Source organism: Amycolatopsis sp. NPDC058340 (assembly GCF_042723975.1).
Classification (GTDB): domain Bacteria; phylum Actinomycetota; class Actinomycetes; order Mycobacteriales; family Pseudonocardiaceae; genus Amycolatopsis.
In genome coordinates this window covers 7,648-64,026 of sequence record NZ_JBHXIB010000036.1, presented here as the reverse complement: position 1 = coordinate 64,026, position 56,379 = coordinate 7,648, and the positions used below count along the sequence as shown (strand labels likewise).

Below are 56,379 nucleotides of genomic sequence, written 5' to 3'. Positions count from 1 at the left end.
CGGACGACACGATCGCGGCCGGGTTCCCGCCACGAGTCGTCCACCCGATCACGCGTGTCGTCCCTCCCATCACGCGTGTCGTCCGCCCGATCACGCGAAAGCGCCATCCGTGCACCCTGCAAGACGCGGTTGGCCCTGACCGTCACGACCCGGCTCAAGCGCCTCGTGAGTCGCCGCGCACGAGTGGGTCAGTCGCCGTTCCACTTGGCGTCTTCGGCGTCGGCCTGCCTCGTGCGTTCCTTGGCGATTTCCAGGGCGCGCCTGGCCGTCGCCTCGTCCGGGTACGGGCCGAGGAGGTCGATGCTCCGGCCTCGTTCCAGGTGCTCGACCTGGTTCGTCTTGGTGTTGAAGTACCAGCCCTGATCCGGGTTCGGGTCGCTCGACATACGTCAAGCCTGACATCACCGGGACGTCCTGTCATCACTTGCGATAGCGGTAGGGGATCTCCGTCGGATCGCCGGTCGGGCCGAACTCGCCGCCCTCGGGCTGGTCCACCTTCGAGCTTTCGGGCACGTTCTCGGCGAGCTCGTCGAACCAGCCCCGGTGCATCGGCACACCCCGCGGCGGGGTCGCGGGTTCCGGCGCGACGGGGACGCCCTGAGGAGGCGACGCCGGTTGCGGCATCGCGGCCGGCGGCGGAGCCGTGACAGGCGGCTCCGGCTCGGCCTGGCTCGCCGCGGCGGGCCGCACCTCCGGAGTGGCCGGAGGGGCGCTGACCGGCGGCGGCTGCATTCGGGAGGGCTGGGGCAGCGGAGGCGGCGCCTGCGACACCTGTGGCTGAGAAGCAGACGCCGGAGGCGTAGGGGTCTGAGGCGCGGCCTGCTGCGAAGCTGGTGTCTGCGGCGTGGGCACCGGTGCCGCAGGAGCCTGAGCAGCGGGCTGCGGCGCCGGAGCCGACGCGCCAGGGGCCTGAGAAGCAGGCTGAGGCCCCGGAGCCGACGCGCCAGGGGCCTGAGAAGCAGGCTGAGGCCCCGGAGCCGACGCGCCAGGGGCCTGAGGAGCGGGCGCCCCCTGATTCCCCGGCAACGGCGGAGCCGACGGCCCGGAAGGCGGCGTGACCGTGCGCCACACCGGCGCGGGTCCGATGTTCATCGGCGCCGGAGCGCGCGGCGGCTGCCCCGTCGCGGGCGGCGCGGCCTGCGAAGGCGGCGGAGGTGCCTGACGCTGCGAAGGCTTCGGGATCGGGTCCAGGCATGAGACGAGCACGGTGGTGTTCGCCGGATCCTCGACCTTCCGGCCGCTTCGCTCGCGGTAGATCATCTCGCCTTCGGTGTCCATCTCGACCAGGTAGCCGGCCTCGGCCAGCTGCTCTTCGTCGAGATCGACGAGTTTTTCGTAGCGCGACGGGACCACCCGGTAGATCGGCCAGGCGAGCCGGCCGTTCTCCTGGTGGAACTGGGCCAGCAACGCGGCCATCTGCTGCTGCCAGGGCAGCGACATCCCCTCGGCCAGCGAACGCGGCAACACGACGTAACCGGGATCGACACCCGGCCAGCCCTGGTTCAGCTGGTCGGCCAGCGGCGTGCTCGACGCCGGCCGCGCCGCCTGCCGTGCGGGCTGGGCGGTGCCGAAGAGATCGCGGGGATCGACCTCCGGGCCGCCTCCCGCCGCGGGCTTGCCTCGCCTTCCGAATTTCCGTGCCACGTTCTTCATCCTCTGCCAGTGTGCGGCCGCTCGCCGGTGGACAGGCCGCCACTTCGGGTGAATCCGATGGTCCCGCGATCGCGATACCACGCTTTCACCATGCTAAACGCCAGGACGGACCGCCTGCGCCACCACTTCGGCCTCGTCGAAGGAGAAGTCGCGGATGTGCACCGGCACCCCGGTCTGCTGCGCTTCGACGATCTTGCCGTCACCCAGGTACATCATCACGTGGTGGATGGTCGCCGGGTTCGACGGCACGGTGGCGAGGAACAGCAGGTCACCAGGCTGCGCCTGCCGCACCGGCAGCATCGCGCCCGCCTTGTACTGGTCGCGGGAAACGCGCGGCAGGATGATCCCGGCCGATTCGTAGGCCCGCAGCATCAGCCCGGAACAGTCGTAGCTGTTCGGGCCGGTGGCGCCCCAGACGTACGGCTTCCCCTGCTCGGCGAGGGCGAACTTGATGGCCTGCGCGGCCGCCTGGCTCGGCGGCACGACACTGCCGACGCTCGTACCGCAGCCGACGACGTCGACGATCTGGCCCTCGTTCTGCACGAGGAGCGCCGCCATCGGCTCCCAGTTGTGGTACCGGTCTGGGAAGCCGGAGCGCTCGACGCGCTGGGCGGCGTCGCCGGGCCGCATGTTCTCCCAGTCCGGCACCGCGAGCAGCACGTCGTAGAACTTGTTGACCTGGTACGGCGGGTCGGTGACCTGCGCGACGGTGCCCCAGCCCATCGACGGCCGCATCTGGAAGATGCCGAGCGAGTCGCGGTCGCCGTAGGTCAGGTTCCGCAGTTTGGACTCGGTCATCCCGGCCTGGATCGCCACCTGCCACGCGCGCGGGGACAACGTGCGCTGTTTGCCGATCGAGATGATCAGCGCGACGATCCCCTTCTGTTCCTCGTCCAGTTTGTTGATGTCCGAAGAACCGCGATCGGTCTGGCCCGGCAGGGTCGGCCCGATCGACGCGTCGCAGGAGGTCTTGACGACCCCGCCCGATTGCGCCTCCACATGGTCGGTCACCACCTTGGTGACCGTGCTCGTGGTGACCACCGCGGCGAAGACCGCGGCGATCAGCACGCCGACGATGATCCCGATCTTCATCGGGTCAGCCCGCTTGCGTGTACTTGGTGACCCGCCATCCCGGGTTCGTCTTGACGACGGTGACCCGGACCTTGGGCCCGTCCGTCGGGACGTCGACCTCCATCGACCCGGCCAGCGAGGACGCGACCTGCGGCTCGCCGGTCACCCTGGTCGCGGTGATGTTCGCGGGATCCACCGAGGTCATTTCCCCGGCCAGGTACTCCTCGGTGGTGTACGGCTTCAGGCCGTTCAGCCACTGCTCGGTCGTCGTGCCGTCGGGATGATTCGCCCATGCCGTCACCCACTCCTTGGCGACCCGGATCCCGTCCTGGTCGGGTGGCGCGGAAGACGGCGGCGGCTGGGTGGTGAGCCTCGGTGGCAAGGTCGACGTCACGGTCACCGGCGCCGCGACGCCGGTTCGCGAGGTGGACGTCGCCGAGGCACCCGGGCCGTTGGCCGTCTGTCCCGGTTTTCCGATGGCCTTGGGCAGCAGGATGCCCAAGGCGGTGAGCACGACCGCGAGGATCACCAGCGTGCCGACGAGATGGCGGGGCGAGCGAAGCGGCCAGCCCCACAGTCTGCGGTAGACCGCGGTACGCCCGCGGTTGGTCCGGATCGGCATGGGTCACCGGCCCACTGCGTGGTCTGTGTCCCGGACTTCCTCACGGACCTCCAGCCCGCGCGACGGCCGGTACAGCACGAAGACCGGCTTGCCCGCGACGACTTCGGGGTCGACGCGGCGCGGACGCGGGGTCGACGGACCCGCCTGCGCCGGCACGGCACCCGAATAGTCCGGCGTGGTGTAGCCGCCACCCGCGGAGTTCATCCGCGACGGCACCACGACGGGTTCCGGTTCGTCGCTCCAGCGCCGGTCGGCGACCGGCGACGTGTCGACCCGGCGGCTCGGGACCTGGATCGGGCTCCGCCCGCCCGAGGTGAACATGGAGTCGCCGGGATTGCCCGCGGACGGGTTGTACTGGCCGAACACGGGAACACCTCCACCGCCACCGGCGGGCAGCGCGGGCAGCCCGCCGCCACCGCCGACGGCACCCGGCCACGGCGCTCCCGACCAGGCCGCCGCGGGACGGATGGCGCCGGAACCGTTGTCGAGCCGCTGGGAGCTGGCGAAGATCGTCGCCTCGGGCCGGAACCGCCCGCCGCCGACCGTCGCGCCGACGGGACCGCGAAGGTCTCCGTCGACGACGTCGTCGGTGTCGCGGACGTTCTGCCAGAACGCGTCCTGCGGGGTCGGTTCGTTGTTCTTCTTGCGGAAGCGGGAGAACAGCCCGCCGCGCGGCGAGGGCATCGCGCCGCCGACCATGCCGACGGACATCTCGACCATCTGCCACAGCCGCCGCACGGGACGGCCGACCATGAACAGCAGCACGGTGATGATGGCGGCCAGCACCATCTTCGTCAGCAGGGACAACGAGTTCCCGGCCGTGAAGATCGCTTCCAGTAGCAGCGTGTGCACGCCTGCCAGCACCGAGAGCACCATCAGGTTGAAGGCGACCGCGCCGACCACCTTCAGGATGCGCTGCATGATCTGCGGCTGCAGCAGCGCGATCAGGCCGATCAGCGGAGCCGTCAGGACGAAGATCCTGATCAGCACCTGCGCGAGCAGCACCGTCGCCTTGGCCAGCAGCTGGAACAGCGAATAGAAGATCCCCTGGCCCAGCGAGAGGAAACCGGCGCCGACGCGGCTGCCGTCCTCACCGGTGAAGTACCCGGTCGCGGGGCCGAGTTTGGTGGAGATGTCCTTGAACGCCGCCTTCTTGGAGTCCACCAACGCGGCATCGGCGTCGCCGCCCTGCTGGATCTGGCTCCAGGTGAAGGCACGCGCGTCCAGAAGAGGCGGGCCGTACTGGATCGCCTGCGGCGAATCCGGGCTGCCGAACTCCCCGCGGAGCCAGTTGTCGTAGACGACCCGGCAATGCAGTTCGGTCGGGACCCGGTCCCACGGCTGGCGCGCCGCGACGGCCTCCGGGGTCGCCTGGCACGGCTGCGCCGCGGGCGGCTGCGGCTGGGACGGCGGCGGGGTCTTGGCCTCGTCGATGAACCCGGCCTGGATATTGGTCGTGGTCTGCACGATCGCGTTGTCGATCGGATCGAGGAATCTCAGCAGCGCCAAGGAGGACGCGGCCAGCCAGACCGCGGCGAGCCCGTACAGCGCCCGTTTGCTGACGGCGGCGAGATCGCCGCGCCAGATGTTGCGGAACAACATGATCGACATGATCAGCGCGGCCAGCCCGAACAGCTGCGCGTAGATGTTGTTGTAGACCTTCTCGGCCCCGGCCTTGACGGCGTTGTACAGCGGGCTGAGCAGGCTGCCCTGCAGCACGGTGTAGTGCAGCGAGTTCGTGGCACCGACGATGTTCTTGCCGATGTTGAACAGCTGGTTGCCCGCCCAGGTGTCGATCGTCGAGTTGGGCGAGGTGATCCCGGCGAGCGGGCCGCAGTCGGTTTCGAAGGTGTCCCAGACGTGTCCGGCGTATCCGTAGACGTTGTACGGGCTGCCGCCTTCGCCTCGGGCGGTGGCGGGCGGGTCGAGCGCGCCGACCATGCCCGCGCCCGGTCGTTCCGGGTTCGGCGCCTCACCACAGGCCGCGGCCGACGCCGCCGGAGCGGTCGCCACGGCCTGCAGGCCCAGGATCAGCACGACGACGAACATCGTCGCGCGACGGCTCGGTCTGGTCTTGCCCGGCCGCGGCCCCTCTTTGAGCCGTCGGCGCAGCGCGTGCCAGCCGGCGGCGAACGCGAGCACGAACGCCAGGGTGAGCACCGTGTTCATGCGGCATCCCTGCCGGTGCCACCCTTGCCGGCGCGCGCGTGCTCGCCTTGACCCCCGTTACCGTTATGTCCATTTTGGACGGCGCCCTGGACTTCGCCCGTCTCCGCGGCGAGCGGATCCGGGGCGCCCAGCATCTGCTCGTCGGTGAGGCCGACCTCGAGTTCGGCCGCGAGTTCGAGGTCCTCTTCGAGCTCGAAGTCGTCCTCCTCCGGTGGCGAAGCCACGAACGGCTTCTCCTCCGGGACGGCGAGCTCGTTGCCCGGCCTGGACGGTTTGGCGTCGGGCGAACCCGGCGTGGTGTCCATGACCCGGCGCAGGTGCTCCAGGTGCGGGCCGGAGAAGTCGACGCGGATCCGCTCCACGCCGCCGGCGCCGTCACCGAAGATGAATTGCCGCGGCTCGACGTCGCGCTGGAGATCGCGTTGCGAACCGGGACGGCGGCCCAATGCCGCGACGACCTGTTCGTAGCCGACGCCGACCGGGACCTTCAGCAGGCGCAGCGCGTCGGCCTGTGCGTCGTCGTCGTCGAGACGGCCGACGAACACCGAGTCCAGCAGCGCCACGAAACCCTGGATCTTCAGGAAGTCCGCGGGGATCTGCGAGGACAGCAGGACACGGACGTTCCACTTCCGCGAGTCTCGCGCGAAGCGGTTCATCAGCACGCGGCCGGTCGGGACCTCGGAGAGGAAGAACGCCTCGTCGATCCAGACGCCCTTGCGCAGTTCCTTCGGCTTCTCGTACACCGACCGCTGGGTCAGCCACGCGGCGAGGTTCAGCATCTCGACGCCGAGGGATTCCGCGTCCGTCCAGTATTCGCGCGGGACGCCGTCCTTGGGCAGGGTCAGCCCCGCCATGGTCAGCACGGTCATCCGGTCGTCGCGGGTCTCGGAGTACGGGTCCGCGTCACTCTCCGGGATGAGCAGGGCCATCCGCTCGCGCATCTCGTCGAGGAAGTCCGCGACGACGACGGCGTGCTCGTGGTGCTCGCTGGAGTCGCGCCGCAGCGCGTCGATGACCTGGCCCGGGTCCGCGTCGAACCGGCCGCCGACCGCGCGGACGGCGCGCAGCAGCACGATCCGGGTCTGCGCCATCCGCGAGACCTCGTACGGCAGGACACCGGTGAGGACGTCGAGCACGAGACGGCGACGGGTCGCGCCCGCGAGGGCCTTCTCCCGCCGCCAGGAGCGCTCGGGGTCGTCCTCGTCCATGAAATGCTCGAGCTGCGGCTCGGCGACCACCCGGTACGGGTTGAGGATGCCGGGCTGCGCGTTGAGCAGGTTGATCGGCCGGGCGTACGGACGCAGCTCGGGCAGGTCGCACAGCCGCGACAGCGGACCCGAGGGGTCGAGGATCGTCCAGTGCGCGCCCGCGCGGAGCGTCTTGTAGACGATGCCGCCGCCGAGGAACGACTTACCGCCACCGAGGCCCGCGACCATCGCCGTCAGGCCGGAACCGTCGCGGATCTCCTGCGCCATCCACGGATCCCACGCCACCGGGCGCCGGGTCGCCGTCACGGTCTCGCCGAGCAGGATGCCGCGGCGGTCGCCCACCTCGGCCGTCGCCGTCGGCACGGACGACGCCGCCCACACGACCGAACCGCGCCGCATGTACGCCGCCGAGGCCAGTGGCTCGCCGGGGATGAACTCCCTGGCCAGCGCGTACTGGGCCTCGGGATGTTCGACGGCGATCTTCGGCTTGTAGAGGTCGAGAAGCTGCTGGGCCAGGCGCAGCGCGTCCCGCTCCGTCGGCCCGGACACCGCGAGGCGCCACCACGACCGCACACGGGTGGCCAGCGCGGTGAAGCCCGACGTCATCTCGTCGTCGATCTCCAGCACCCGGCCCGCCTGGCGCGCCAGCGACTGCGGCGGCTCCAGTTCGTGCTCGTCGGTGTAGTGCTTGACCTGCGAGCGGACCTTGTTCATCTGGCGCTGCAGCTCACCGGCGACCTCTTCCGGGCGCCGGACGTAGATCCGCGCGGACACCTCGACCGCGGCGGGCAGCCGGTCCGCGTGCTGGATCCAGGGGTCGTCGACCTCGGGGATCTGCAGGCCGTGCATCTGGCCGACGGTGAGGACCGCGAGATGCCGCGAGACCCCGGCGTTCGATCCGGTGCGGCCGCGGACGGTGACCGTCGGCGCGTACGGCTCGGCGTGGAAATCCGCCGCGTCGGTGAAACTGGCGAGATCCTCGGGCTCCCAGGCGGCGCCGGGGACCGCGGGCATGTTGCGCGGCGCGGGCAGGCCCAGCGAGCACGAGCGGTGCATCAGCCAGGACATCTCCTCGGCGTGCACCGGACGGCCTTCGAGCCCGGCGGAGCCGATCACCTGGTCGAGATGTTCGACCTCGGAGTCGAGCGCGGCCAGCTCGGCGTCGACGGCCTCCGGCAGGATCTTGCGCAGCACCGGGGCGGCGCTCTCGACCGCGCGGTCGATCATCCGCCTGGTCTGGACCTGGACGCCGAGGTAGACCTCTTTTTCGGCCATCGAGCGGCCCATCAGCTGCTGCTGCTCGCCGATGAGGTAGTCGTCGAAGGACAGCGCGCCCTGGACGTCCTGTGGACGGCCGACGGCGTTGTGCACGTGGGCCTCGGCCCACATGCGGATCGGGTACGGCCGGTTGGTCACGCGCAGGTGCAGCCAGCGGCCCTGGAGCTCCGCGTACTGCCCGGCGATGGCCGCGATCAGGTCGCGGCGCTGCGAGTCCGACCGGAACGACCAGCGCTGCGGCGCGAGCCGGTACCAGGCGTAGACCTCGTAACCGGTGCGCAACAAGTGCCCGTCGATGCTTCGCGCCGCTATCGACGGGGTATAGGAGGGTATGGCCGCCTCGCCGGGCAACCGCCTCCCCTTGCCGGCCTTCTTGGGCTGCGCGGAGCGGACCTGCTGGGGCGGGTGCCAGGCCCCTTGCTGCAGGTCTCGATCACGTTTTCCTCGGCTTCCGCCGCGACCGAACAACGACTACCTCCCGGCCCGAGCCGCGGGGCGGCTCCGACGCGCTCGTGGTGTTCCCTGAGCTCCGGCGCCGCCGCCGTAGCCGTGGTGCTGGTACTGCCGTCTCCTGCGGTGCTTCGGTAGCGGGCGGTTCGCCCGTACCCGGACGCGGGATGCGCTGGCGGCGCCACCCGTGCCCGTGGTCCGTTCTCTTGGTGTGTTGAGCTCTTTCGCCGCCATCGCGGCCACGGCGCCCAGCGGGCGCTCGTGGCTGATCTTGGCCGTGATCAATCTGGTGATCACAATTGTGGCGACGAAGGCCCAGGCGGTCGAGAAGAACCCGAAGCTCCAGCCCGCCCACCGTTCGACGGTGAGCACGAGCAGGAAGACCGGGATACCGACGAGCCACGCGACGTAGCGGGCTCTCCAGGGAAAAGTCGCTTTCGGCGGGCCGAGCCATACGGCATCGACCCGGTAAACCTCGTCATCGGTGCGGATACGCAACGCGAGCCCTCAGCCTGTGAAGAGGCCGGCGATCCACTGGCCCACGTTGACTCCGGCGCCACTCACCGCGAGGCCGATGATCGCCAGCGCGATCACGACACCGGCGAGTCGGCGCATGACACCCGCGTTGTCCCCTTTGCCACCGCCAAGCCACAACAGGAGGAGCGCGACGGCCAGCAGCACCAGGGGGATGATGTTGTCGATCAGCCAGGTACGGACGTTGCCGGTGCCGAGCTCGCCGGCGGCCAGCGTGTCGAGGGTGGTCAAGGTCATCATCGCATTACTCCCGGTGCGCGGAGAGGGGGTTCGCGCGGTTCTGGCTCGGTGGTGCTTCGAACATCATGGCGTCACGAGGCGTAGTGGTCAAAGCGCGCTCTGTAGATATCGTTTTGTCTACTGATCACAGAGCGAGGCACAGCACCACGACCATCCTCGGTCTCCATCATCGTTGCAAGGGTCGTCAGGATTAACCCCGGCCACCCGTATTTCGCAGTGTGCGAACGGCCTCACTCGCTTGCGAGGCATCTTGCTCACTGTGAGTACGGGTCGGCCGAGGAGAATCCGGCCTCGACCAGTGTGACATGACTCGTTCGGTGGCTTCTCGCGAGTCCGCTGGGTGAGCACGCATTCGACAAAAAACGTGAACGCCGATCAAGCGAAAGTCACACTCCCGTTACCCAAAGCGAAAACAGGGGCGCCATTTTCACTACATAGCGTGATTATCGACCCGTCGAGAACACATTCGCGGGAAAAGCGCCCGCTTCGACGGCCTGGCGGCTCAACGGCCCGCACAGTTCGTGAAGCCGCTTCGTCTTCTCCTCGCCGAGGTGCTCCCAAGGTCCCGCCGACGCCGCGTTCGTGGCGACTTCGAGCCGCTCGCGAAGATCGTCCCCCGCTTCGGTCAGGCCGCCCTGGTCATCGAGGATGCCCTGCTCGCGCAGCTTGGCGGCCGCGCCGTCCCACTGCTCGTCGCCCCAGCCGCGGGAGGCCTTGGCCGCGGCGGGCAGGAACCCCTTGCCGGTGGCGGTGTGGGTGACGAGGGCGGCGAGGCCGTCGACCCCGCTGGCGACGAGCGCGGCGATGTGGCCGTCGCCGCGGTGCTCGCGCAACAGGGTGATGGCGTGCCAAAGGACCAGGTGCGGCTCGCTCGGCCAGTCGAGGCCGGCGTGCCCCGCGTAAAGGGGACGGCCGTCGACCTGGCACCCGCCGGTCGCCTCGCGGGCGAGTTCGGCCGCCTCGGCGACCTGTTCGGAGCCGAGGGTCTCCTTGCCGAGCAGCCGGGTCAGCGTCGCGTCGACGGCTTCGAACCGGGCTTCGATGATCTTTTCTGGCGTGGCCAGCGTCCACGCCCGCGGGATGTGGCGGGCGACCAGTTCGGGATTGAAGTTGTAGAACGTCGCCGCGACCACGCCGGGACCGACCGCGCCCATCGGCGCCGCGCGGCCCGCGAAGTAGGTCATTCGCCCCGGGCGGAGACCCGCGCCGGTGAGCGCGGCTTCCGTCTCGGGGGCGAAGTAGGTAAGGGAATGCAGTACATCGAACGTCCCGCGGAACCGTCCCGTGACCCGACTCGCTTCACCCATGGGGGCACCCTACCGGCTGGTAAGTACCGGGCGCAGGTTTCGTCGTCGAATGGAGCAAGGGACCTTTGCTACCACCTGGCGCGATCGTGGCGGCTTCGGGACAGCCGGCCCCGCCTGCGCTCGCGGCCCCCTCAGCGCCGGAGGAAGCAAGGGACCTTTGCTACCACCTGGGCCGCTGACCTGCGAAAAGAGAGCAAGGGACCTTTGCTACCACTTTGGGGAGGGGTGTGTGGAAATAGGGACGTTGAGTGTCCCTGTTTCCACACACCCCCTACTCCGCGTGGTGACCGTGCGGATTTTGTTGCGTTGGGTGACCCGAGATCCACGTGGTCTTCGCGCCGGGGAGCAAGGGACCTTTGCTACCAGACTGGACCGTGTGGATTTTGGGACATCTGACGTCCCGAAATCCACACAGTCGCCACGCCTGAGCCACCCTCGTCGACGCCACCCTCGCGCGACCACCACGGCGCCGGAGGGAGCAAGGGACCTTTGCTACCACCCGCCGGACCGGACACGGAACCGAACCAGCTCGCCTACGTCATACTCCAGAAGCCGGATCACCACAGCGCACGGGGAGCGACGATGTCCGCCCAGATGGAACAACTGATCGCCCAATTCGAGAACTTCCAGGCCAAGGTGCGCCAGGCAGAGGCTCGGTTCGCCGAGGTCGGCGACATGCAGGAGCGGATCGCACAGGTCGAGAACTCCGTGACCTCCCCCTCCGGAGAGGTCACGGTGGTCGCCGGGGCGGGCGGAACCGTCACCGACCTCCGGCTCAGCGCGGGCGCCATGCGCCTCGAAGCGGGTCACCTGTCCTCGATCATCATGAGCACCCTGCGCAAGGCCGTCGCCGGCGCCGCCCAGCAGCAGGCCGGGATCGTGGACGACACGTTCGGCGAGGCGTTCGGCGTCAACACCTCGGAGCAGGTCCGCGAGGCGCAGGCCGAGGCGTTCGGAACCGTCGAGGAAGAGCCCGCGTCACAGCAGCAGCAACCGCAGCAGCCATCCCGGCCGGCGCGCCGCCCCGCCCCGCGGGACGACGACGACTATTTCGACGACGGCTCCTTCCTGCGCCGCAGCTGACCGAACCGACCGAGGGACTCCCACGATGTCAAAGGGAATCGAGACGAATATCGCGGCGATCGCCGCGTACGCCCAGCAGCTCCCCTATTACGAGCAGGAAGCGGAGAAGTTCGGCGCCAAGATCGACGCCGCCGACGTGACCGACGAGGCGTGGGGCGTCGTCGGGATCTGGGCCAAACAGGGCTACACCGATCGCCTCGGCGAACTCCGTTCGCTGATGAACGACATGAAGGACGGCGTCGACGGGTTCATCTCCAAGCTGAACAAGGCCTCGGAAATGTACCGGGGCATCGAGGAGGCCGGAAAGGTCGAGTTCGGCAAGCACGCGGCGACCATCGACGAAACGCTCGGAAAGTAGGGGTCATGACCGAGGAGAAGTCGAGTATCGCCGACGGGCTCGATGTCCAGGCGTACGACGAGAGCATGAGCGCGAACCTCGATCGCGCGATGGGGCACGTGCCGGTGGCAGGCACGATCTACAAATCGGGCAAGTCGATCGCCTCGCACGCCCAGCAGGCGGCCCAGGCCGACAACCCGGCCGAACTGGCGTCCGCGGGTGCCGCGCTGGTCGGAGACGGTGCCGCGTTCGTCGGCGCCGCGGCGGCCGACATGGTCACCTTCGCCATGGACCCGATCGGCTGGCTGGTCAGCCACGGGCTGAACATGCTGCTGGAGCTGGTCCAGCCGCTGCAGGACGCGTTGCACCAGGTCACCGGCGACGGCCCGGCCATCGGGCACGCGTCGGAGAATTTCGTGACCCTCGCGAACGGCTTCGTCGCCCTCGCCGACGACTTCGAGAAGACCGGTGACGCGGCGCTCGCCGAGTGGGTGGACGACGCGGGCAAGGCGGCGAAAGAAGCGCTGGGCGACTTCTCCGCGGGGATCCGCGGCGTCGGCTCGGCCGCCGGATCGGTGGCCGAAGTGCTGCAGATGTGGTCGATGGTCATGGTGGTCATCGAAGAGCTGATCAAGGGGATCATCACCGAGCTGATCTCCTGGCTGATCACCATCTGGCTGCCCGCGCTGGCGGCTTCGGTGATCAGCTTCGGCAGTTCGGTCGCCGCCGCGATGACCGCGTCCATCGCCAAGGCCGCCAGCGTGCTGCAGAAGGTGACCAAGTATCTCGGCAAGTTCGGCAAGCTGCTCGACACCTTCATCGAGTACCTCGCGAAGTACGCGACCAAGGTCGTGGACATGACGAGGAAGTTCCGGATCGGTACCTACGCCGGTGAGTCGAAGTTCTCGCTGAACGTCCTGGAGAACACCGCCGGGGTCGCGCTCACGCCGAGCAACCGGGTGCTCACCACGATGTTCGGCACCTCGGTCGGCGCACGTCCGCTGGTCTCCGGCGCGGCCGTCAAGGGCGGCATCGGAGCCGGGAAGGGCGCGTACACCGAGGGCAAGGAAGCCGTGACGCCGGAGGGGGAGAACGAGCCGTGGTTCAACAAGAGCGAGATCGGCGGGGACAAGAGCCCGGAGGAGACGCGGGGGAACCTCGACATCTGAGCGACTCCCGGCAGCGGGCGGCGGACAAGATCTTCGCCCACCAGGAGCGTATGGAGGACAAGGCGGAGAAGGCCCTGGTCCGTCCCGGCTTCCGTGAACGGGTCGAGGAACTGATGGCGGGCCAGTGGCACGAGCCGGTCCTCGTGCTGCGGCTTGGCGACACCGACCTGGGTTTCGACGTGCCCGGCAGGCGCCTGGACGGCACGGTCAAGGGAAAACGGCTCGTCCGGCGGTTCTTCTGGAACGTGTTCCGCGGTATCGGCGGCGCGTTCGTCTACGTCTTCGCGTTGCTGAACGGTGCGGGCAGCGGCGGCGGCAAGGGTGGTCACCCGTTCCAGCGGGAGATCCGCGTGAAGGGCCCGGCGAACGCGATGGCGCTCGCGCTGACCGATCGGCTCCGCAAGGCGAGCGGGCCATGGCTGGTGTGCTCGCCGTCCGCGATCGCGCTGGTGGACACCGGTTCGACGTACCGGGACCTTGCCGACGCGCCGCCGCCGGAGATCCTCTGGCAGGCCCGGAAACCGCAAGCGCCCGGGATCGACTTCCGCAAACGGGTCATCACTTGGCCGGACGGTTCGAGTTTCGCGTTCACGCTGCACGGCCGCACCGAGGAGCGGCATCTGCGGGACCGTTTCGAGTTCCCGGACACCATTCACTGGACCGGGCGGCCAGACGCGCCGAAGTAGCGAGAGCCGAAAGGCGCTTTCCCCGCATGCGATGCGAGGAAAGCGCCCTTCGCCGCAGAAGTAGTACGGACGAGCCGGCGTGTAAGCCGGATCCTGTCCTCGCCCCGCCTTGCGGCTGGGCGAGTGGCGGCCATCCATCTAGGCCCGCCGTCGCCGACGGGCTCGAGCGGCCTACCCGCAGGCTCGGGCGGGCAGCCCTCGATCGCCTGCGCAGGAGCCTTGCGGCTCCCTCTTGGCCTTGCTCCGGGTGGGGTTTACCTAGCCGTCCTGGTCACCCAGGACGCTGGTGGTCTCTTACACCACCGTTTCACCCTTACCTCCGCCCGCGAAGCGAGCGAAGGCGGTCTGTTTTCTGTGGCACTGTCCCGCGGGTCGCCCCGGGTTGCCGTTAACAACCACCCTGCCCTGTGGAGTCCGGACTTTCCTCGAACCGGTTTCCCGGCTCGCGGCCGCCCCGCCGACTCGTCCGTCGGCGAATCCTACTGCACGGGTGCGGGCAGGCAGTTCAGGTTGCGCCGCCCGTCGGGTTGGACCACGAACCACACGTGGTCGGTGCCCTGCCCGGTCCATTCGCCGGGCCGCGCGTTGGCGAATTTGTAGAGCGGCCAGCCCGCCAAAGTCACCTGTTTGGCGCCTTCGGGACGTTTGATGGTGTCGACCAACGCGGGATCGATGCCGGTCACCGACGGCGTGCCGGTGGTCGTGACCGGAGTCCACACCGCGGCGCAGTCCCCGAGGCACGCGGAACGGGCCTTGTGCGGGTTGTCGCGTTCGTAGCGGAAGAGCACGGCGCCGGTTTCGTCGAGGACGGCTTGCCCCATCCGGGTCATGTAGACGGCGGTGAGCCGCGTGCCGGGCGGAGCGTCCGCCGGAGTAGTGGCGCGCGAAGTGACGGGTTGCGACACCCGCGGGCTGGGGAGCGATTCCGTCACCGGTGCCTGGGCCGTCAGCGAAACGGGGTCAGCCGCCTGCCACCACATCGCGGCGCCCACGACGAGCGCCGCGATGACGGCGAGCATGGTCAATCGCGATCGGCGCATCGGGCGTCTCCGTTTCTCCCGGGTGGCTGACGGGGTTCTGTTCCGCGATCTCGTTGGTCCAGTGGAGGACGGCGGACGGGCTGTCGAGGCCGACGACACCGACGAGCCGTCCCTTGCGGACGAAGCCGGTGACGGGCCGTTCGCCACCGACGGGTGAAGCGAGCGCGACGGTGTCGGTGCCGAGCTTCGGGATGCCGCCCGCCTGGATGCGCATGCCGTGCTGTTCGGACCAGAACCGCGGCACCGGCGCGAACGGCCGCGCGGCCTGCGGGCCGGCGAGGAGGCTCTCCGCGGCCGCCCGGCCCATCTCGACGGCGTTGAGCCAGTGCTCGACCCGCCGCGGCGTCTCGTCGAAACGCAGGTTCGGCCACTGCGCGACGTCCCCGGCGGCGACGATGTTGGCCATCCCGAGCACGTGACAGGTCGGCGCGCAGACGACGCCGTCGTCGAGCGGCAGTTTCGCCCCACGCAGCCAGGAGATCGACGGCACCGTGCCGACGGCCACCACCACGCACGAGACGTCCAGGATCCAGCCGTCGGAGGACCGCAGCCGCAACCCGTTCGGCGTGGTCTGCCAGTTGTCGATGGACGCGCCCAGCGCGAGCCGCACCCCGCGCGAGCGGTGCAGTGCCGAGAGTTTCTGCCCGATGTGCTTGCCGACGACCTCGCCGAGCAGATTCGCCGACCGGCCGATGATGGTGACCTCCCGGCCGATCTCGCGCAGGCTGGCGGCGACCTCGCAGCCGATGAACCCGCTGCCGAGCACCGCGACCGGCCCGTGGTCGGCGGCCAGGTTGTCGCGCAGTTCCGCGGCGTCGGCCAGGGTCCGGACCACGACCACCCGCGGATGTCCGTGCGGCACACCGGAAAGCCTTCGCGGTTCGACGCCGCTGGCGATGACGAGCCCGTCGTAGGGCAGCTCTTCCGCCCCGGGCAGATGGACGACCTGGCGGCCCGGCTGCAGATGGGTCGCGGGGGTGTTGAACCGCCATTCGGCGTCGATCTCGTCAAGCCGGGCGAGCATCATCTCGGCCGGGCCGGTGGCGCCGGTCAGCAGTTGCTTGGACAGCGCCGGCCGGTGATACGGCAGCTCCGGCTCGTTGCCGACGATCACCAGTTCGCCGTCGAACCGCAGCTCCCGCAACCGTTCCGCGCAGCGCAGCCCGGCCAGCCCGCCGCCGACCACGACGATCCGTTCGCTCATCGTCCCGCCCCCTGTAACCGGATCGCCCGCATCGGGCAGGCCCTGGCCGCGGCCTGGGCCAGCGGTATCTGTTTGGCGCCGGGTTTTCGGAGGTACCGCAGCTGACCGTCGCCCTGCAACTGGAAGACCTGCGGCGCTTCGGCCTGGCAGATGGCGTAGCGGTGGCATTTCTTGTCGTCGACGGAGATCCGGACCGGCTCGGCCCGGCCGGTGTCACCTTCGAGCAGCCCCAGCCGGACCAGCGCCCGCGGCGGGAGCACCCGCAGCACGGTGAGCACGACCGCGGGGGTGAGCACGGTGATCCCGCCGAGCCAGACCGTCGCGAGGTTCCCATTCGCGGACGCGCCCAGCCAGGAGTGGATCGCCAGCAGGCCGACCGCGAAGTAGCCGGCCTGGTGGAACCGCTGCCCGCGGACATCGGCCGCGCCCCGGCGCACCGCCGCGGTGACCGCGAGGGCGATGAACAGTTCCAGCCCGACGACGCCCGCCGCGTGCCTGGCGACTCCCCCGCCGGCGAACGGGATCAGCAGCGCGAGGACGCCGAACGTGTCGTCGTCGATGAAGAGATAGGACAGTCCGTGGACGACGCCGGTGGCGAGACTGAACACCGCGAGCACGACGTGACCTCCGCGTAACGCCTCGTGACCGGTGACGCGCCTGATCCAGCCGGTGGCGCTCAGCACGCCCCACACCAGCGTCAGGCACATGGTCACGTAGGCGAACCGGGCCGACAGGGCGGCGATGTCCCGCACCCCGCTGTCGTGCGGCGACGGGGCCGGGATGACCGCCAGGAGCGTGGCGTTCATCCGCGCCTGCCCGACACCCCGAGCACGCGGACGAGCCCGAACGTGGCGCCGCCGGCGATCCCCGCCATGAGCACGCCGAGCGCGATGTCGCCGCCGTCGAGTTCGTCACCGCCGCCGGGAGGGACCATCAGCGAGGTGGTCTCGGCGATGCCGGTGCTTTCGAGCAGGGTCATATGCCGCATGACGGTGTCGACGGCGGTCTGGGCGAAGGACCGCATCGCGTCGTCACGGGTGGCGGCCCGCACGTGGGAGGCGAGACCGAAGACGCTCCCGTGCGCGGCGCGGGCGCGATTGACGTAGAGGCGGTCGAAGTCGGCACCGGCGGCCCCGGTGATCTCGTCGCTCCAGGAACGCTGTTCCTCGGTGGGCTCGCCGGGGAGTTCGACGCGGACCTTCGAAGCGAGCGCGCGGACCTGCGCGTCGAGCCGGTCGTGGTCGTCGGCGAGCTTCCGGCCGACCTCCCGTACCCGCTGCCCGCTCCCCCGCTGTTCCGCCTGACGGCTGATCGGCCCTTCCCACAAACTCGCTTGGCGGACCTGGACGAGCAGTTCCCGATCATGGGAGTCGATTTCCGCGAAGGCATGGGTGGGCGTTCCAACCCATATCACCAGGCAGGCGATCACCAGTCCGAACAGTCGATAGATCATTTCACCCGTCCCCGTTCTCAAAGTGCCTCACTGGGAGTACGGCGAACCGGAGCGGCCGGTTCGATCTAGGTCGAACGGGCGAGTGTGATGTGCATCACACGACACATTTAGAACCGTTTATCGCCGCCATACGTACCGGACGACTAAATGTAAACGGAGCACTACTGCACATGGCTCACGGCGATAGTCTGCGCTACGGTGTACGAACCCGTGAAATCCTCCACAGCCGGGGAGGTGGCGAACTTTATGGAAGCAGTGGGCAGAGGGTGCCGGTTCGATGGCGACCATCACCGGAACGAGGTTTCCGACGAGCTTGTTTCGTTGCTGTACAAGGATTTCCGGGACACCCTGTTCGGACAGGTGATGTACCTGACCGGCCATGATCAACAATGGACGGAAGACGTCGTCCAGGAAACACTGATCCGCGCCTGGCAGCATTCGGACACGCTGAACCGCGAGCCGGGAATGTTGCGAGGCTGGTTGCTCACGGTCGCGAAGCGGATCGTGATCGACGGCTGGCGAAACCGGCGCGCCCGCCCGCAGGAGGTCGAGCTGGACAGTTCTGAAAACGCCGAAATAGCGGACCAGACCGAACAGTCACTGTCCGCACTCGTCATTTCCGAAGCGCTACGTTATCTGGACAGCAAATATCAGGCTGTCATCTACGAGACGTATCTGACCGGGCATACGGTCCGGGAGGCGGCGGTGATATTGGGAATCCCGGAGGGAACGGTCAAATCACGGCTGTACGCGGCTATGAAGACATTGCGACGGTCGTTAGGAGAGCTGGGTTCGCGATGAGGAAGCGAAAGGTGAAACACACCGATGTGGCGGCGTACGTACTCGGTGTGCTGGACCGGGCCGAGGCTCACGCCTTCGAGAAGCATTTGCGGGGCTGCGCGCGGTGCGGACGGCAGGTCGCGGAATTCGCGTCGGTGGAAGACGCGCTGGCGAGGGCCGATCTGCGCTACCTGTCCCCAGCCGCCACGCGATGTCGCGGCCGGCTGTCGATGATCACGGCCAACCTCGTCGTGGTCTTCCTGGCGTGCGTCGTCGCGGCCTTGATGTCGTCGCAACGTTCGTCCCGGCGGATCTCGTCGGATGCGGACATCTCGGCTCCTGCTCCCCTCGACGACCAGCGATCACTCCCACTACCGCTTACGTTCGAGTAGTCTGCCGCAAGCCGACACGAAGGTCTCTACGGTGCATACCGAAGTAAATCCCGAGAGTCCCTTCGGCGGGCCTTCGGTACCGAAGCGCCGCGCCGCCGGGTTACTGGGCCGAGACAGCGAACTCGACACGATCACCGGCCTGTTCCGCGCCGCCCTGCACGGCCGCGCCGTCAGCGCGGTGGTGGTCGGCGAGTTCGGCATGGGCAAGTCGGCGGTGCTCACCGCGGCCGGCGAGCTGGCCGAAGCGGCCGGGTTCACCGTCGCGATCGCCACCGCGTCCCGGCTGGAAACCCACCTGAGCGGCGGTGTCGGCCGTCAGCTGATCGAGGGGCTCACCCACGCGCCCGCCGACCCCGGATCGCCGCGGCCGCGCGCGCCGCACGCCGCCGAAATCCTGCCGGACCGCCGTCCCCGGACCGAACAGGAACAGTCGGAGGCGCTCGACGCCTTCTGCCACGCCGTCCGCCAGGCCGCCGAACAGGGGCCGGTCTTCCTCGGCATCGACAACATCCACCTCGCCGACCCGTGGTCGATGCGCTGTCTCGCCTACATCCGGCATCGGGTGGGGCAGTTGCCGGTGGTGGTCGTGCTGACCTCGCTGATCGGGCATCTGCAGACCGGCGAGGTCGCCCTGCTGGAGATGTCCGGCTGCACCCCGGCGACGATCCGGCTGCGCGGGCTCGGCACGCGGCACGTCGCCGAATTCCTCCGCATCTCTCCCGGACGGTTCGCCGAAGAATGCCGCGAGGTCACCGGCGGCAACCCGTTCCTGCTCGGCGCGCTGCGCCGCCGTCTTGTCCCGGGGATGGATCTGGACACCGCGGGGTCGGCGATGATCGGTGAGGTGCTGCGGGTCCGCATGCACGAGTACACCGCCGCGCCCAAGATGCTCGAAGCGGTCGCGATCCTCGGTGAGGACGCGAGTTTCGACCTGCTGGCACAGCTCGCCGGGGTCGACGAGGGCACCGCGATGGAGGCCATCGACACGATGGTGCGCGTGCACCTGCTGTCCAACAGCCACCGGCCGTCGCTGACCTACCGGTTCGTCCGCAACTCGGTGCTCGCCGACATGCCGCTCACCACCAGGGCGGTCACCCAGTCGCGGGCGGCACGGCTGCTGCACGACGCGGGTGCCGCGCCGGAGCGGGTCGGTGTCCATCTCCTGGAGGCGACCGCGATCAGGATCCCGTGGGCGGTCGACGTCCTGCGGCTGGCCGCGCGGCATTCGGTGGTCGAAGGCGACCCGGAGCTGTCCGTCCGGTTCCTTTCGCGCGCGCTCGAAGAACGGCTCAGCGAACGCAAGCGGATGGCGATCCTGCTCCAGCTCGCGCACGCGGAATTCCACTGCGACCCGGATTCGGCGCCGGCCAGGGTGCGAGAGGCCATCGATCACATCGACGACCGGGAAACCGCGGCCTTCGTCGCGACGGCCATGATCCTTTCGCTGTGCTGCGGCCCGGACGCGCGGCTGGCGATCAACTCCGCGGGCCAGTTCGCCGCGCGGCTCGACGCGGGCGGGCCCGACGCCGTCTGGCCGCTGCTGTGCATGACCTATCTCGCCGAGGCGGGCAGCAGACTCGGGCCACCGCCGGATTTCCGCGATTTCGAACGGCAATGGGCGCCGCTGAACGATCCCGCCGCGCAACAGAGCCGGTCGGGCCTGCTCGCGCTCGACACGGTGCGCGGCGGGAAGTCCTCGGCGAACGCCGTCCGGCATTTCGGGGAGGCGTTGTCCGGCGAGCAACCCGAACTGTTCGAGCAGCCGTATTTCTTCACGCTCGCGACGGCCGCGCTCGCCGACGAACCCGCGCTCACCGACAAGCTCTGCCAAGTGCTCGACACCAAACGCCTGCCGTGGGACTTCCACGTGCCGAAAGGCGCCCTCGCCACCCTCGCCCGCGGGATCGCCGTGCAGGCGGGCGGAGATCTGGTGCGCGCGAGTGTCCACTACGAATCGCTGGTGCGGCAGTTCGACGAACGCGGGGTCACCAGCCGTTGCCCGATCGCGGTGCTGTGCGCGGCGAGGCTGATCGAGGTCTCCGTCGACCTCGGCCGCCACGACGTCGCGAAAGCTCTGCTGGACCGAATCGATTTCGGTGCCACACAAGCACTTTTCCCGCACAACTACCTGCTCTACGCCCGGGGCAGGCTCCGCGCGGCCACCGGCGAACCTGAGCTCGGGTACGAAGATCTGCGCGGCTGCGGCCGCCGTCTCGAACACCACGGCATGCGCTTCCCCGGCTTCGCCCCCTGGCGGGCACACGCCGCCCGCACCGCGCTGGCGCTCGGCCGCACCGACGCGGCGGCCCGGCTCGCCGAGGAGGATCTCGAAGCCGCGGAACGCTGGGGAGCACCGAGGATCCTCGGCGGCGCGCTGACCACGGCAGGCCTCGTCCGCGAAGACGAAGAGGGCGAACGCCTGCTCACCAAGGCGGTCGACGTCCTCGGCGGATCGACCGCGAAACTCGCGCTGGCCGAAGCGCTGACCGAACTCGGTGTGCTGCAGTCCCGGCACGGGCAGGCCGAGAAGGCGATCGGCACGCTGCGGATGGCCGTGCGGTCGAGCAAGCACTGCGGGGCGCGGCCGCTGGAGAGGCGGGCCGCGGAGGCGCTGCGGGACGCGCGGACGGGTCTCACGACGGCGAAGGACAACGAACACGGTCTCACCAAACAGGAGTACCGCGTCGCGCTGATGGCGTCACAGGGTCTCACCAACCGGGAGATCGCCGAAGCACTGCATCTGACCCGCCGCACCGTCGAACTGCATTTGTCCGGGGCCTACCGAAAACTGGGCATCACCGGGCGCACCGAATTGAGTTCCGCACTCGGGCGGTCTCAGCGCGTGGACGCCGATTGACGGTTTCCGGGGGCGGCGGGTTCACTCCGCGGCATGCCGGGAATCGAATCCGAACCACTCAAATTCGCCTATTGGGTCCCCAATGTGAGCGGCGGCCTGGTCACCAGTGACATCGAGCAGCGCACCGACTGGGGCTACGAGTACAACCGGGATCTCGCCGTCCTCGCGGAGAACAGCGGGTTCGAGTACGCGCTGAGCCAGGTCCGCTACACGGCCAGCTACGGTGCCGCCTACCAGCACGAATCGACCGGGTTCAGCCTCGCGCTGCTGCTCGCGACGCAGCGGCTGAAGGTGATCGCGGCGGTCCACCCAGGACTGTGGCATCCCGGGGTGCTCGCGAAGTTCATCGCGAGCGCGGACGTGATCTCCGGCGGGCGCGCGGCGGTCAACGTGGTCAGCGGCTGGTTCAAGGACGAATTCACGAACCTCGGCGAACCGTGGCTGGAACACGACGAACGGTACCGTCGTTCGGAAGAATTCATTCGCGTGCTGAAGGAACTCTGGACGAGCGACCACGCCGAATTCACCGGCGATTTCTATCGGGTGCACGATTTCGACATCAAGCCCAAACCGGTCGCACGGCCGCATCCGGAGATCTTCCAGGGCGGCAACTCCACCGCCGCCCGGAAGCTCGCGGGCCGCGTCTCCGACTGGTACTTCAGCAACGGCAAGGACTTCGACGGGTTCAGCGAGCAGGTCGAGGACGTCCGCGGCTACGCGGCCGCGAACGACCACACCGTCCGATTCGGACTCAACGGCTTCGTGATCGCGCGGGAGACCGAGAGTGAGGCGAAAGCCGTGCTGCGCGAGATCGTCGAGAAGGCGGACACCGAAGCCGTCGAAGGCTTCCGCGGCGCCGTCAAGCAGGCGGGAAGCTCCACATCGGACAAGAAGGGGATGTGGGCCGACTCGGAATTCAAGGATCTGGTGCAGTACAACGACGGCTTCCGCACCGGGCTCATCGGCACACCGGAACAGATCGCCGACCGGGCCATCGAGTACAAGAAGCGCGGGGCGAACCTGCTGCTGCTCGGCTTCCTGCACTACCTGGAGGACGTGGAGTACTTCGGGAAGCACGTGCTGCCCGTCATCCGGGAGAAGGAAGCGGCCCTGCTACGAGCCTCGTGAGTGGCAAGGACGGTTAGAACCGTCCTTGCCACTCACGAGGCCTACTGAGGCAGGTAGACGGTCTGGCCCGGGTGCATGGTCGGGCCGCAGTCCTTGAGCGGCCCGCCGAAACGCGCCTTCTCGACGTCCGGCATGGTCTTCGCGGCGTAGTCCCGGACGGCCTTCAGCTTCTCCGGGCTGGAGACGGCGTCCTTGCGCACGAAGTCGCCGTTGCGCGGCCCGCTGCCCGGGTACACGAAGATCGGCTCGTAGTCGCGGTCGATCCGCGGGTCGACGGTGATGCCGTTGCCCGCGGCCCACGGGCCCCACGAGTGGATGAAGGTCGGCTTGACCTTGTCGAACACGTAGTCGCGCAGCCCCGGCAGGTCGCCCTTCTTGAGGAAGTCCGCGACGTCCGCCTCGACCAGCCCGGCCATGTCGACCAGGTGCAGGCGGCTGGTCATCGACGAGCCGCCGAGGTCCGGCAGCAGCAGCGACGCCTGCTGGAGGCCGAGGATGTCGGCCATGGTGTTGAAGCCGCGGCCGAAACGGTCGGCGATGAGGCACGCGGGCACCGTCGGGACCTCTTGGAACTTCTTCGACGCCGACGCGAAACCCATCCCGGACGGGATCGCGGCCGCGACCAGCACGAGCACCACGACGATCCGCAGCACAGCTCGCGACCGGCGCAGCAGTTCGCCGGCGGCCAGCGTTCCCGCCAGCACCGAGAGGATCCAGATCGGGGTCGCGAAGCGGTGCTGGCCCATCCAGTCCGGGACCATCACGCCGTACGCGACGATGCCCAGCGCCAGCGGCACCAGCAACGCGATGAGCGCGCGCCGCCATTCCGCCCGGACCAGCGCGTACCCGATGGTCAGCGCCAGCAGGATCGTCCCGGCGACACCGACGTAGCCGACCAGCTCGAAGGGCTGCTTCAGCGCCGAGAGACCGGGCAGGCCCTGTCCCTTCGCGATGGACGGGTTCGCCAGCAGCCTGCCGAACTCCGTGATCCGCCAGGCGAGATACGCCCCGAACGGGATCGCGAACGCGACCACGGACACCACGACGAGTTTGACGCTCTGCCCCAGCAGCGGCTTTCGCAGCTGGAACAGGACGACGAGCGGATACGCGCCGCCGTAGATCAGGCCTTCTGGGCGGGTCAGCGCGGCGAACGCGACCAGGATCCCGGACCAGACGGCGACCTTCGCGGTGAGCACGGTGTCCTTGCGGACCGCCACGAACAGCAGGACGGCCAGCCAAGCGACGGCCATCCCGAACAGCGAGTTCTCCAGGCCGGAGATCGTCCAGATGACGAACGACGGGATCGCGGCCAGCGTCAGCCCGACGACCAACGTCGCCAGCCAGGCGAAGCGCGCGAAGATCTGCTTCGCCGCGATGTGGCACGCGGCCAGCGTCCCGGCGGTGAACAGCAGCCCCAGCAGCTTCGGGAACAGCACGTAGTCGGGCAGGCCGAACAGCATGCCGCTGTCGAAGACGCCGACGAGCTTGCCGAGCACCAGCGCCACCAGCCAGGTGGAGTTCGACCAGCCCTCGACCGACGGCTGCCCTTGCTGCAACACCGGCCCGAGCCCGTCGGCGAAGCTGCGCGCGTAGGAGAAGGTGATGGCCGCGTCGTCGACGATCCAGTGGCCGTAGAGGGTGGCGTGCCAGGCGACGGCCGCCACCCCGGCGAGCACCGCGAGGTACGGGGCGATGCGGGCGGCCAGGCCACGACGGGCCGGCGTCTCCGCCGGGTCGGGCACGTCTTTTTCGGAAGCTTCGCTGAGTGCGCTCGCCGTCATGTCCCCGTCTTTGCCTTTTCGCTCACGTGCCGTCGCCGAAACTGTAGCCAATACCCCATCGGCGGCTCGCGACACGTCATATCCAGGCGTGATCCGCGCCACACCTTCCCCGGCTAGGAAAGATGCGAGATGTCGTTCACCAACCGGACCGAGGCGTTGCCGTCCGGGTAGAACTCGACGATCGACAGCGACGCCAGGTCCAGATGCAGGCGGAAGAGCAGCGACGGCCCGGCGTCCAGGCCCATCCGCAGCAGCGCCTTGATCGGCGTGACATGGCTGACCACGACGATCGTCCGGCCGCCGTACTTCGCGATCAGCTCGTCGCGGGCCTTGCGGACCCGCCGGTGGACACCGTCGAAGCTCTCGCCGCCCGGCGCCGCGATCGAGGTGTCGGAAAGCCAGCTGGTCTGGAACTCGGGATCACGGTCCATGGCCTCTTTGAAGGTGAGGCCCTCCCAGTCGCCGAAATCGGTCTCGATCAGCCCGGGGTGGGTCTCGACCCGGCCGCCGAGCGCGTCCGCGATCGCCTGCGCGGTCTGCTGGGTGCGGATCAGCGGCGAGGCGACGATCGGCGCCGCCTCGCCGTCGACGACCAGGCCCTCCATCGCGCCGAGGCGTTTCGCCGCGGCGGCCGCCTGCTGCTTGCCGTGCTCGGTGAGGGGCACGTCGCCGCGGCCGGAGTAGCGCTTCTCGACCGACATCGCCGTCTGGCCGTGCCGCACGAGGAGCAGTTTGGTCGGTGTCCCGGTCGCGCCGGTCCAGCCGACGGGGCTGACCCTGTCCTGTTTCACGGTCTTCTTCGGCGCTTCGGCCTGCTTCCCGGCGTCCATCGCTTCGTTCGCGAGCCCGTCGGCGTGGGAGTTCTCCGCGCGCGGGATCCACTCGTAGCGCACGCGCGAGAACCGCGCCGCCAGCTCCTTGGCCTCGGCGTTCAGCGGCTGCATCGACGGATGCTTGACCTTCCAGCGCCCGGACATCTGCTCCACCACGAGCTTCGAGTCCATCCGCACGTCCACTGTGGACGCTCCGAGCTCGGCGGCCGCGGCGAGCCCGGCGATCAGGCCGCCGTACTCGGCGACGTTGTTGGTCGCGATGCCGACGTAGGCCTTGCGCTCGGCGAGCACCTCGCCGGTGGCCGCGTCCTTGACGACCGCGCCGTAGCCGGCGGGCCCCGGGTTGCCCCGCGAACCGCCGTCGGCCTCGACGAGCACGTGGTCGGTCACAGGCCGGACTCCAGCGTGCGCACCAGGATGGCGCCGCAGTTCTCGCACTGGATGACGTTGTCCTCGGGGGCCGCCTTGATCTCGGCGATCTCGCGGCGGTCGATGTCGAGCTGGCACGCGCCGCAGCGGCGGGCCCGCAGCAACGCCGCGCCGATGCCCTTGTGCGCCCGGACCCGCTCGTAGAGCTTCAGCAGGTCTTCCGGGAAACGCGGCAGGAGCTTGGCGCGGTCTTCGTCGCGGCGCGCCTTCGTGGTGTCGAGATCGGTGAAGTGCTCGTCGCGGCGTCCGATGGCTTCGGCGACCTCGGCTTCGGCCTTCGCGACCTCGGCGCTGGTGCGCTGGGCGTCGAGTTCGAGCGCCTCGCGGCGTTCCATCAGCTCGAGCAGGTCGTCCTCCAGCGCGGACTGACGCCGGTTGAGGCTGTTCAGCTCGTGCTCGATGTCGGTCATCTGCTTCGCCGCGACGGAACCCGATTCGAGAAGCTTGCGGTCGCGGTCTCCGCGAGCGCGCACCGACTCGATCTCCTTCTCCTGGCGGGCGATCTCGCGGTCGAGGTCGGACGCCGCCGTCTGGACCGAGACCAGCGCGTCACGTCGTTCGCGCACCGTCTTCTCGCCCGCGTCGATCTCGGCGATCTCCGGCAGGGTTCGGCGGCGGTGGGCGGTACGCGAGAGTTCGGCGTCCACCTTCGCGAGTTCGAGCAGCTGGCGCTGGACGGCGGGGTCGGCCTTCACGGTGCTCCTTGTAGTTCTTAGTGCTCGGTTCGGGTGGCCCGTAGCGTCCACGGGTCGGTGCACCGCGTGGAGACGTGAACGTCGACGTTACCCGCAAACGCGGCGCGGACGACGCCCGAGGCTTGCTCGCACCACGGCCACTCGCTCGCCCAGTGCGTGACGCCGACCAGGGCGGGGACTTCGGCGATGTCCGCGAGGTGCTCGCCGGCGGGATGATGCCGGAGATCGGCGGTGACGTACGCGTCGACCCCGGCGGCGGTGGCCCGCTTGAGGTAGCTGTCGCCGGAACCGCCGGAGACGGCGACGCGGCGGATCGGGCGGGCCGGATCGCCCGCGCCGTAGACGCCGGGCTCCGTACGGGGCAGGGCGTTCGCGACGCGTTCGACGAAGGTGGAAAACGGTTCGGGCGCGGGCAGTTCGCCGATGCGGCCGATGCCGGTGACGCCGTCTTCGCGAGGGTCGAGCGGGCCGAGGACGGTCAGGCCGATGGCGTCGGCGAGCGCGTCGGAGACACCGGGCGAGGCGGAATCGGCGTTGGTGTGCGCGCAGTAAAGGGCGACACCGGCACGGATGAGGCGGTGCACGAGGCGCCCCTTCGTGCTGTCCGCCGGCACGCCGTGGACGCCGCGCAGCAGCAGCGGATGATGCGCGACGATCAGCTGCGCGCCGCCGTCGATCGCCTCGTCGACGGTCTCGTCGACCGGGTCGACGCAGAACAGGACCTTGTCCACGTGCTCGGCCGGGTCGCCGCAGACGAGTCCGACGGCGTCCCACGATTCGGCGAGTTCGGGCGGGTACGCCTGCTCCAAGGCGGCGATGACTTCGGCTAGCGCGGGCACCCGGGGATTTTCGCATGTAGCGTTTCCGGGCATGCGACTTCGGGTGCTCTGTGCCGCTTCGCTGCTTCTCGTGGTGCTACCCGCGCCGGCTTCGGCGTCTCCGGGGCTCTGGGAACTCACCGACCTGGCCGCTCAGCGCGTGCGGATCGCCGACAAGGTCGCGGCCGCGAAGTTCGGGACGCCGTCGCCGATCGACGACCCGGTGCGCGAACAGCAGATCCTCGACTCGGTGGCCGCGAAGGCGCCCGGCCTCGGTCTCGCCCCGGCCGATGTGGTGCGGTTCTTCCGCGACCAGATCGAGGCGAACAAGGTCGTGCAGCGCGGCCTGTACGCGCTCTGGACCGAGCACCCGGGCACGCGGCCGCCCGGACGACCCGATCTGGGGACCGAGGTGCGGCCGGTGATCGACCGGCTCAACGCGGGTCTGCTCACGGAACTCGCGGAGACACGGGAGGCGCGGGCGCAGCGGTCGTGCGATACGCGGCTCGCGGTCACGGTGCGGCTGGTCGACGCGCAGCGCGGGCTGGACCGGTTGCACTCGGGGGCGCTTTCGGAGGCCGTGGGGTCGGCCTGTTCCCGCTCCTGACCTGCGGGTGGGGAGCAAGGGACCTTTGCTACCACGGGCGCTCGGCGGGGGGTGTGTGGAAATAGGGACGTTGAGTGTCCCTATTTCCACACACCCCCTACCGCGAGTAAGTGACTGTGTGGATTTCGGTGCGTTGGGTGACCTGAAATCCACACAGTGCCCGCGGCAGGAAGCAAGGGACCTTTGCTACCACTTGAGCCGCCACGGCTCGCGCCGCGTGTTGCGAAAGCCACTTTCGCAACCTTCAACGTTGCGAAAGTGGCTTTCGCAACCTCCCGGCCTGCACCCCGGCTCAGTCCAGAGCCTTCGCGTCCTTGCTGATCGCCCAGCGGCCGGCCGCGCGCATCACGCGCCCCGTCCACAGCACCGCGCGATAGGCCTTCGTCGCCTGATCGGGGACGTCGGGCCGCACGACCTCGTACGGCGCGACGGACGCGCTCGACCGGAGGTGCAACGGCATCCTGGTCATCGCCTCTTTCGGCGATCTCGCCTGGACGAAGTGATGCTCCGACAGGATCCGCCCGACCTCGTAGGGGTGCGGAAGCTTGACGGTGATGCGGTACCAGCGGAGCCCGGTTGCCGGCGACTCGACGCTGGGTGTTGGTGCGCTCATACGCGACCTTCCTGCGTGTTTCTCTCCAGGAGGTCTACTCCCGCTTCGTCCCGGCTTTCCAGCTTCGCGCGCCCGGTAGCCGTTCGGAGCCGGTGAGCGGTCGATCTCCGGCGGCCTTCACACTGATCAGGTGCTGCACATCGTCTTCGTCTGTTCCGGCAACATCTGCCGCTCCCCGATGGCCGAGCTCGTCTTCCGCGCGAAGGCCGAGGAGGCTGGTCTCGATCACCTCGTGCGGGTGTCCAGCGCGGGCACCGGCGGCTGGCACGTGGGCGAAGCCGCGGACAAGCGGGCCCGCGCGAAGCTGGCCGAGCACGGTTACCCGACCGGCCACGTCGCGGCCGAGGTCGACCGCGGGCATCTGGCCGCCGACCTGCTGCTCGCGGCGGACGAGGGACACCTGTCGTTCCTCCGGCGCAAGGTGTCGGACCCGGCGAAGGTCCGCTTGCTGCGCGAATTCGATCCGACCGCGCCCGAAGGCGCCGAGGTCCCGGACCCGTACTACGGCGAGGACGACGGTTTCGAGGACGTCCTCGGCATGATCGAGCGAGCCGTTCCGGGCCTGCTCGACTGGGTGCGCGCACACGCCTGAGGCCGACCGCTTACCGTGGTGGGGTGCGGTTGAAGTTCCTGCTGAAGCCCGGGTGGCTGGCGTTGACGTTGGTGGTGTTCACCTTCGCCATCACTTGTTTCACCCTGCTGGCGCCTTGGCAGTTCTCCCGCAACACCGAACGCGAGCATCAGAACGCCGCGCTGCGGGAGTCGTTCTCCGGGCAACCGCGCTCGTTGGAGGAGCTGCTCCCCAACGGAGCCGTGCCTGATCAGCGCACCGAATGGCACCTGGTCGCGATGAAGGGCACGTATCTGCCCGAGGGCGAGGTCGTGGCCCGTCTGCGCTCCGTACAGGGCGAAGCGGCCTACGAAGTCCTCACGCCGTTCCGGACCGTCGAGGGCACGATCGTGCTGGTGGACCGCGGGTACGTCCGGCTCGACGACAAGTCGCGCGCGCTCCCCTTCGCCCCGCCTCCCGCCGGAACGGTCGACATCGTCACGCGCGCCCGCCACGACGAGAAGGACGGGAAGAACCGCGACGCCTTCGCCGACGAGTCGACCGGCGGGAAGCTGCAGAGTTACGTCGTCGATTCGCAGGTCGTCGCGCGGGCCGCGAAGCTGGACATCCGTCCGGGTTACTTCCAGCTCGACGTGAACCAGCCCGGCGTGCTGGGCGCGCTGCCGCTGCCGCAGACCGACGCCGGGCCGTTCTTCTCCTACGCCCTGCAGTGGATCGCGTTCGGCGCGATGGCGCTGATGGGATGGCTGTACTTCACCGTCCGCGAGCTGAAGCCGGGCGGCGCGCTGGCCACGGAACGGCCGCAGCGACGCAAGAGCGTCGCGCAGATGCTGGCCGAGGACGAACGCTCCGAAGTGGCCACCTGATCTGATCCGAAAATGGACCTTTCGCAGGTCCATTCGGCGTGATGCCCTTCCAGCATGCTGATTCACCCGTGGGACGCCGCCCACGACGACGCCGAATGGCGGGCCTGGCTCTCGACGCACGACTTCGGCCAGCTGATCGCCGGCGGCGCGGGCCGTGACCTGCCGATCGTCAATCCGGTGCATTTCGTCTACGACGGCGATCGGACGGTCCTGCTGCACCTCGCGCGCCCCAACCCCGTCTGGCCACTGCTGGAGGAACACCCGCGCGCGCTGCTCGCGGTGATCGACGAGCACACCTACATCCGCTCCGACTGGAACACCCCGGCCGACCCGCCGCACGGCGTGCCCACGTCGTACTACTCGTCCGTCCAGCTCGAATGCGACGTCCGGCTGATCGACGACGCCGCGGAGAAGGCCGTGCTCCTCGACCGGCAGCTCGCGCATTTCGAGCCCGGTTCGGGGAGGTCGGGGGTGAGCGCGACCGAGGCGCCGGACAAGCGGCTGCTCCCCGGCATCCGCGGGGTCGAACTGACCGTGACCGGGGTGCGGGCGAAGTTCAAGTTCGGCGGGAACAAGCAGCCGGGCGACCGGTCACGGATCGCCGCGGAGCTCGCGCGGCGTGACGGGCCGATGGACGCGCGGGCGCGGGCGCGGCTGGCTCAGCGGGAGCGGTAGCAAAGGTCCCCTGCTCTCTTTTCGCAGGTCAGCGGGCCAGGTGGTAGCAAAGGTCCCTTGCTCCCCCGCGCGAAGACCGTGTGGTTTCGGGTCACCCAACGCAACGAAACCCACACGGTCACCACGCTGAGTAGGGGGTGCGTGGAAATAGGGACACTCAACGTCCCTATTCCCACACACCCCACCCGTCGCACAGCCCGCAGACACTGTGTGGATTTTGGGACATCTGATGTCCCAAAACCCACACAGTCAGCTCCCCGGCGACAGCAAAGGTCCCCTGCTCTCTTTTCGCAGGTCAGCAGGCCAGGTGGTAGCAAAGGTCCCTTGCTCCCCCGGAGCCGGGAAACAGCAGGTCAGCGCCGTCGCCGCAGCCCGACGAGACCCGCCAGAACGACCGAGCTGAGAGCGCCCAGCCACCCGACCACCCGCGAAAGCTCCACGGCCCGCGTCACATGCCCGGCGTCCGGGTTGCGGCCGATGCCGAGCACCGGCAGTTCCTCGACCCCGTGCGGATACACCGTCCGCCCGCCGACGCGGATCTCCAGCGCCCCGGCGAACGCGGCCTCGACGCGGCCGGCGTTCGGGCTCGGATGCGCGGTGGTGTCGCGCCGCCACGCCCGCCACGCGCCGCCCGCCGAGCCGCCGACGACCGGCGCCGCGAGCACCGTCAGCCCCGCCGCGACCCGCGTCGGCACGAGATGGACGATTTCGTCCAGCCGGGCGACGAGCCACCGGTATCGCTCGGGGCGCCCGCGGCCGATGCCGCGCAGCAGGCTGATCGCGCGCGAGCCGAGCAGTCCGGGCACACCGGCCAGCGCTCCCCACACCAGCGGCGCGATGACGACGTCCGCGGTGTTCTCGGCGAGGGTTTCCACCGAAGCGCGCGAGAGGCCGATGACGCCGAGGTCGTCGGCGACTCGCGGATCCAGTGTGGACAGTGTGCCGCGCGCGGTCTCGAGTTCGCCTTCTTCGAGGTCGCGGGCCAGCGAGGTGCCGTGCGCGGCCAGTCCGGCGGCGCCGAGGACGGCCCAGGTGGTCACCGCGGTCGTGGTCGCCTGCAGGACGGGGCTGCGCCGTCCCGCCCGCTCGGCGAGCACACCCGCCAGCACGGCGGAGCCCGCGAGGCCACCGGTCCACAGGACCCCGGCCACCGGATGCTTCGACCGGACCTTCGCGTCCACCGCCGAAGCCGCCCTGGCGAACGCCGTCACCGGACGCCGCGACCGAGGGTCCCCGATCGCCCCGTCCGCGGCCACCCCCAACACCAAGCCGATCGCGCGTGCCGCGCTCACCGTCGCCCCCTGCATGCAGTATCCCTCGAAGACCTGCAGAGATTACTCGAAGATCATCCGTCCAGAAGGACGGCCATCTCGTCACGCGCTTGGATGACGATGTCCCGCATGGCGCGTTCGGCCCGGTCGGGGTCACCGGTGTCGACGGCCATCGCGACCTCGACGTGCAAGGCGACGGCCTCGGGCTGCGGCTCCTCCGGCATCAGCCCGTGCCCGGTGCGCCCGGCGAGCACTTCGGCGACGACCGCCGAAAGCTGGGCGAACATCGGATTCCGCGACGCGGACAGCAGCAGATCGTGGAAAGCGACGTCGTGCCCGAGGAAGGTGGCGAGGTCCCGCCGGTGCGCCGTCTCCTCCAGCCGCTTCGCCAAGGCTCGGAGGCGGCCGCCCTCTTCCGGTGTCGCCCGCAGCGCGGCGTACCGGGCGGCGCACGGTTCCACACCGGAACGCAGTTCGGTCAGGGTGCGCAGCGCGGTCTTGCGCTCGGAGCCGTCGAGTTGCCAGCGGAGCAGTCGCGGGTCGTAATGGTTCCACTCGCTCGGCTCGCGCACGATCACCCCGACCCGGCGTTTGCTGCTGGTCAGGCACATCGTTTCGAGGACTCGCACCACCTCGCGCGCCACCGTGCGGGACGCGCCGAACCGCTCTTGGAGCTCCTCCGAGCGCAGCACGGAACCCGGCGGGAGCTCCCCGTTCGCGATCGCGGAGCCGAGCGCATCGAGCACTTCGGCATGCCTGTCGTTGCCCACCAGGCGACTCTAACGTTCTGACTCGATTAAGTAGTACTTGATGTTGCTTAAGTAGTACTTTTGAGCTGTACTCGTCCCGGCTACAACGACGTGGGAGGTACGGATGACCGTCATCGTGGTGATGGGTGTTTCCGGCTCGGGCAAGACGACCGTGGGCACGGCACTCGCCGAACGCCTCGGCGTCGATTACGCCGAAGCGGACACGTTCCATCCGAAGGCGAACATCGACAAGATGAGCTCCGGCCACCCGCTGAACGACGAAGACCGGCAACCCTGGCTCGAAGCCATCGCCACCTGGATCTCCGACCACCAGTGCTCAGGCGGCGTCGTGACGTCTTCCGCGCTCAAGTATCGCTACCGCGACATCCTGCGTGGCGGCGGGAAAGTCTGGTTCCTGCACCTCCACGGCGACCGTGACCTGCTCGCCGATCGGATGAAGACCCGCTCCGGCCACTTCATGCCGGTGTCCCTTTTGGACTCCCAGCTCGCCGACCTCGAGCCGCTGCGGCCGGACGAGCACGGCCTCGTCGCCGACATCGCGAAGAAGCCGGAAGAGATCGTCGAAACCGCCCTTTCCGTTTTCAAGGACCGCCGATGACCACCACTCTCGCCGCCGCCTGGACCGGACACGACACCCGACTCATCGGCGCGACGGTGCTCGCCATCGCCGTGATCGTCGTCCTGATCACCAAGGCGAAGCAGCATCCGTTCCTCGCCCTCATCCTCGGCTCCGGCGTGCTCGGGCTCGTCGGCGGCATGCCGGTGGACAAGCTGATCAAGAGCTTCAGCTCCGGCGTCGGTTCGACCGTCGCCTCGGTCGGTGTGCTGATCGCGCTCGGCGCGATGCTCGGCAAACTGCTCGCCGACTCCGGCGGCGCCGACCAGATCGTCGACACCATCCTGCGCCGCGCGGGCGACCGTGCCCTGCCGTGGGCGATGGCGCTGGTCGCCGCGCTGATCGGGCTGCCGATGTTCTTCGAGATCGGCCTGGTCATGCTGATCCCGGTGATCCTGCTGGTCGCCAAGCGCACCGGGAAACCGTTGCTGATGCTGGGAATCCCCGCGCTCGCCGGGCTTTCGGTGCTGCACGGTCTCGTCCCGCCGCACCCCGGACCGCTCGCCGCCGCGGGCGCGCTGAACGCGAACGTCGGCCTCACCCTCGCCTTCGGCCTGCTCGTCGCGATCCCGACGGTGATCATCGCCGGACCACTGTTCGGCAAGCTGGCCGCGAAGATGGTCCCGGACGCCGTCGCGCCGGAGCGGCTCATCCCGGAATCGTCCTCTTCGGACGGACGGCGGCCGGGCTTCCTCGCGACCCTGTCGACGGTGCTGCTGCCGGTCGTGCTCATGATGGGCAAGGCGCTCGCGGACATCCTGCTGACCAAGGAGAACCACCTCCGCCGCGTGCTGGACTTCATCGGCGACCCGCTGGTCGCGCTGCTCGCCGCGGTGCTGCTCGGCATGCTCACCCTCGGCAAGTCCGCGGGTTTCACGAGGGACAAACTGTCGTCCACGGTGGCCGATTCGCTGCCGCCGATCGCCGGCATCCTGCTCATCGTCGGCGCGGGCGGCGGGTTCAAGCAGACCCTCGTCGACGCCGGGGTCGGCAACGTCATCACCAGCCTGGCCACCGGCGCGAACCTGTCGCCGCTGCTGCTCGGCTGGCTGGTCGCGGTCGCGATCCGGCTCGCCACCGGCTCCGCGACGGTCGCCACCGTGTCCGCCGCGGGCATCGTGGCCCCGCTCGCGGCGACCATGGATCCGTCGCACAGCGCGCTGCTGGTGCTGGCGATCGGCGCCGGCTCGCTGTTCTTCTCCCACGTCAACGACGCCGGATTCTGGCTGGTCAAGGAGTACTTCGGGCTTTCGGTCGGGCAGACGCTCAAGAGCTGGTCGATCATGGAGACGGTCATCTCCGTGGTCGCGATCGCGCTGATCCTGCCGCTGGGCGCCTTGCTGTAGCCGAGCCACCTCGCGCGTGAAGGCCCCCTTCCCTCTGCTGAGCCGAGGGAAGGGGGCCTTCACGCGCTCCCGGAAACTTCTGCTTGACACGTGACCTTTTGGTCACCTATTCTTCCGATGTGCCCGACGACGACCTGGTTTTCAAGGCCCTGGCGGATCCGACCCGCCGGTTCCTGCTCGACCAGCTGTTCGCGCGTGACGGCCGCACGCTGACCGAGCTCGAGTCCGAAGTGGACATGAGCCGGTTCGGCGTGATGAAGCACTTGAAACTGCTGGAAGAAGCCGGACTTGTCGTCACGCGCAAGGAGGGCCGGGAGAAGAAGCATTTCCTCAACCCGGTACCGATCCGGCAGATCCACGACCGGTGGATCGACAAGTTCACCGAGCGCAACGTGACCGCGTTGCTCGACCTCAAGGCCGAACTCGAGAACGAGGAGCCCTCATGACCGACACCCAGGTTTACCGCGTCTACATCAAGGCCACCCCGGAGAAGATCTGGGACGCGATCACGAAGCCCGAGTGGTCACAGAAGTACGGCTACACCGGTCTTGTCGACTTCGACCTGCGGCCGGGCGGCAAGCACGCCACCCACCCGACGCCCGAGTACGTCGAAGCGGGCTTCACCAACGACTTGGTCGACGGCGAGGTCCTGGAGGTGGATCCGCCACGCAAGCTGGTCATCACCTGGAAGCTGCGGATGGACCCGGCCTTCGACAAGGAGCCGTACACCAAGCTCACCTACGAGATCGAAGAGACCAAGACCGCGGGCACCCGGCTGACCGTCACCCACGACGTCACCGACGCGCCGACGACGGCCGCCCTGGTCAACGGCTCGCAGGAGGACATCAACGCCGGGCCGGGCGAGAACGCCGGTGGCGGCTGGGCGTGGATCCTGTCGGACCTCAAGACGCTGCTGGAGACGGACGAGCCGCTCGTCCCCGCCGCCTCCTGAGCGCGTGAAGGCCCCCTTCCCTCGGCTCAGCCGAGGGAAGGGGGCCTTCACGCGCGATCAGACCCGTTTGGTCGCGGCCTTCAGCGCAGCTTTGGCCGTGCCGGCGGCGCCGATGGTGTCCAGCGCGAACAGCGCCGCACCGACCACGGGGGCCACGTCGACCACCTGGATCGAAGCCCGCGGAGCCACCTTCAGGCACCGCCGTTCGATCTCGGCGATCACCTGTGCGCCGACTCCGGTCAGCACTCCCCCGCCGAGGATGACTTCGGGCGCCTCCTCGGTGAGTTCGAGCCGCCGCAGGATGACCGACACCAGCAGGGCGACCTCTTCGACGAACCGGTCGACCACGTCCTGCGCCACCTCGTCGCCGTCCGCCGCGACGGCGAACAGCAGCGGGCACAGGCCGTGGATCGAATCCGAATGCAGATCCTGGAAGTGCAGGCGCTGCACCACGTCCAGCACCGAGGACGCCTTGAAGTGCGCGGTGACAGCGGCTTGCAGGGCCGTGCCCGGACCGCGGCCGTCCTCGGCGCGGACTGCCCACCACAGGGCCTCCTCGCCGAGCCGGTAGCCGCCGCCCCAGTCGCCGGAGATCTTGCCCAGCGCGGGAAACCGGTGTTCACGACCGTCGGCGCTGACCCCGGCGCCGTTGATCCCGGCGCCGCACACCACCGCCACGCCCGTCCCGTCGGAACTGCCCGCGCGCAGCAGCGCGAGCGTGTCGTTGCCGACGATCAGCGTGTCGCTCCAGCCGCGCGCCGCCAGCGCGGCGTGCAGGATCGCTTCCTCCCGAGGGAAATCCAGCCCCGCGAGATAGGCCGACGTATGTGTCGCGAAAGGACGGTCGTCGGGAAGCCCTGCCCCGCGAAGGGCTTCCAGCACCAGCTTCTCCAACGCTTGGACGCTGCCGTCGACCCCGATGTTCTGCGGGGACGCGCCCGGTCCCCGCGACTGCCCGAGCACCCGGCCGTCCCGCGAGACGATCAGGACGTCGGTCTTGCTGTTGCCGCCGTCGATCGCGACGACGACGTCCTGTGAGCCGGCCGTCATGCCCCCGCCCACGGCAGGAACTCACGGTTGATCTTCACCAGCGTGTCGGCGAGCTGATCGGCCTTCGTGTACTGGCCGACCAGCGGATGCGCGAGCAACGCGTCGGCCACCCTGTCCCGGCCACCCTTGATCGCCGCCTCCAGCGCGAGATGCTCGTACGCGGTCACCCCGGCGATGAGCCCGGCGAACCGCTGTTCCACCGGTGGCTGCGGGATCGGACGCGGACCCTCACCGTCCACAAGGGACGGGACCTCGATGACGGCGTCGTCCGGCAGGAAGTCGAAAGTGCCTTCGTTGCGGACGTTGACGACATGCTCTTCGGCGGGACCACCCGAGGTGAGCGCGTGCACGAGCTGCACCGCGGCCTCGGAATAGTAGGCACCGCCCCGCTTTTCCAGCTGCTCCGGTTTGGTCACCACCTCCGGGTCGAGGTACACCTTGAGCAGTTCTTCCTCGACATCGCTCACGACGTCCGCGCGCGGCCGCTCGGTGCGCTGCTTGGCGACCTGCTCGTCGTGCCCGTAGTAGTACTTCAGGTAGTACGACGGCACGACGTTCATCCGCCGCATCCATTCGACCGGCGCGGTGACGTGCTCGCCGAGGAATTCCGCGTGCTCCGCCAGTAGCTCCGGCAGCCGGTCCTCGCCGTTGACGAGCACCTTTCGTTCCCAGCTCAGGTGGTTCAGTCCGGTGTGGACGAGTTTGACGTCGTCGATCCCGGCCCCGAGCAGATGCGCGAACGTGCGCTGGAGGTGGATCGCGACGTTGCAGAGGCCGACGGCGCGGTGGCCCTCGTTCAGCAGCGCGCGGGTGACGATGCCGACAGGGTTGGTGAAGTTGACGATCCAGGTGTCGTCCCCGGCGATCTTCCGGACCCGGTCGGCGATGTCGAGCACCACCGGCACGGTGCGCAGCGCCTTCGCGAGGCCGCCCGCGCCCGTGGTCTCCTGTCCGACACAACCGCAGGCGTGCGGGAACGTCTCGTCCCCGCGGCGCGCGCGCTGCCCGCCGACCCGCAGCTGGATGAGCACCGCCGACGCGCCGTCGACGCCCTCTTCGAGGCTCGAAGTGGTGCGGACCCGCGCCGGATGCCCGGCGTGGCTCAGCAAACGATTGCTGAAGTCCCCGACCGCCTCCACCCGGTACGCGTCCGGATCGATCAGCACGATCTCGTCGACGTCCAAAGTGGACCGCCGACCGGCGATCCCGTCGATCAGCTCGGGTGTGTAAGTGGACCCACCACCGACGACTGCCAGTTTCATCCCTTGACCCCTGTGAATGTGATGCCCTTGACGAAGGACTTCTGCGCGAACACGAACAGCACGATCACCGGCAGCATGATCAGCGCGGTGGCCGCCATGGTGAGGTTCCATTCCACATGGTGCATACCGCGGAACGACGCGATCGCCAGCGAGAGCGGCCAGTTGTCGCGGGTCTCACCGGTGTAGAGCAGCGGACCGAAATAGTCGTTCCAGGTGAACAGGAAGCAGAACATCGCGGTGGCCGCGATACCCGGCTTCGCCATCGGGATCAGCACCTTGACCATCGCCTGGAACTCGTTGCAGCCGTCGATCTTCGCGGCTTCGAGGTAGTCCTTCGGAATGGTGAGGAAGAACTGCCGCAGCAGGAAGATCGAGAACGCGTCGAAGAAGAAGTACGGCACGATCAGCGGCACCAGGGTGCCGGTGAAACCGAGCCGCACCCACAGGTCGTACAACGGCACGACGGTGACCTGCGGGGGCAGCATCATCGCGGCCATGGTCAGCATGAAGAACAGGTTCTGCCCGCGGAACTTCAGCTTCGAAAGCGCGTACGCCGCCGGGATCGCCGAGACGAGCGCCCCGACGGTGGCCAGCGTCGAATACAGGATGCTGTTGCCGAAATACTGCAGCAGCGGCGCCTTCTCGAACACCTCGATGAAGTTCTCGAAGTGCCATTCCTTCGGCCAGAAATTCGACGAAAGCGCCTGATCGCTGGACATCACCGCGGTGAGGAACACGAACAGGATGGGCAGCATGAAGATCACGCCCATCGCGATGCCGACGCTGTGCGTCGCGATCCAGTGCAGCTTCTTGTCCCATTGGCGCCGCATCCGCACCTTCGGCGGTTCGGACGCGGGGGCGGTGTGCCGGGGCTCGGCCAGTGTGGTCATCCGCCCTCCTCCTGATGCTGGGTCTTGCGAAGCTGCCGCACGAGAATCCAGGTGAACCCGGCCGAGACGATGAAGAGCAGGACCGCCATCGCCGCCGCGTAACCCATGTTGAAGTACCGGAAACCCTGCACGTACAGCCAAACCGGATAGGTCAGCGTCGAATTCTGTGGTGCGCCGATGAATCTCGTGTTGCCCGCGACGTCGGCCGCACCCGCGGCCGCCGATCCCGCGACGATCGCCTGCGTGAAGAACTGCAACGCGAAGATCATCGAGTTGACGATGCCGAACAGCAGCACCGGCGAGATCGACGGGAGCGTGACATGCCAGAACCGGCGGACCGGGCCCGCGCCGTCGAGTTCGGCGGCCTCGTACTGTTCCTGCGGCACGTCGAGCAGCGCGGCGAGGATGATGATCATCAGCTCGCCCGAACCCCACATCACCAGCAGGGTCAGCGCGGGCTTCGACATCGCCGGATCGTTGAACCACAGACCGCCGTCGATGCCGACCGCGCGCAGGAAGGCGTTGACCGGGCCGTATTCCGGGTTGAACAGGAACACGAACGCCAGCGTCGCCGCGGCGGGCGGGGCGAGCGAGGGCAGATAGCAGAGCGTCCGCACCAGGCCGACACCCGACTTCAGCCGCGAGATGATCGACGCCACCCCGAGCGCGAACACGACCCGGCAGAACGTCAGCACGATCACCAGCCACAACGTGTTGTACGCGGCGGTGCCGACCAGCTGTTCGCTGGTGAACATGCGGATGTAGTTGTCGAAGCCGATGAACTCGGGCGCGTTGATCAGGTCGTAGCGGGTGAACGAGTAGTAGAGCGTGGCGATCAGCGGGTACCCGAAGAAGATCAGGAAACCCAGCATCGCCGGTGCGATGAAGTAGAAGACGGTGCGACGGCGGCGCGCCGCGTTCCCCTTCCGCGTCCGGGTGGACGCGGAAGGGGAGGCGACCGCCCTGGAATCCAGGGTCGAAGTCATGCGATCAGCCGCCGGCGCGTTTCTGGGCGAGCTCGTCGTTGATCTGAGCGTCGACCTGCTTGAGCCCCGCGATCATGTCGGGGACGTTGCCCGCCTGCCACTTCTCCGCGAAGTCGTTGACGGCCTTCAGATGCGCGTCACCGATCGGGGTCGACGGGTTGGGCATCAGCTTCCCGCCGTTGTACAGATCGAGGAACGTCTTGAACTCCGGCGTGACCTCGAGCTTCGGGTCGGTCAGCGCGGCCTTGGTGCTCGGCACGTTCTTCAGGCCGTTCGACAGCTCGACCAGCGTCGAGGTGTCGAGGGTGACCTGCTTGATCAGTTCCCAAGCCGCGCCGGGGTTCCTGGCGCCCTTGGGGATCGCGATGATCGTGCCCGTGGTGAACGCGCCGCCGTAGCGGTCCGGCTTGCTGTCCAGCACCGGCGGGGCCGCGGTGCCGAACTTGAGCTCCGGCGCCTGGTCCTTGATGAACGCGGTGCGGTACTCGCCGTCGATCATCATCGCGAGCTTGCCGCGCTGGAAACCGTGGTCCGCCGAGTATTCCTCGCCGAGACCGGCCTTGAACTGCTCGACCTTGGCGTGGCCGCCGTAGAAGTCGACCAGCTGCTTCTGGAAGTCGAACATCGCCTTCCACTCGGGACTGTCGGCGAGGTGCGACTGGCCGTCGGCGCCGAGGTAGGTGGCGCCGAAGTTCGGGGCCCAGTACTGCGCCATGTTGGCGTAGAACGGCATCGACGGCAGGAAACCGGCGACCTTGATGGAGCCGTCCGCGTTGAACTCGGTCAGCTTCTTGGTGGCCTCGAACAGTTCCGAGGTCGTCTTCGGCGGCGACGTGATGCCCTTCGCCGCGAACATGTCCTTGTTGTAGTAGAAGCCGTAGACGTCGGCGAGCAGCGGCATGGCGCAGCGCTTGCCCTGGTATTCGGTGTAGCTGCGGACGGCGTCCGGGATCTGGTTCAGATCGATCTTGTCGCGGTCGATGTAGGGCTTGAGATCCTGGAAGCTGCCCGTGGAGCACCACGCGCCGAGGTTGTCGGTGAAGAACGAGATCGCCACGTCCGGCGGGTTGCCGCCGCGGATGGACTGGGTGATCTTGTCGTCGTCCTGCTGGCCTTCGTGCTTGATCTCGATGTTCGGGAACTTCGCCTTGAGCTTGTTGAGCCCGGCGGTGACCACGTTGTACTCACGGTCGGTGAACTTGCTGTAGACGGTCAGCGTGAGCTTCGCGTCCGCGGCGGGGGCGGCCGCCGCGTCGCCCGCCCCACCGTTCGGGCCGCTTGCGGCACCCGAACAGGCGGACACCAGCGCGGCGACGGTGACCGCGCCGAGCACTATCGAGCCGCGCCAACGGCGGCCGCTTCTCCGAACCTGGGTCGTGGAACTCATGACCCTCCTCCTAGTTGGTTGGGGCGGGAGACGGTGGTTCTGTTCGTGAATCCGGGACAGCCACGATCGGGTTCGGCTCTCCCGCCCCGGACCGTCTCGGCCCGAGGAGCGAAGGGGTGTTGACGCCGAAGACGTCCCTGCGGACGGTGGCGAGCGCCGATTGCAGCGCGCCCGCGCGGACCGCGTTGCCCTGCACCGAAGCGACCCCGACCGGGGTGCGGGGCAGGACCAGTTCGTGCAGCCTTTTCGCGACCAGCGCGGCGAATTCGTCGCCACCGGCCCGGCTGGTGTCACCGGAAAGAAGCACGAGTTCGGGGTCGACGACCGCGATCAGGCTGGCCGCTCCGCCCGCGACACGGCGGGCGAGGTCGTCGAGGAAGGCATCGTTGCGGCTTTCGCGGGCCTTGGTGACCGCGTCCGCTCCGGTCCCGGCCTCGATACCGTGCGCGGCGGCCAGCTCGACGACGGCCGGTGACGCGACGAGGTCGCCGAAGCGATCTCCCTCGCGGGTCTTTTTCTTCGCCGTGGCAACGGAAACCGGGTCGGGGACGCGCATCCAGTCGATCTCGCCGCCACCGCCGGTCGCGCCGCGCAACAGCCTGCGGCCGACCACCACCGCGCCGCCGACGCCGTCGCTGAGCCAGATCATCACGAAGTCGTCGAGCCCGACGGCCTGGCCGACCGTCATCTCCACGATCGCGACGAGGTTGACGTCGTTCTCGATGGTGACCTCGACGCCGAGCTCCGCGCTGAGCCTGCGCGGCACGTCGAAACCGAGCCAGCCGGGGATGTGCGGTGCCGAGGAGAGCAGGCCGGTGCGGGGATCGAAGGCGCCTTGCGCGCCGATGACGACGTGGCGGAGGTCGGTGGTGGCGAGCCCGGCTTCGGTGGCGACGTGGGTGAGCGCCGCGCCGAACGTGCCGACGACGTCCGCGCCCTCGTGGACCGGCAGCGGGACCTGGTACTCGGCGAGCACCGCGCCCGTGACGTCGGAAACGACGAAATCGGCTGTTTGCGGGGTCAGATCCACGGCCGCGACGTAGGCGACGCCGCCGTTGACCTGCCAGAGCTGTGCCCTCGGGCCGCGGCCCCCGCCGCGGACGCCCGCCTTCGTGACGATGTCGTCCTGTTCGAGACGGGTGAGCAGCTGCGCCGTCGCGGGCTTCGACAGGCCGATGGCGACCTCGAGCTCGGAGCGCGTCAGAGGACCGTCCTTGAGGAGGACCTCGATGGCCGCGCGATCGTTGATCTCGCGCAGCATTCGCGGACTGCCGGCTCGCACTGGGGCTCTCTCCCGACTTCGTTAGGAAACTTTACAGACGGTTTCCGGGGACTGTAGTGAGCCGAGCCACAGTCGTCAACGGGGCCGGGAAACGGGGAGGTAACGCTTGGGATGTCCCGCACAGTGGGTATGCGCACCGGCGCGGAGGGTGGCCACCACGTGATTGGACGGACGACACGCGTGATCCGATGGACGGCACACGTGACTGGCCGGACGGCTCGAACGTCAACCGCGTGCCGTCCGTCCAATCACACGTGCCGTCCGTCTAATCACACATGCCGTCCGTTCAAGCACGCGTGACCGCCATCGGAGTTCTTGACCGGTCATTCTTGAATGACTATTCTCAAACCCATGGCCCGGCCACGACAGTTCGACGAGACGACCGCGATCGAAGCCGCGGCGGCGGTCTTCCGGCAGCGGGGATACCACGCGACCTCGGTCGATCACCTCGTCGAGGCGACGGGTGTCCACCGGGGAAGCCTGTATGGCGCGTTCGGCAGCAAGCACGGCCTGTTCGCCCGGGTGCTGGAACACGTCGCCAACGATCAGGACGACACCGGGCGGCTCGACGTCCTGCTGATCGCTCTGCTCGAACTCGCCCCCGACGACGAGCGGCTGCGCGCCCGGGTCCGAGCCGTCGTCCAGGACCTCGGGACGACCCCGGACCAGCTGGGACGACGGCTGCTGGCCCGTGCCGGATTGCCGGATATCGACAACGGAGGAACGACATGAGCAACAACCGGATCACCATCACCGGAGACCGCCTGGTGGTCGAGCCGGTGGGGATCGACAAGATCTGGTCCTTCACCCGGCGGCTCGAAATCCCGCTCGCCCACGTACGCGGCGCGACACACGATCCGGGGATGCGCGACGAGCCGAAGGGGTGGCGCGGGCCGGGTCTGCGGATCCCCGGGAAACTCGCCGGCACCTTTCACGCCGACGGCGACCGGCAGTTCTGGAACATCTCCGGGTTCGACAACACGGTCGTCATCACCCTCGACGAGGCCGAGGATTTCAACCGGCTCGTGCTCACGGTCGACGATCCCGCCGAGACCGTCACGGCCGTCAACAACGCGATCGCGCTCGCCTGACGACCCGCTTGAGTCCGTGAAGGCCTCCTTGAGGGACTCTGGGTCCCTCAAGGAGGCCTTCACGGACTGTTTGGCCTATCCGGCGTCGGGCGTCGGGCTTGCCGGTCGCGGCATCCGATGCCCCCACCGCGCGAAACCGCCCTTCGGCGACGCGGTGATGAATCAGAAGTTGGGCTGCACGTACAGGTCGTACACCCAGGGGAGCGTGGGCGAGGGGTAGCACATCCACCCGTTCCAGTCCCCGGCGATCTGGCCGTGGTGGCCGGTGATGCCGCAGTCCTCCTGGCTGTACGAACCGAAGTACTCGTAGTCCGAGGCCTGCGCCGCTCCCGCGTTCACGGCGCTGAACGAAACGATGGCCGCGGCAGCGGCTCCGGCGACGGCGAACCGCCGCAAGGTGTTCTTCATGCTTTCCCCAGTGTCCTAACTCGATGATCTTGAAACCGGACGGCAGGAGATTAGCGGACACTGGGATCACCGGGTGACCGAACGCCGAACTCGCGTGATCAAAGGCGTAACTCGCGTGTTCGGAGACGGAACTCGCGTGTTCGGAGGCTAGACGCCGGCCCAGGCCGCCAGCATCACGCGCGCGATCGACGAGTTCCCCGGCAGCACCAGCTGCCGTGTCCCGCCGGCGATCGGGGTCGGCACGGCGCCCGCGTTCCGCAGCTGGCTGTTCGCGAAGGCGGACCGCACCTCGTCGCGCGAAACCCAGAACGCCTCTTCGATCTCGCCTTCCGCGGGCACCAGCGGAGCGGAGATGTCCGCCCTGGCGGTGAAGCCGAGCATGATCGACCGCGGGAACGGCCACGGCTGGCTCCCGAGGTAGCGCACGTCGCTCACCTCGACGCCGACCTCTTCGCGGATCTCCCGCTCGACACAGCCTTCGAGCGACTCCCCCGCCTCGACGAAACCGGCGAGGATCGAGTACCGGTCCGGCGGCCAGATCGGTTGCCGGGCCAGCAGGACGTGCTCGCCGTTGACCCCGGCGTCGTCGTGCACGAGGCAGATCACGGCCGGGTCGGTGCGCGGATACTCCTCCCGGCCGCAGCCGGTGCACTTGCTCGCCCAGCCCAGCTGGACCACCTCGACCGGGCTCCCGCATCGAGCGCAGAACTTCGCCTGCCGACGCCAGGTCAGCAACGCCTGCGCGGTGGTGAACAGCCCGGCCGACGTGTCGTCGAGCAGATCGCCGTAGCCACGCAGGTCGACCCAGATCTCACCGTCGTGCCGCGGGACGCTTTCCACGACGCCCCAGCTGCCCGCCATCTCGACGGTCTCGGTCTCCCCGGCGGGGCGGCCGGGCAGCGACCAGTAGTCGGTGCCCTGCCACTCCCCCAGGAAGACCGCGTCGGCGGGCGGCTCGGTGCCGAAGTCCTGCGACTTACGGGTCGCGAGCGTGCCGGAACCCTCCACCACCGGGGTGCGCGCGTGCTCGTCGAGCAGCACGACGCGCGCGTTCGGCCAGCGCTCGGCCAACCTGTCCGGGTTGGTACGCAAGGACTCCTGACGGTCCGCCGTGGAGCGCGAAAGCGTCGGGAGCGCCCCTAACCCGAACGGTGTCTCCATCAGGAGGGCTCCCCGACGGTCACGTCGCCCAGCGCCGTCAGCTTCGGCGCGAGGACATCCGCGTCGCCGACGACGACCCCGGTGAACCGCTTGGGCGCGAAGAACTCCAGCGCCGCGTTCGCCACGTCCTCGGCGGTGACCGAGGCGAGCCGCTCCGGATGCCCGGCGAGCCACTCGACGCCCAGCCCCGTCGCGGCGAGCGCGGACAGCTGCGCGGCCAGGCCGCCCTGCGACGACGCCGCCGTGACCAGCGAACCGATCGCGTACTGGCGAACCGACTCCACCTCTTCGGCGGTCGGCGGCACGAGACCGAGCCTGGCCAGCTCGTACCGCGTCTCCAGGAGCGCGGCGGCGGTCGCGTCGGTCGCGGTGTCCGCGTCGACGTTCACCACGGCGGTCTGGTCGGTGAACTCGAAACCGGAGTGCGCGCTGTAGGTGTAACCCTTGTCCTCACGGATGTTCTCGACCAGCCGCGAGGAGAAGTACCCGCCGTAGACCAGGTTCGCCAGCTGCAGCGCCGGGTACCGCGGGTCCGTGCGTGACACGGTCTGCGCGGACAGCCGGATCTGCGACTGCACCGCACCGGCCCGCGGCACCAGCAGGACATTGCCGCCGGTGAGTTCGGGCAGCGCGGGCAAACGAACGGCGGAACGGTCCGAAGCCCAGCCGCCGAACGCCTTCTCCAGGTCGCCGATCACGGTCTCGGGGTCGATGTCGCCGACGATCACCAGCACGGATCCCCGCGGCAGCACCGAAGCCCGGTGCAGCGCGCGGACCTGGTCCGGCGTCACGACGGCCACGTCTTCGGCCTGCGGGACCTCGCGGACCGCGGGGTGGTCGCCGTAGCGGTGCTTCTGCAGCGCCTCGCGGGCGATCGTCCTCGGCTGCGTGCGGGACACCGCGATCCGCTCGATGAGCCGCTCGCGTTCCCGCTCGACCTCGGCGTCCGCGTACGAAGCGCCGGTGAGCGCGTCGGCGAGGACGTCGAGCATCGTCGGGAGGCCGTCGGCCAGCGAGGTGCCGGTGATGACCAGGCGTTCCGGGTCGACGCCGGACGCGAGGTCACCGCCGATCAGCGCCAGATCCGCGTCGATCTCGATGCGGTCGCGGCGGGCGGTGCCGGTCAGCAGGGTCTCGGCCAGCACCTCGGCGGTGGCCGGGTGCAGCTTGTCCTCGCCGGCGAACGGGATCCAGACGCGCAGCTCGACCAGCGGCACGGTGGCCTTGCGGACGGCGAGCACCCGCAGCCCGTTGCTCAGCGTGGTGTCCACATGGGACAGATCCGCGGCGGCGCGCTGCGTCCCCAGCGACGGGACCGGACGCGGCCCGGCGGCCGTGCGGCCGATCTCCTCGGCGGTGCGGTGCGGTGCGCTCACTGCTCGGTACCTTCCTGTTCGGAACTGCCGGGACGGACCACGAGAACGGCGCGCGAGTCCGGCCGCAGCGCCTTCGCCGCCGCCGAAACGGCTTCCGCGGTGACCGCCGACATCTTCTCGGCGAGCCGGTACACCAGCGACGCGTCGCCGTAGAGCAGCTCGAACGAGCCGAGGGCCAGCGTGCGGGACACCAGCTTGTCGTGCTCGGAGTGCAGGCTCGCGGCCCAGCGCGCGGTGACCTTCTTCAGTTCCTGGTCCTCCGGCGGCGTGGCCGCCAGCTTCTCCAGTTCCTCGTCCAGCGCGGCGAGGACCTGGTCGGTGCTCACCTCGTGCGGGTGGATCGCGGTGATGGTGAACGTGTCCGGGTCACGCGCCTCGAACGGGCCGAACAGCCCGGCGCCCGCGCCGATGTCGACGACCAGCGGCTCACGGTGCACCAGCCGCTGCTGCAGCCGGGAGCCGTCGCCGTCGGTCAGCACGCCGGCGAGCACGAGGTTCGCCAGGTAGCCGTCGAGGTCGTTGATCGGGTCCGGCATGCGGTAGCCGACGCCGACCGCGGGCAGCGGGGCGTGCGGGTCGACGTGCTCGCCGCGCAGTTCGCCGTCGGGGGCGGGCTCGGCGAACGACGGGCGCTGCGGCGCGGGCCGGTGCGGCACGTCGCCGAAATGCTTCTCGATCAGCTCGCGGGCCTCCTCGACGGTGAAGTCACCGGCGACGGTCAGCACCGCGTTCGCGGGCGAGTAGTAGGTGTCGAAGAAGGCCGCGCAGTCGTCCAAGGTGGCCTGTTCGAGATCCTCGAAACCGCCGTAACCGTTGTGCGCGTTGGGGAACGTGGAGTACAGCACCGGCGGGAGCAGGATCCACGGGAACCCGCCGTACGGCCGGTTCAGCACGTTGAGGCGGATCTCCTCCTTGACCACGTCGATCTGGTTGGCCAGGTTCTCCTGCGTCAGCTTCGGCGCCCGCATCCTGTCCGCTTCGAGGAACAGGGCGCGCTCGAGAGCCGCGGCGGGGAGGACCTCGAAGTAGTCCGTGTAGTCCGGATGGGTGGAGCCGTTGAAGCTGCCACCACTCGACTGGACGTACCGGAAGTGCGCGAGCTTCTCCAGGCTCTCGCTCCCCTGGAACATCAAATGCTCGAAGAGGTGCGCGAAACCGGTGCGCCCTTCGGGCTCGGAACGGAAGCCCACGTCGTAGTGGACGCTGACACCCACCACCGGAGCGGTCGCGTCGGGCGCGAGCACCACGCGCAGACCGTTGTCGAGGGTGAATCGGACAAGCTCGGGATCGGCCATGCGCACCACCCTACGGGCTACTCAGGCCTCCAGGCGACGGCCCTGGCGGGTCGCGGCGAAGGTTCCCACTAGCGCGGCGGTGAAGTCGCTCACCCGCGCGATCGGGACTTCGCCGTCCTCTTCCTTGCCGTACCAGTAGATCTTGGGCGGCCCCTTCAGCTCGGCGAATCCGGCGACCCACCGTTCTTGTTCGCCGAGAGCGAGCGCGTACGGCAGCGCCCGCGACAGGAGCACCTCGCGTTCGAGCTTCGGGACGGCCGTTGCCTTGGTCGCCAGCAGCGCGTCGCGGACGCCGAGCAGCCGCCGGTGCAGCACGACGCCGGCGCCCGTGCGCACCGGCAGCCACCGGGCGGCGACGGCGAGTACCGCGCCCGCGGCGATGACGACCAGCCCGAGCTGGGCGTAGCCGACGGTCAGGGCCAGCAGGACGGTGAGGAACAGACCGTAGAGGCAGATCCGCAGGCCGGCGCGGGGCAGCCTGCCCGGCAGCCGCGAGTACCAGCGGCGTTCGACGACGCTGTCGTCCAGCGCGTCCCGCACCGATTCGATGCCGATCCGCGCGGCCTGGATCTCCGGCAGCAGCACGGACTCGCGTTCGTCCGGGAGCAGCGCGTCGAAGACCGCGCGTTCGTAGGCGGTCAGCTGCTCGTCCGGTGGATTGCGGCGGACGAGCCGCCAGGTGGTCAGCTCGCCGGGCTCCTCGCTCACCCAGAGGTAGTTCCGGACGGCGAGGTCGACGACCGTCGCGGCCAGGTCGACGGCGTCGGCGCGGCCCGAGAGGACGGTGCCGACCTGTCCGGGAAGCACGCCGTCGGGTGACGAGAACGCCTTTCCGGTGAGCAACTGGACCGGCAGCGCGTCGCCCGGGTGCCTGTCCCGCCTCCGCAGCAGGGCCAGCCCGACGGCGGCCGCGACCAGCGCGAGTGCGAAGCCACCCCACGCCCAGCCGACCGGGGCGGTGAGCACGAACGCCCCGGCGAAGGTCTTCGACGGCTCCAGGCGCGCGTTCGCCGGGACGGTGCCGCCGGGCAGTTCGACGGAGATCTCCATCCGCTGCCCGGGCGCGAGCTTCTGCTGGCTGAACCGGGTCAGCCCGGAATGCGCGATCTGGGCGGTCGCGCAGTGCGCGCGCGAACCCTCGGGCCCGGCGTAACAGGAGACCGCGTTCGGGATGGCCGGCGCGGCGAAGCTCGCGCGCACGAGTTCGAGCCGGGCGTCCCAGCCGCCCGCGAGCTGCCAGCTCACCCGCGTCAGGCCGTCGGCTTCGGCGACCGCACCGTCCACTGTGTACCGGACGATCGAGGTGCCGCCCTTGAGCTTGACGGTGAACTCTTCGCCGGTCAGCTCGGCGTTGCCCGCACCCTCGATGACGACGTCGCGGATGCCGATGATCCGGTCGCGGTCGCGCGGGGCGGCCGTGCGGAGCGGGATCCGGCGGGTCATCGTCGCCTCGCTCGGCACGGACACCGCCTCGACGACCGTGAGGGCACCGTCGCGTTCCACCTTGAGCGAGATCTCCGCGCTGTTCGGCAGTGCGGGCAGCTGCGGTTCGCTCTGCGCTCCCGCCGGTGCCGCGCCCAGCACCAGCAGGAGAAGCACCGGCAACAGCACGCGTTTAGTCCTCTGAATGCGGTACTTGCGTGTGCAACTACCGCATTCAGAGGACGAATTGCGAGTGTTCACGTCAGGCGGGGACCGGTTCCGGGCGAAGCGAGCGCAGATGCCCGGATTCGGCGAGCAGACCGTCCAAAGCGGACAGGAACGACGGCAGATGCGCGGCGAACCGGCGCAGATCCCGATCGCCCTCCAGCCCGCCGAACCAGTACAGCCCGGCCGAACCGTCCGCCGACGGGTCGAGCCCATCGAACGTCCGGAGCCAGTGTTCGGTGTCGCCGAGCACGATGGCGTACGGCAGCGACCGGGAGAACACCATTTCCCGGTCCCCCAGCGGGATGTCGGCGACCTTGACGGTGTGCAGGTATTCGAGCAGCCCGCGGACCTGGCCGACCAGTCGCCTGCCGCGCGAAGTCCTCGGGGGCACCCACGACGCGCCCAGCAGCGTCGCGATCCCGGCGAGCGCGACCGCGACGCCGAGCAGCGCGTGGCCGGCCGTGAAGGTCAGGACGACCGTGGCCACGAGACCGAGCGCGATCAGCCCGAGCCCCGCCCATGTGAGTTTGCTCTTGCCCTTGTCCGGCCGCCGCGAGAACCAGCCCTTGCGCACGACGTCGGCGTACATCGCCTCGCCCGCGACACGGAGATCGACGGTGCCGCGGCCGCGGAGTTCCGACAGCAGCACGGAATCGGTGCCCTCGGGAAGGAGCGCGGTGTAGATCTCGCGCTCGAAGGCGGCGAGGTGCTCGTCCGGCGCGTTGCGGCGCGCGATCTGCCAATCGACCGTTCCGGCGCCGCGCACTTCGGCGATCCAGAGGTAGTTGCGGACCGCGAGGTCGACGACCGTTCCGCTGACGTCCACGACGTCGACCGTCTCGTCGACGACCGTCCCGACCTGTCCGGGCAGGACCCCGTCGGGCGAGGCGAAGGAGACCCGATCACCGTCCCGCATGAGGACGTCGACCGGGCCGGTGCCCGCGGCGAGCGCGCCCCGGTCACGACGGCGCAGCAGCCAGACGGCGAGCGCGCCGAGGATCAGGAACAGGGCCAGCGCCCCGAATCCGAGACCGGCGAGGGTGGTGAGGGCGAAGGCGCCGCCGACCGAGGCGATCTGCTCGAACCGCGCGTTCGCGGGCACCGTGCCCGCCGGGAGCTGGACGGCGAGGTCGACCCGTTCGCCCGGCGCGAGCTTGTCCTGCTCGATGCGGACGACACCGCTGTGGTCGGTCTCCGCGAGCGAACACTGCCGGTCCGAACCGAGCGGCCCGGCGAAACAGTCCACTGTGGGCATTTCGCGCGTCGGCGCGCTGAACGAAGCGGACACGCGGGACAGTTCGCCGTCCCAGCCGCTCGCGACCTGCCAGCGCACCTGCTGCGCGCCGTTGACGTCCGCGACCGCACCGTCCACTTTGTACTTGAGGGTGGCCGCGCCGCCGTCGAAGGTGGCGACCAGCTGTTCGCCGTTCGGCTCGGCCTTGCCCGCGCCTTCGACCGAGACGTCACGGATCCCGTAGACGCGGTCCTGCTCCTCGCCCGCGGGAACCTTGAACGGGATCCGGCGCACCAGGTGCTGTCCACCCGGGACGGTCACCTGCTCGGTGATCGACAGCGAACCGTCGCGTTCCACCTTCACCGCGACGTTCGCGGACGCTCCGCTCGGCGGCTGGAGCAGCCCGAGCTGACCGCGCGCGCCGAGCGGCGGCGGCTTCGGCAATTGTGGCGCGTTGCTCAGCGAAGGGCCCGCTCCGGGCGCCTCCGGAACGTTCGTATCCGACGGCGGGGCCATCAAGGCCGAGCTCGCCGCGACGGCCACGACCGCCGTCCCCCATTTCGTCAACACAGCCACACACTCTAGGGCAGCCGATCTATGCTGACCGCCGAAACGCCGAATCCCGCCACCTGGGCGAACGGCGTTGCCGAACCGCATGGGGGATCCACTCGATGAACCAGCAGCCGCCCGGCCCGCCTGATCCGCGGCGCCGGCCGACTCCGCCACCGCCACGTCAGCCACCCCGCCCGCCGCAGGGCGGCCGGCCACTCCCGCCACCGGGCGGCCGTCCGCTTCCACCGCAGGGTGGCCGTCCGCTTCCACCGCAGGGTGGCCGTCCGCTCCCGCCGCCGGGAGCGCGTCCGCTTCCGCCGCGCGGGGGCCCGCCGATGCCGCCGCCGAACCGGCCGGGCGCCGTCCCGCCCGGTCGTCCGCCGATTTCCCGGCCGACGCCGGTTCCGCCGGGGCCGCCGAGCGGCGGCATCCCGCTGCCCCCGCCGGGTGCGGCACCGCTGCCGCCGCCGCGGATCGGCGCCCCGGTCCCGTTCCGGCCCGGCGCCGTCGGCCCGCCGCAGCTTCCGTACGGCCCGCGTTTCGCTCAGCCGGCTTTCGCGCCCTACGGGGGATATCAAGCAAAGAAGTCGAACGGCGGGGTCATCGCGGCGGTCGCGATCGTGGCGGTGATGGCGGTCATGGGCGGGCTGCTCATGGTGATCACCATCGCGAACGGCAAGTCGAAACACGTCGCGGACGTCGGCTACTCCAGCTATTCGTCAACGTCCTCTTCGGACGATACGACGACGACGTCCAGCGACACGGCGTCGTCGACGACGGCCACCAGTTCGCGTGATGCGACCGGCACGCGCGAGACGTCGACCGGCTCGACCCGGGCGACGTCCGCCAGCCGCGCCCCGTCCGGCCCGCAACCGCACCACAAGCTGGCGGACAACCCGCTGTGGCTCGATTCCCAGGTCGGCCTGCCGAACCAGCCGTGCAACCTCTCGCGCTGGGCGAACAACCCGGACGCGGCGGCGGCGTTCTTCGAAAGCGCGCGGCCGTGTCTGGACAGCGTCTGGCAGCAGGTCATGAACTACACGAAGCTCCCGTTCCGGGTCCCGACCGTGAAGTACCCGTCCGGCAAGAACTGGTCGAGCCCGTGCGGTGACGCCAGCGGCGGCTCGGTGGCGGCGTTCTACTGCTCGCAGAACGAGACGCTGTACATGCCGTACGAAGGCCTTCAGGTCCCTCAATACGGCAACCGGCCCGGGGTCTATCTGGCGGTCTTCGCCCACGAATACGCGCATCACATCCAGGCGCTTTCGGGGATCTCGGAGGCTTACTGGGACGCGCGATACGAAGCGGGCACCGACTCGGCGGCGGGCCTGGAGATGTCGCGGCGCAACGAGCTTTCGGCGCAGTGTCTCTCCGGGACTTTCCTGGGTTCGACGGTGGGGCGCGGCGGCTCGGTCGATCAGGCGATGTACCGCGACGCCTGGCAGACCCAGGACCGCGGCGACCACAACGGCGGCCCGCGCGACCACGGTTCCGACGCGCACGCGGTCTCGTGGTGGCAGCACGGCGCGCAGAAGAACCGGATGTTCCAGTGCAACACGTGGGCGGCGAAGTCGGCCGACGTCTCCTGATCCGCGACTGTCCGTGAAGTCCCGTACGGCGGCGGGTTCGCGTGACCAGCGGGACGACACGCGTGACTGGGCGGACGACACAAGGCGGCACCCCGGCCGCGCGAGTGTCGTCCGTCTGATCACGTGTGTCGTCCGTCTGATCACACGTGCCGTCCACTCAGTCACGCGCGAGTGCCGGCCTGGCCGCGTAGGTCGTGAGTGGCGACTGACGTTCTATTGAGGGTAAGTCAAAGGTGGTGTGGGGAGTCGGCGGTGCTAGTGGGCTCGTCACCGAGACCCAGCACCGTGCCCTCAGACTGTCCCAAAAGGACAGTTTTCGAGGCGTCCGATTTGGGTACTTTGCGTAGTATTGCCCAGGGGGTCGTGAGTGACAATGGTCGTTCTAACCCTCTTTACCACTCACGACTCCCCGCGAAACCGGACTTACGGGCATAAGGCGGGCGCATGGTGTCCGGAAAGTGACCACTGTGGACACCGATGCCTCAGACGGCACAACGCACCACATTTGACTTACCCCTCAATAGCCCTCTTTACCACTCACGACCCACCCGAGCGGCGGCTATGCGACGTTGCCGGTCAGCTCGGAGGCGCGAAGGGATTCTCCGGGGCAGGTTCCGCGGGAGCCTGCGGTGGGGTGACCGGCTGCGGATAGGACTGCGGATAGGACTGCGCGACCGGCGTCCCGTACTGGACCGCGGGCTGCAGCTTCGCCTGGTCCCGTCGCCGCCGCTCGGCCAGCACCGCCGACAGGTACGCCCAGGACGGCACCCCCGGCGGCACCGGCGCCCCGATCGCCGCCGCGACCTGCTGCGCGAGCCCGTACCCGAGCGCTTCCGCCGCTTCGGGCCGAAGCTCGCTCGTGCGGCCCAGGTACTGGCGGACGGCCAGCGCGAGATCGTTCGGCAGCCGGGTCAGGTCCAGCTGCGAAGCCCAATACGCCAGCTGCGGCGGCATCCCGACGTACGGCGTCCGCGACGCGGGCATGCGTTCCCGGATCACCAGCGTGCCGGCCAGGTAGTCGCCGACGCGGCGGCCGTTGGGCGACAACAGCGACGTGACCACCGCCACGACGCCGAGCATGCCCAGCGCCCAGAAGTCGACGAAAAACCCGGCGAGCCCGCGGACCAGCGCGTGCCGGAACCGCACCGGGCCGCCGTCGGTGCGGACCACCCGCAGGCCGAGCGCCATCTTCCCGAGCGTGCGGCCGCGGCTGAGGGTCTCGAAGATCACCGGGTAGCCGACCATGATCAGCACGACGGTCACCAGGAACAGGGTCAGCGCCAGCGCCTCGTCGCCGAACACGGCGACCTGGCTCAACACCAGCATCGCGATGAACAGGACGACCAGCTGGAGGGCGACGTCGACCATCATCGCGAGCCCGCGGCTGGCCAGTTTCGCCGCGCGCACGTCCAGGACGACGGCCTCGCCGGTGACGAGTTCGGACTCTTGTTCCACCTGGCAAGCGTAGTGACGAATAGGCTGGGCGACCAAGGACGATCGCCGGGAGGGCTCCGAGTTGGACGTGGACGTGTTCGTCGCCGCGCACCAGGCCGAATGGAACCGGCTGCGTGACCTCGTCGGCCGCGCCGGGAAACTCAGCGGCCCGGACGCCGACGAGCTGGTGACGTTGTACCAGCGCGTCGCGACGCATCTTTCGATCATCCGCTCCGTCGCGCCCGACCCGGTGCTCGTCGCGCAGCTGTCCGGCCTGGTCGCGAAGGCGCGCTCGGCCGTCACCGGTTCGCACAGCCCCGCCTGGCGCGAGGTGGGCCTCTTCTTCACCCACCGGTTCCCGGCGGCGCTGTACCTGAGCCGTCGCTGGTGGCTGGCGTCGGCGGCGGCGTCGATCGCGGTGATGGCGATCGCGGCGGTGTGGATCGCCGGAGACCCGCAGGTGCTCGCGTCGCTGGCCTCGCCAGAGGAGTTCAAGGAGCTGACCGCGCCGGGCGGGAAGTACGAGACGTACTACTCGTCCGATCCCGCGGGTTCGTTCGCCGCGCGTGTCTGGACCAACAACGCGTGGGTGGCCGCGACCTGCCTGTTCCTCGGCGTGGTGCTTGGCGTCCCGGTGATCTACGCGCTCTGGGCGAACTCGCTGAACCTCGCGATCGGCGCGGCGCTGATGTCCTCCGCCGGGCGGCTCGACGTCTTCTTCGGGCTGATCCTGCCGCACGGCCTGCTGGAGCTGACCGCCGTGTTCGTCGCGGCGGGGACGGGGCTGAAGCTCGGCTGGACGGTCATCGACCCGGGACGCCGGTCCCGGACGGCGGCGCTCGGCGAACAAGGGCGCTCGGTCGTGGTGATGGCCCTCGGGCTGACCGTCGTCCTGCTGATCTCGGGAGTGATCGAGGGTTTCGTGACCCCGTCGGGGCTGCCGACCTGGGCCCGGATCGGAATCGGAGTAGTCGCCGAGGTCGCGTTCTTACTTTATGTGTTCGTCGTCGGGCGTCGCGCCGCGAAAGCGGGCGAAGTGGGTGATGTCGACTGGCGATACGCTGGAGATTCTCGACCTGAAGCGGGCTGACCTGGTTAGCTCCTCGCATGGGGAGAAAACGGTTACGCGTATTCGCGATCGTGGTCCTGTCCGTCCTCGCCTCGACGCTCCTCGTCGGCGCGTCCCAAGCCAGGAGTGTGTCCGCGCCGTCGGGCAAGCAGAACTGGGTGGTGAGCGTCGGCGGCTTCCGGACCGACGCCGACCGCAACTACGTCCGCCTCGGCTATCTCGTGTTCAACCCGGCCGACAACACCGTCGCGCACAACTTCTGGACCTGGAGCCAGGCTGGCTTCCCCGTCCCGGTCGACAGCGGCGACGTCTACTACTGCGGGGACTGGGCACCGGGCACCAACCCCCGCAACAACTGCCCGATCAAGACCGCGCCCGGCTTCACCGGCGCCCCGAACGGCCATTTCACCGGCACCTACGCCGAGAATTCCGGGCAGGTGGCGATCAACTGGACCAGCAGCACCGTTGACGGCACCACCACCCCCGTGAACCTCACGGAGACGTGGGCCGTCTCGGAGACGAGGCCGGGCCTGGGCCGTCTGCAACTGGTGAGCGACAACTACTCGATCACCAGCGGCATCGCCTACGGCAGCAACGCCTCCCTCGCGCAGACCAGCAAGGCCCCGATGAGCTCGGTCCGCGCGACCCAGCGGTCGTACCTGCTCGAAGGGCAGGGCGTGAACCGACGCGCGATCACGAACTGGACCCGGGGCAGCAGCGGTGCCTTGGGCGTCGGCCCGGGGTGGAACAACTGCGACGACGGCTCCTGTCTCGGGTTCGTGCAGTACGACTCCGGATGCGCCCCGACCTCCTGTTGTCCGCCCGGTGAGGGTTACGAGGCCTGCGCGAAGAAGATCATCGACACCGGCGACAGGCGGTTCTACTACCTGAGCGACGCTTTCGGCGGACGGCGCAACAGCTACGAGTTCTGGTGCGAATGCCTGTCCTACAACGGTTGTTACCTCGGCAACAGTCACGTCCGCCCGCTGCTGCAGGTGATCGACGACGCGGGCGCGTTCCAAGGCTGGGTCGGCGCCGAGGTCAGCCCGGACCGGACCGGTACGCGGGAGCCTTCGGGCGAGTACTACTCGAGTTTCGCGCTGGTGGCTTAGTTCCGCCGCCGCCGTGTTGCGAAAGCCACTTTCCCAACCTTCAACGT

Annotated in this window: 54 protein-coding genes and 1 other RNA gene; 21 read left to right on the top strand and 34 right to left on the bottom strand. The window is 69.1% G+C overall.

Annotated features, from left to right (window positions below):
• Positions 1–188 precede the first annotated feature (188 nt).
• The 9 genes from ACFWIW_RS30245 to ACFWIW_RS30205 all read right to left on the bottom strand — a co-directional run bounded on the left by ACFWIW_RS30245 (position 189) and on the right by ACFWIW_RS30205 (position 10,532).
• Positions 189–386: a hypothetical protein gene (locus ACFWIW_RS30245; RefSeq protein WP_016331585.1), complete on the bottom strand. Its 198-nt coding sequence runs from the start codon at positions 384–386 to the stop codon at positions 189–191.
• Positions 387–420: 34 nt separating this feature from the next.
• Positions 421–1,653, bottom strand: coding sequence for a hypothetical protein (locus tag ACFWIW_RS30240; RefSeq protein WP_378371602.1), 1,233 nt, complete (start codon positions 1,651–1,653; stop codon positions 421–423).
• A 93-nt stretch (positions 1,654–1,746) separates the two neighbouring features.
• Positions 1,747–2,745, bottom strand: a complete 999-nt coding sequence (locus ACFWIW_RS30235) for a C40 family peptidase (RefSeq protein ID WP_378371601.1) — start codon at positions 2,743–2,745, stop codon at positions 1,747–1,749.
• A 4-nt stretch (positions 2,746–2,749) separates the two neighbouring features.
• On the bottom strand, positions 2,750–3,346 hold the full coding sequence (locus ACFWIW_RS30230; RefSeq protein ID WP_378371600.1) for a hypothetical protein: 597 nt from the start codon (positions 3,344–3,346) through the stop codon (positions 2,750–2,752).
• 3 nt (positions 3,347–3,349) lie between these two features.
• A complete protein-coding gene (locus ACFWIW_RS30225) occupies positions 3,350–5,515 on the bottom strand; it encodes a magnesium transporter (RefSeq protein WP_378371599.1) in 2,166 nt (721 codons plus the stop codon).
• Positions 5,512–8,469 (bottom strand): ATP-binding protein, encoded by a 2,958-nt coding sequence (locus tag ACFWIW_RS30220; protein ID WP_340684353.1) that lies wholly within the window; start codon positions 8,467–8,469, stop codon positions 5,512–5,514. The genes ACFWIW_RS30225 and ACFWIW_RS30220 overlap by 4 nt, the downstream gene beginning before the upstream one ends.
• A gap of 3 nt (positions 8,470–8,472) precedes the next feature.
• Positions 8,473–8,949: a hypothetical protein gene (locus tag ACFWIW_RS30215; protein WP_076153445.1), complete on the bottom strand. Its 477-nt coding sequence runs from the start codon at positions 8,947–8,949 to the stop codon at positions 8,473–8,475.
• A 9-nt stretch (positions 8,950–8,958) separates the two neighbouring features.
• Positions 8,959–9,225, bottom strand: coding sequence for a hypothetical protein (locus tag ACFWIW_RS30210; RefSeq protein WP_005166545.1), 267 nt, complete (start codon positions 9,223–9,225; stop codon positions 8,959–8,961).
• 443 nt (positions 9,226–9,668) lie between these two features.
• Positions 9,669–10,532, bottom strand: a complete 864-nt coding sequence (locus ACFWIW_RS30205) for a hypothetical protein (RefSeq protein WP_378371598.1) — start codon at positions 10,530–10,532, stop codon at positions 9,669–9,671.
• A gap of 582 nt (positions 10,533–11,114) precedes the next feature.
• Here ACFWIW_RS30205 and ACFWIW_RS30200 point away from each other — a divergent pair.
• Genes ACFWIW_RS30200 through ACFWIW_RS30185 form a run of 4 tightly spaced genes read left to right on the top strand, consistent with a single transcriptional unit; the run spans position 11,115 to position 13,807 of the window.
• Complete coding sequence (locus tag ACFWIW_RS30200) at positions 11,115–11,615, top strand: YbaB/EbfC family nucleoid-associated protein (protein ID WP_240595433.1); 501 nt, start codon at positions 11,115–11,117, stop codon at positions 11,613–11,615.
• Between the two features lie 25 nt (positions 11,616–11,640).
• A complete protein-coding gene (locus ACFWIW_RS30195) occupies positions 11,641–11,973 on the top strand; it encodes a hypothetical protein (protein ID WP_378371597.1) in 333 nt (110 codons plus the stop codon).
• A gap of 5 nt (positions 11,974–11,978) precedes the next feature.
• The gene (locus ACFWIW_RS30190) at positions 11,979–13,121 is read left to right on the top strand and encodes a hypothetical protein (RefSeq protein WP_378371596.1); all 1,143 of its coding nucleotides are present in this window, start codon (positions 11,979–11,981) and stop codon (positions 13,119–13,121) included.
• A 50-nt stretch (positions 13,122–13,171) separates the two neighbouring features.
• Positions 13,172–13,807 (top strand): hypothetical protein, encoded by a 636-nt coding sequence (locus ACFWIW_RS30185; RefSeq protein ID WP_378371595.1) that lies wholly within the window; start codon positions 13,172–13,174, stop codon positions 13,805–13,807.
• A gap of 66 nt (positions 13,808–13,873) precedes the next feature.
• On the opposite strand, the gene rnpB is transcribed toward ACFWIW_RS30185, so the two are convergent.
• From rnpB to ACFWIW_RS30160, 5 genes are all read right to left on the bottom strand, one after another.
• An RNA gene (gene rnpB / locus ACFWIW_RS30180) (RNase P RNA component class A) lies at positions 13,874–14,272 on the bottom strand.
• Between the two features lie 14 nt (positions 14,273–14,286).
• On the bottom strand, positions 14,287–14,847 hold the full coding sequence (locus ACFWIW_RS30175; RefSeq protein WP_378371594.1) for a hypothetical protein: 561 nt from the start codon (positions 14,845–14,847) through the stop codon (positions 14,287–14,289).
• Entirely contained in the window at positions 14,768–16,051 is a 1,284-nt protein-coding gene (locus tag ACFWIW_RS30170; protein ID WP_378371593.1) for an NAD(P)/FAD-dependent oxidoreductase, read from the bottom strand. The genes ACFWIW_RS30175 and ACFWIW_RS30170 overlap by 80 nt, the downstream gene beginning before the upstream one ends.
• The gene (locus tag ACFWIW_RS30165) at positions 16,048–16,857 is read right to left on the bottom strand and encodes a ferredoxin (RefSeq protein ID WP_378371592.1); all 810 of its coding nucleotides are present in this window, start codon (positions 16,855–16,857) and stop codon (positions 16,048–16,050) included. The genes ACFWIW_RS30170 and ACFWIW_RS30165 overlap by 4 nt, the downstream gene beginning before the upstream one ends.
• The gene (locus ACFWIW_RS30160; RefSeq protein WP_378371591.1) at positions 16,854–17,504 is read right to left on the bottom strand and encodes a DUF4142 domain-containing protein; all 651 of its coding nucleotides are present in this window, start codon (positions 17,502–17,504) and stop codon (positions 16,854–16,856) included. Before ACFWIW_RS30160 ends, ACFWIW_RS30165 begins: the two co-directional genes overlap by 4 nt.
• A 246-nt stretch (positions 17,505–17,750) precedes the next feature.
• Here ACFWIW_RS30160 and ACFWIW_RS30155 point away from each other — a divergent pair, with 246 nt between their 5' ends.
• From ACFWIW_RS30155 to sfnG, 4 genes are read left to right on the top strand one after another with little or no spacing between them, the layout of a single operon-like run.
• Positions 17,751–18,305 (top strand): sigma-70 family RNA polymerase sigma factor, encoded by a 555-nt coding sequence (locus tag ACFWIW_RS30155; RefSeq protein WP_378371617.1) that lies wholly within the window; start codon positions 17,751–17,753, stop codon positions 18,303–18,305.
• Between the two features lie 11 nt (positions 18,306–18,316).
• Positions 18,317–18,676: a zf-HC2 domain-containing protein gene (locus ACFWIW_RS30150; protein WP_378371590.1), complete on the top strand. Its 360-nt coding sequence runs from the start codon at positions 18,317–18,319 to the stop codon at positions 18,674–18,676.
• 31 nt (positions 18,677–18,707) lie between these two features.
• The gene (locus ACFWIW_RS30145; protein WP_378371589.1) at positions 18,708–21,533 is read left to right on the top strand and encodes an AAA family ATPase; all 2,826 of its coding nucleotides are present in this window, start codon (positions 18,708–18,710) and stop codon (positions 21,531–21,533) included.
• Between the two features lie 33 nt (positions 21,534–21,566).
• The gene (gene sfnG, locus ACFWIW_RS30140) at positions 21,567–22,661 is read left to right on the top strand and encodes a dimethylsulfone monooxygenase SfnG (protein ID WP_378371588.1); all 1,095 of its coding nucleotides are present in this window, start codon (positions 21,567–21,569) and stop codon (positions 22,659–22,661) included.
• Between the two features lie 41 nt (positions 22,662–22,702).
• Here sfnG and ACFWIW_RS30135 read toward each other — a convergent pair whose 3' ends face one another.
• The 4 genes from ACFWIW_RS30135 to ACFWIW_RS30120 form a co-directional block, all read right to left on the bottom strand.
• The gene (locus ACFWIW_RS30135; protein WP_378371587.1) at positions 22,703–24,442 is read right to left on the bottom strand and encodes a hypothetical protein; all 1,740 of its coding nucleotides are present in this window, start codon (positions 24,440–24,442) and stop codon (positions 22,703–22,705) included.
• A 113-nt stretch (positions 24,443–24,555) separates the two neighbouring features.
• Positions 24,556–25,665 carry a bifunctional RNase H/acid phosphatase gene (locus tag ACFWIW_RS30130; RefSeq protein ID WP_378371586.1) on the bottom strand — a complete coding sequence of 370 codons (1,110 nt, stop codon included), beginning with the start codon at positions 25,663–25,665 and terminating at the stop codon, positions 24,556–24,558.
• Positions 25,662–26,399 carry a zinc ribbon domain-containing protein gene (locus ACFWIW_RS30125; protein ID WP_378371585.1) on the bottom strand — a complete coding sequence of 246 codons (738 nt, stop codon included), beginning with the start codon at positions 26,397–26,399 and terminating at the stop codon, positions 25,662–25,664. The genes ACFWIW_RS30130 and ACFWIW_RS30125 overlap by 4 nt, the downstream gene beginning before the upstream one ends.
• A 17-nt stretch (positions 26,400–26,416) precedes the next feature.
• A complete protein-coding gene (locus ACFWIW_RS30120) occupies positions 26,417–27,238 on the bottom strand; it encodes a Nif3-like dinuclear metal center hexameric protein (protein ID WP_378371584.1) in 822 nt (273 codons plus the stop codon).
• Positions 27,239–27,269: 31 nt separating this feature from the next.
• Between ACFWIW_RS30120 and ACFWIW_RS30115 the strand changes: the two genes are divergently transcribed.
• Positions 27,270–27,824 (top strand): chorismate mutase, encoded by a 555-nt coding sequence (locus tag ACFWIW_RS30115; protein WP_378371583.1) that lies wholly within the window; start codon positions 27,270–27,272, stop codon positions 27,822–27,824.
• Between the two features lie 292 nt (positions 27,825–28,116).
• Here ACFWIW_RS30115 and ACFWIW_RS30110 read toward each other — a convergent pair whose 3' ends face one another.
• Positions 28,117–28,437, bottom strand: coding sequence for a hypothetical protein (locus ACFWIW_RS30110; protein WP_240595448.1), 321 nt, complete (start codon positions 28,435–28,437; stop codon positions 28,117–28,119).
• A gap of 130 nt (positions 28,438–28,567) precedes the next feature.
• Here ACFWIW_RS30110 and ACFWIW_RS30105 point away from each other — a divergent pair, with 130 nt between their 5' ends.
• From ACFWIW_RS30105 to ACFWIW_RS30095, 3 genes are read left to right on the top strand one after another with little or no spacing between them, the layout of a single operon-like run.
• Entirely contained in the window at positions 28,568–29,029 is a 462-nt protein-coding gene (locus ACFWIW_RS30105; protein WP_378371582.1) for a low molecular weight protein-tyrosine-phosphatase, read from the top strand.
• Between the two features lie 23 nt (positions 29,030–29,052).
• A complete protein-coding gene (locus ACFWIW_RS30100; RefSeq protein ID WP_378371581.1) occupies positions 29,053–29,874 on the top strand; it encodes an SURF1 family protein in 822 nt (273 codons plus the stop codon).
• 54 nt (positions 29,875–29,928) lie between these two features.
• A complete protein-coding gene (locus ACFWIW_RS30095; RefSeq protein ID WP_378371580.1) occupies positions 29,929–30,549 on the top strand; it encodes an FMN-binding negative transcriptional regulator in 621 nt (206 codons plus the stop codon).
• 353 nt (positions 30,550–30,902) lie between these two features.
• Here ACFWIW_RS30095 and ACFWIW_RS30090 read toward each other — a convergent pair whose 3' ends face one another.
• Both ACFWIW_RS30090 and ACFWIW_RS30085 read right to left on the bottom strand, forming a co-directional pair.
• Positions 30,903–31,856, bottom strand: a complete 954-nt coding sequence (locus ACFWIW_RS30090; protein WP_172843527.1) for a CobD/CbiB family cobalamin biosynthesis protein — start codon at positions 31,854–31,856, stop codon at positions 30,903–30,905.
• 38 nt (positions 31,857–31,894) lie between these two features.
• Positions 31,895–32,590, bottom strand: a complete 696-nt coding sequence (locus ACFWIW_RS30085) for a FadR/GntR family transcriptional regulator (RefSeq protein ID WP_378371579.1) — start codon at positions 32,588–32,590, stop codon at positions 31,895–31,897.
• Positions 32,591–32,693: 103 nt separating this feature from the next.
• Here ACFWIW_RS30085 and ACFWIW_RS30080 point away from each other — a divergent pair, with 103 nt between their 5' ends.
• The 4 genes from ACFWIW_RS30080 (at position 32,694) to ACFWIW_RS30065 (ending at position 35,504) form a co-directional block, all read left to right on the top strand.
• On the top strand, positions 32,694–33,188 hold the full coding sequence (locus ACFWIW_RS30080) for a gluconokinase (RefSeq protein WP_378371578.1): 495 nt from the start codon (positions 32,694–32,696) through the stop codon (positions 33,186–33,188).
• Positions 33,185–34,552 carry a gluconate:H+ symporter gene (locus tag ACFWIW_RS30075; protein WP_378371577.1) on the top strand — a complete coding sequence of 456 codons (1,368 nt, stop codon included), beginning with the start codon at positions 33,185–33,187 and terminating at the stop codon, positions 34,550–34,552. The genes ACFWIW_RS30080 and ACFWIW_RS30075 overlap by 4 nt, the downstream gene beginning before the upstream one ends.
• 119 nt (positions 34,553–34,671) lie before the next feature.
• A complete protein-coding gene (locus ACFWIW_RS30070; protein ID WP_037316906.1) occupies positions 34,672–34,998 on the top strand; it encodes a helix-turn-helix transcriptional regulator in 327 nt (108 codons plus the stop codon).
• A complete protein-coding gene (locus ACFWIW_RS30065; protein ID WP_378371576.1) occupies positions 34,995–35,504 on the top strand; it encodes an SRPBCC family protein in 510 nt (169 codons plus the stop codon). The genes ACFWIW_RS30070 and ACFWIW_RS30065 overlap by 4 nt, the downstream gene beginning before the upstream one ends.
• A 57-nt stretch (positions 35,505–35,561) precedes the next feature.
• On the opposite strand, the gene ACFWIW_RS30060 is transcribed toward ACFWIW_RS30065, so the two are convergent.
• The 6 genes from ACFWIW_RS30060 to ACFWIW_RS30035 are packed head-to-tail and all read right to left on the bottom strand — an operon-like array spanning position 35,562 to position 42,340.
• Complete coding sequence (locus ACFWIW_RS30060; RefSeq protein WP_378371575.1) at positions 35,562–36,566, bottom strand: N-acetylglucosamine kinase; 1,005 nt, start codon at positions 36,564–36,566, stop codon at positions 35,562–35,564.
• Entirely contained in the window at positions 36,551–37,816 is a 1,266-nt protein-coding gene (locus ACFWIW_RS30055) for a 6-phospho-beta-glucosidase (protein WP_378371574.1), read from the bottom strand. The genes ACFWIW_RS30060 and ACFWIW_RS30055 overlap by 16 nt, the downstream gene beginning before the upstream one ends.
• Positions 37,813–38,706, bottom strand: a complete 894-nt coding sequence (locus tag ACFWIW_RS30050) for a carbohydrate ABC transporter permease (protein ID WP_378371573.1) — start codon at positions 38,704–38,706, stop codon at positions 37,813–37,815. Before ACFWIW_RS30050 ends, ACFWIW_RS30055 begins: the two co-directional genes overlap by 4 nt.
• Positions 38,703–39,692: a carbohydrate ABC transporter permease gene (locus tag ACFWIW_RS30045; protein ID WP_378371572.1), complete on the bottom strand. Its 990-nt coding sequence runs from the start codon at positions 39,690–39,692 to the stop codon at positions 38,703–38,705. The genes ACFWIW_RS30050 and ACFWIW_RS30045 overlap by 4 nt, the downstream gene beginning before the upstream one ends.
• Positions 39,693–39,696: 4 nt before the next feature.
• Positions 39,697–41,079 carry an extracellular solute-binding protein gene (locus ACFWIW_RS30040; protein WP_378371571.1) on the bottom strand — a complete coding sequence of 461 codons (1,383 nt, stop codon included), beginning with the start codon at positions 41,077–41,079 and terminating at the stop codon, positions 39,697–39,699.
• A gap of 10 nt (positions 41,080–41,089) precedes the next feature.
• Positions 41,090–42,340 carry an ROK family protein gene (locus ACFWIW_RS30035; protein WP_378371616.1) on the bottom strand — a complete coding sequence of 417 codons (1,251 nt, stop codon included), beginning with the start codon at positions 42,338–42,340 and terminating at the stop codon, positions 41,090–41,092.
• A 372-nt stretch (positions 42,341–42,712) separates the two neighbouring features.
• Here ACFWIW_RS30035 and ACFWIW_RS30030 point away from each other — a divergent pair, with 372 nt between their 5' ends.
• Complete coding sequence (locus ACFWIW_RS30030; protein WP_378371570.1) at positions 42,713–43,093, top strand: TetR/AcrR family transcriptional regulator; 381 nt, start codon at positions 42,713–42,715, stop codon at positions 43,091–43,093.
• The gene (locus ACFWIW_RS30025; RefSeq protein WP_378371569.1) at positions 43,090–43,452 is read left to right on the top strand and encodes a hypothetical protein; all 363 of its coding nucleotides are present in this window, start codon (positions 43,090–43,092) and stop codon (positions 43,450–43,452) included. The genes ACFWIW_RS30030 and ACFWIW_RS30025 overlap by 4 nt, the downstream gene beginning before the upstream one ends.
• Before the next feature lie 162 nt (positions 43,453–43,614).
• On the opposite strand, the gene ACFWIW_RS30020 is transcribed toward ACFWIW_RS30025, so the two are convergent.
• From ACFWIW_RS30020 to ACFWIW_RS29995, 6 genes are all read right to left on the bottom strand, one after another.
• Entirely contained in the window at positions 43,615–43,860 is a 246-nt protein-coding gene (locus ACFWIW_RS30020) for a hypothetical protein (protein WP_378371568.1), read from the bottom strand.
• 147 nt (positions 43,861–44,007) lie between these two features.
• On the bottom strand, positions 44,008–45,021 hold the full coding sequence (gene nudC / locus ACFWIW_RS30015) for an NAD(+) diphosphatase (protein WP_378371567.1): 1,014 nt from the start codon (positions 45,019–45,021) through the stop codon (positions 44,008–44,010).
• Positions 45,021–46,397: a M16 family metallopeptidase gene (locus tag ACFWIW_RS30010; protein WP_378371566.1), complete on the bottom strand. Its 1,377-nt coding sequence runs from the start codon at positions 46,395–46,397 to the stop codon at positions 45,021–45,023. The genes nudC and ACFWIW_RS30010 overlap by 1 nt, the downstream gene beginning before the upstream one ends.
• A complete protein-coding gene (locus tag ACFWIW_RS30005) occupies positions 46,394–47,692 on the bottom strand; it encodes a M16 family metallopeptidase (protein ID WP_378371565.1) in 1,299 nt (432 codons plus the stop codon). The genes ACFWIW_RS30010 and ACFWIW_RS30005 overlap by 4 nt, the downstream gene beginning before the upstream one ends.
• Positions 47,693–47,713: 21 nt before the next feature.
• Positions 47,714–49,303, bottom strand: coding sequence for a DUF2207 family protein (locus ACFWIW_RS30000; protein ID WP_378371564.1), 1,590 nt, complete (start codon positions 49,301–49,303; stop codon positions 47,714–47,716).
• Between the two features lie 73 nt (positions 49,304–49,376).
• Entirely contained in the window at positions 49,377–51,146 is a 1,770-nt protein-coding gene (locus ACFWIW_RS29995) for a DUF2207 domain-containing protein (RefSeq protein ID WP_378371615.1), read from the bottom strand.
• A gap of 317 nt (positions 51,147–51,463) precedes the next feature.
• Here ACFWIW_RS29995 and ACFWIW_RS29990 point away from each other — a divergent pair, with 317 nt between their 5' ends.
• Positions 51,464–52,717: a neutral zinc metallopeptidase gene (locus tag ACFWIW_RS29990; RefSeq protein WP_378371563.1), complete on the top strand. Its 1,254-nt coding sequence runs from the start codon at positions 51,464–51,466 to the stop codon at positions 52,715–52,717.
• Between the two features lie 576 nt (positions 52,718–53,293).
• Here the strand turns inward: ACFWIW_RS29990 and ACFWIW_RS29985 are convergent.
• Complete coding sequence (locus ACFWIW_RS29985; protein WP_378371562.1) at positions 53,294–54,172, bottom strand: RDD family protein; 879 nt, start codon at positions 54,170–54,172, stop codon at positions 53,294–53,296.
• A 61-nt stretch (positions 54,173–54,233) separates the two neighbouring features.
• Here ACFWIW_RS29985 and ACFWIW_RS29980 point away from each other — a divergent pair, with 61 nt between their 5' ends.
• Positions 54,234–55,241, top strand: a complete 1,008-nt coding sequence (locus ACFWIW_RS29980) for a stage II sporulation protein M (RefSeq protein ID WP_240595468.1) — start codon at positions 54,234–54,236, stop codon at positions 55,239–55,241.
• 17 nt (positions 55,242–55,258) lie between these two features.
• Entirely contained in the window at positions 55,259–56,332 is a 1,074-nt protein-coding gene (locus ACFWIW_RS29975) for a hypothetical protein (protein WP_378371561.1), read from the top strand.
• The last annotated feature ends 47 nt before the right edge of the window (positions 56,333–56,379 follow it).

Bases quoted from the DNA above. Each gene is read 5' to 3' on its own strand.
- ACFWIW_RS30165 (WP_378371592.1), bottom strand. From the start codon at position 16,857: ATGAACGCCACGCTCCTGGCGGTCATCCCGGCCCCGTCGCCGCACGAC.
- ACFWIW_RS30170 (WP_378371593.1), bottom strand. From the start codon at position 16,051: ATGAGCGAACGGATCGTCGTGGTCGGCGGCGGGCTGGCCGGGCTGCGC.
- ACFWIW_RS29975 (WP_378371561.1), top strand. From the start codon at position 55,259: ATGGGGAGAAAACGGTTACGCGTATTCGCGATCGTGGTCCTGTCCGTC.
- ACFWIW_RS30030 (WP_378371570.1), top strand. From the start codon at position 42,713: ATGGCCCGGCCACGACAGTTCGACGAGACGACCGCGATCGAAGCCGCG.
- ACFWIW_RS30115 (WP_378371583.1), top strand. From the start codon at position 27,270: ATGCGACTTCGGGTGCTCTGTGCCGCTTCGCTGCTTCTCGTGGTGCTA.
- ACFWIW_RS30095 (WP_378371580.1), top strand. From the start codon at position 29,929: ATGCTGATTCACCCGTGGGACGCCGCCCACGACGACGCCGAATGGCGG.
- ACFWIW_RS30190 (WP_378371596.1), top strand. From the start codon at position 11,979: ATGACCGAGGAGAAGTCGAGTATCGCCGACGGGCTCGATGTCCAGGCG.
- ACFWIW_RS30245 (WP_016331585.1), bottom strand. From the start codon at position 386: ATGTCGAGCGACCCGAACCCGGATCAGGGCTGGTACTTCAACACCAAG.
- ACFWIW_RS30240 (WP_378371602.1), bottom strand. From the start codon at position 1,653: ATGAAGAACGTGGCACGGAAATTCGGAAGGCGAGGCAAGCCCGCGGCG.
- ACFWIW_RS30230 (WP_378371600.1), bottom strand. From the start codon at position 3,346: ATGCCGATCCGGACCAACCGCGGGCGTACCGCGGTCTACCGCAGACTG.
- ACFWIW_RS30200 (WP_240595433.1), top strand. From the start codon at position 11,115: ATGTCCGCCCAGATGGAACAACTGATCGCCCAATTCGAGAACTTCCAG.
- ACFWIW_RS30075 (WP_378371577.1), top strand. From the start codon at position 33,185: ATGACCACCACTCTCGCCGCCGCCTGGACCGGACACGACACCCGACTC.
- ACFWIW_RS30135 (WP_378371587.1), bottom strand. From the start codon at position 24,442: ATGACGGCGAGCGCACTCAGCGAAGCTTCCGAAAAAGACGTGCCCGAC.
- ACFWIW_RS30225 (WP_378371599.1), bottom strand. From the start codon at position 5,515: ATGAACACGGTGCTCACCCTGGCGTTCGTGCTCGCGTTCGCCGCCGGC.
- ACFWIW_RS30110 (WP_240595448.1), bottom strand. From the start codon at position 28,437: ATGAGCGCACCAACACCCAGCGTCGAGTCGCCGGCAACCGGGCTCCGC.
- ACFWIW_RS30210 (WP_005166545.1), bottom strand. From the start codon at position 9,225: ATGATGACCTTGACCACCCTCGACACGCTGGCCGCCGGCGAGCTCGGC.
- ACFWIW_RS30090 (WP_172843527.1), bottom strand. From the start codon at position 31,856: ATGCAGGGGGCGACGGTGAGCGCGGCACGCGCGATCGGCTTGGTGTTG.
- ACFWIW_RS30175 (WP_378371594.1), bottom strand. From the start codon at position 14,847: ATGCGCCGATCGCGATTGACCATGCTCGCCGTCATCGCGGCGCTCGTC.
- ACFWIW_RS30055 (WP_378371574.1), bottom strand. From the start codon at position 37,816: ATGAAACTGGCAGTCGTCGGTGGTGGGTCCACTTACACACCCGAGCTG.
- sfnG (WP_378371588.1), top strand. From the start codon at position 21,567: ATGCCGGGAATCGAATCCGAACCACTCAAATTCGCCTATTGGGTCCCC.
- ACFWIW_RS30065 (WP_378371576.1), top strand. From the start codon at position 34,995: ATGACCGACACCCAGGTTTACCGCGTCTACATCAAGGCCACCCCGGAG.
- ACFWIW_RS30080 (WP_378371578.1), top strand. From the start codon at position 32,694: ATGACCGTCATCGTGGTGATGGGTGTTTCCGGCTCGGGCAAGACGACC.
- ACFWIW_RS30155 (WP_378371617.1), top strand. From the start codon at position 17,751: ATGGAAGCAGTGGGCAGAGGGTGCCGGTTCGATGGCGACCATCACCGG.
- ACFWIW_RS30235 (WP_378371601.1), bottom strand. From the start codon at position 2,745: ATGAAGATCGGGATCATCGTCGGCGTGCTGATCGCCGCGGTCTTCGCC.
- ACFWIW_RS30025 (WP_378371569.1), top strand. From the start codon at position 43,090: ATGAGCAACAACCGGATCACCATCACCGGAGACCGCCTGGTGGTCGAG.
- ACFWIW_RS30050 (WP_378371573.1), bottom strand. From the start codon at position 38,706: ATGACCACACTGGCCGAGCCCCGGCACACCGCCCCCGCGTCCGAACCG.
- ACFWIW_RS30205 (WP_378371598.1), bottom strand. From the start codon at position 10,532: ATGGGTGAAGCGAGTCGGGTCACGGGACGGTTCCGCGGGACGTTCGAT.
- ACFWIW_RS30045 (WP_378371572.1), bottom strand. From the start codon at position 39,692: ATGACTTCGACCCTGGATTCCAGGGCGGTCGCCTCCCCTTCCGCGTCC.
- ACFWIW_RS29990 (WP_378371563.1), top strand. From the start codon at position 51,464: ATGCCGCCGCCGAACCGGCCGGGCGCCGTCCCGCCCGGTCGTCCGCCG.
- ACFWIW_RS30040 (WP_378371571.1), bottom strand. From the start codon at position 41,079: ATGAGTTCCACGACCCAGGTTCGGAGAAGCGGCCGCCGTTGGCGCGGC.
- ACFWIW_RS30035 (WP_378371616.1), bottom strand. From the start codon at position 42,340: ATGCTGCGCGAGATCAACGATCGCGCGGCCATCGAGGTCCTCCTCAAG.
- ACFWIW_RS30020 (WP_378371568.1), bottom strand. From the start codon at position 43,860: ATGAAGAACACCTTGCGGCGGTTCGCCGTCGCCGGAGCCGCTGCCGCG.
- ACFWIW_RS30005 (WP_378371565.1), bottom strand. From the start codon at position 47,692: ATGGCCGATCCCGAGCTTGTCCGATTCACCCTCGACAACGGTCTGCGC.
- ACFWIW_RS30195 (WP_378371597.1), top strand. From the start codon at position 11,641: ATGTCAAAGGGAATCGAGACGAATATCGCGGCGATCGCCGCGTACGCC.
- ACFWIW_RS30185 (WP_378371595.1), top strand. From the start codon at position 13,172: ATGGAGGACAAGGCGGAGAAGGCCCTGGTCCGTCCCGGCTTCCGTGAA.
- nudC (WP_378371567.1), bottom strand. From the start codon at position 45,021: ATGGAGACACCGTTCGGGTTAGGGGCGCTCCCGACGCTTTCGCGCTCC.
- ACFWIW_RS30160 (WP_378371591.1), bottom strand. From the start codon at position 17,504: ATGATCTATCGACTGTTCGGACTGGTGATCGCCTGCCTGGTGATATGG.